The organism is Pseudovibrio sp. WM33, from assembly GCF_001623165.1.
Lineage (GTDB): Bacteria > Pseudomonadota > Alphaproteobacteria > Rhizobiales > Stappiaceae > Pseudovibrio.
On sequence record NZ_LMCK01000021.1, the window covers coordinates 1 to 57,671 of the forward strand.

Consider the following 57,671-nt stretch of genomic DNA (forward strand, 5'->3'; position numbering starts at 1 on the left):
TAGACCAAAGGCCAGTGATGCACTAACTTTCAATCTGGACTACTCACATGGGGCTGCTCATTGGCACAGCGCGAAGGTGCTGTCTTGATCAACGAAGCTTGAGGTTGCTTCAGTTAGAACTTCTTTTATGGCTAGCTAGTGGATAAACTCACAAGCTTGGTTGCACAGGGACTCGTGAAATTTCTGCGTGAGTTTGGTCGCGTTGGAACACTGGCTTGATTGAGTATTGGAAGTGCAAAGCCTGACGAAACAACTAAGACTACACGATCAAATTGCGAATGAAAGAGGTGTTTGTGATGGCGATGCAAGAGCAAACTCCTTCGGGTTGTCGTCTTGGAAAAGAGATCCCAGTAGGCCTGATGTTTACTGTGATACTGCGGTTTATTAGTTTTGTCTGGTGGGCGGCAAGCGTCAACGAACTAGTGACTGCATTGGAGCGCTACGCTTCGCAAAGTAGTGCTATGGTTGAACGTGTTACACGGGTTGAGACATTGGTTGTGAGCATTGAAAGCGGTTGGAGAATATCGAAAGGAAACTAGATCGCATTGCCGATAAGGAGTGAAAGTACATTTACTTACAACCTAACATTAGAAAGATGCGATATTCTTATCTATTTCAAAATACAGCGGAAAATGCATATTTATTAAAATTGAAATCATAAGTTTCGGCAAGTTTTACAACTTTAGAGTGTAATCGTTAATGCTCTTAGGGAAGTTGTTTTAATGTCTAACTCCGCACCATTTTCCTACCCAATTCAAATCTCAACTACTGAAAACGATGTGATTTCCATCAGAGTTTTCTTCCAGGATTTTGATCTGGTAGATACTCATACGCTTGCTTTGAATGTCGCGGAAATGATCGGAACTGGAACAGTCGTCAGTGATGACACATTCCACTATGACCCAGGCACCAAATTTGATCATCTAGCTGTTGGAGGAACAGCTACAGACACGTTTTCTTATACGATTACTGATGCTGCTGGTGAAAGCGCGACCTCTACTGTCACAATTACGGTGGCAGGGCAGAATGAAGGGCCGGTTGCGGTTGAGATTGCGAGACTGACAGACGAAAACACTGTGATTAATATTGCGCCCGAGTTCAATGATCTCGATACATCTGACACCCATAGCATTACCGTTAATACGAGCGACACTACCGGTTCTGTTACAGTAAATGCCGATGGTGCGTTCACCTACAATCCTGATGGTAAGTACGATGCATTGAACCGCGGAGAAACTGCAAACGACACTTTCACTTACACCGTAACGGATGCTTCAGGTGCAAGCTCCACTGAGACGGTTACGGTCACAATCCAGGGTGAGGGTAATGTCACAGTTAAATCCGGCAAACTTGTTGCATCTGATGGTGCCGAGTATGACAGTTTCGGCCATGGAGTGCAGATGAATGACCACGGAGTTGTGGTTGTTGGTGCTTCTGGTGACGATGATAAGGGCAGTGAATCCGGTTCGGTCTATGTCTATACGCCAGATGGCAGCAGTTATGCCGAGACCAAACTTGTGGCTTCTGATGGTGCTGACTTGAATTACTTCGGTGCCAATACTGCGATCAATAACTCTGGTGTTGTTGCGGTTAGTGCCTTCGGAGATGGTACTCTGGGTAGTGTCGGAAAAGCTATTTATGTGTTCACTCCGACAGGGGCGGGAGCTATTCGGAAGTCAAGCTGACTGTACCTGAGGGTTTTGCCGGTAGCTTCCCTAGTGAGCATGGCCTCTCAATGAATGCAAATGGAGTGATTGTTGCTTCTGTCTTTGATGGGCTTGAAAGCAAGATCTACATCTACACTCCAGATGGTATTGGCGGTTACACAGAAGACACACTCTTTGTTCCAGTACCTGGAAGCGCTGGTGGTAATGTTAGCATTAACGACAGTGGCGTTATCTTTGCCGACGGCCCAGGCGATCTTGCCTATGTGTTCTCACCGGATACTCTCGGTCATTATATAGAGCTGGAATTGTCCGCACCTGACTCCAATAATAGCTTTGGTCAAAGTGGTGTGGCTCAGGATGATGGCACCATTGTTGTTGGCGCTGACGGTGCCTTGTACATCCATGAGCCGGATGGCAATGGTAACTATACGGTTTCCAAGCTGATTACCGGAGATAGTAGTACAGGTCCGACACTTGCTGTGAATGAGGCTGGTGTCATCGTTACAGGTGCTACTTCCGGCATCGGAGCTGCTTATGTTTATGTGCCGAATGGTTCTGGTGGTTACTCTGAGATTGAACTGACAGCCTCTGACGCAGCAGGCATTGGTCTGTTTGGTAGCTCTGTTTCAATCAATGAAGATGGTACTAACACGGTTGGATCGCATTCTGACGATGACAACGGAGAGGGTTCCGGATCAGTCTATGTCTTTACCAAAGACCCTACTGGCTTCTATGTCGGGCAAGACGGAACGATCTACTTCCCTAACGATGAACCAGTGATTGAAACCTTTGGGGCCGCATCTCTCGAAGTTATGGGTAATGATGCTGCTGAAACTCTCGTAGGAGGTGTTGGAGCAGACATTATCAACGGAAATGGAGGTAATGATGTGATCACAGGTGGTGCTGGTGATGATCAGCTGAATGGCGGTGAAGGTAGCCACATATTTGTGTTTGCTGCTGGTGATGCCGGTCATGATGTTCTTGCTGGCTTCGATGCTGCAGAGGTTCGTGGTTCAGATACAGTGGTCACAATCGACGCAGATACTTCGATCACCCTGCAAGGTGTCACTCCTGTTGAGCTACAACCGGATGATTTCCTGTTCATCTAATCTATGCTGAGAAATCTAAGGCGCTCGCAGTTATCAATTGCGGGCGGTGATTTTTGCTATAACCAAACAGCACTCATTTCACAGCAAAATCTGGTCGTGAGCTACATAACAAATTACATAACAATTGCATATTTTATGCATTGTGAAATTGAAGTATTTCGAGTTACTGTACTGAAATATAAGAGTTAAAAAGGTCTCTCCAGAGAACTCGGTTTTTTAACGGACTCTCTCCGTGTCCGCCATCTTCCCTTTTTTGAAAATACGAATTTGTAGTGCAACAGGCCGAAAGGTTTGTTCCTCAGCTGTGTTACATTGCTCTTAAATCGGCTTTGCGATGGTCTTTGGTTTGCAGATTGTCGCTCGTTCTACATTTTTCGATCCTCCATGAAAATCTCACCTGGTTGACTTACTTGGTTTGAACGCCGGTTGCCTTTTCCTCCTGTCACAGAAACGTAATGTAATGCTCGTTTTGCCAGCTATGTGGGGGAGGTGGGGTGTGACGGTTTTTTGACGGGGTTGCTTTGTGAGTGAGCGTCATTTCGCTGTAACAATCGCGTGTGTCTAGTACGTTAAATTTTAACAGGCACCGGGGTTGAACTCTTGATCCAGTTTGAAAGCGTTAGAAAAGAATTTGGCGCGCATGTTGCTGTCAAAGGGGCGAGCTTCATTGTTGAGAAGCCTAAGATGATTGGCATTATTGGACGTTCCGGCGCGGGTAAGTCCACGCTGCTGCGGATGATCAACAGACTAACCCCGGCGACGGATGGGCGTGTCCTTGTTGATGGTGTTGATGTGCTTGCCTTGCAGGGGGCGCATAAGCGTCGCTGGCAGCGTGATTGCGCGATGATCTTTCAGCAGTTCAATCTGGTGCCGCGTCTTGATGTTTTAACTAATGTTATGTTGGGTCGCCTGAATGCACACGGAACTGTTTCCAGCATGCTTAAGTTGTTTACGCGGGAAGAACGCGTTCAAGCCCTGCTGAAACTTGAAAGACTTGGTATTGCTGAAACGGCTTTGAAACGGGCCGAAAATCTTTCTGGTGGTCAGCAGCAGCGTGTTGCGATTGCCCGTGCTCTTATGCAGGAACCGAAAATGCTTTTGGCCGATGAGCCGATTGCCTCATTGGATCCGATGAATGCGCAGGTGGTGATGGATGCTCTTAAGGCGATCAACACGGAAGATGGCCTGACTGTTATTTGTAATCTCCACACTCTTGATACTGCTCGAAACTACTGCGATCGCGTGATTGGTATGCGCGATGGTGAGATTGTTTTTGATGGGAAACCGGATGGGCTTTCGACCGCAGTGGCCCGTGAGATCTACGGTGCGGATGACAGTTTTGAGGAGGGGATGACCTCAACTTCTCTTGGTAGCGAAGGTGCAAAAATCGCTGCCCTGGAACTGGCGAAAGGTGATGCTTCACCCGTCGTCTCTGCTGCTGAATAGCAGCCGTTTAAGATTTTTATTCTGATATTGGAGTGCTCTGATGAAAATCATCGGTAAAGTTGCTGCAGCTCTTGCTGTTAGCACAACCCTTCTTGCTGCGCCTATGGCTCTGGCTGAAGAGAAAATCACTGAATTCCGCATTGGTATTCTTGGTGGTGAGAATGAGGCGGATCGTCTTCGTTCCAACCAGTGTCTGGTTGACCGTTTTGAAAAGCTGCTGGGTGTTCCGGTCAAGCTTTTCCCGGCAGCTGATTATGCTGGCACCATTGAAGGCCTGAAGGGTGGTAACCTGGATTATGCCGAGCTTGGCGCTTCCGGTTACTCTGCTGTTTACCTCTCCGCTCCAGACGCTGTTGAGCCTGTGCTGACTACCAAGCAAACAGATGGGGCGACTGGCTACTATTCTGTGATGGTTGCCCGTGCAGATTCTGGCATTGAGACGCTGGAAGACATGAAGGGTAAGCGCATGGGCTTTGCTGACCCTAACTCCACCTCCGGTTATCTGGTTCCTTCTGTTGCGTTTGACGATATGGGCCTGAACCTGAAAGAGTACTTTGCCTCTACGCAGTTCTCTGGTGGACACGAGCAGAACGTTCTTGCCGTTTTGAATGGCGATGTTGACGGCGGCGTCACCTGGGCATCTGGCGTTGGCGAATGGGAAGAGGGCTACACCTCTGGTAACCTGCGTAAGATGGTAGATAAAGGCATGGTTGATATGTCTGATCTGGTTCAGGTCTGGCAGTCTCCGCTGATCCCTAATGGCCCGCTTGTTGTACGTAAGTCGCTTCCATCTGACGTTAAGCAGAAGGTTGTTGCCTCGTTGAAGTCTATGGTGACTGATAACACCGAGTGCTTCTACTCCGCACAGGGTGGTGAGTACGCTGACTTTGTGGAAGTGAACCACGATTTTTACAAGACCATTGTTGAAGCGCGTCGCCGTAAGATCGAAGCAAAAAAAGCTAACTAATTCTCAAAGTAGTAAAGGGGCGCGGATCTGACCGCGCCCTTTCTTTATGGGGGCCGTGGTGGCTCTCATCATTTCCCTGTTTGGAGGATGTTGAAGTGGCCGCTCATCTGGCGCTTGCCGAAGCTTCCCGTCTGGCCGAGATTTCTCAGGCCTATGAGCGTGTTGCCCGGCGCCGAACGCTATATACTCTTTCTCTGCTCGGCCTTTGTGTCCTGAGCATCTTTGGTGGCTTGTTTGTTGCGGACCAAGCAAATTCTGGTGGCTTTTGGACCGGCTTGGGTAAATTCTTTGATTATCCGGCTGAGTTGTTCATTGGTGCTTATGAGGAAGGGCTGGTTGGGCTCTTCGCACTTGTTCTTCAATATCTTCCGTACCTAATCGAGACCGTCAACATCGCTTTGGTCTCAACTCTTCTGGCATTTTTTCTGGGCGGGGCGCTGAGTTTTGTTGCGAGCCGTAACTTGGTGAGCAATCGGCTGGCCGTTGCTGCAATGCGCCGGGTGATGGATATTTTCCGCGCGTTTCCAGAGATTGTGATTGCGCTGTTGCTGGTTCTGATTTTTGGGCCAAGTCCGGTTGCTGCTGTGATTGCGGTGACAACGCATACGATTGGTGCACTCGCCAAACAGTTTTCTGAGGTGAATGAGAATTGTGACCTGAAGGCTGCTGAAGGCATTCGCAGTGTAGGTGGCAACTGGTTGGAGCAAATTCGCTTCGGCATTCTGCCTCAGGTGCTTCCGAACTTTTTGTCTTACACGCTGCTTCGGCTGGAAGTGAATGTGCGGGCCTCTGCGATCCTTGGGTTTGTCGGAGCTGGTGGTCTTGGTGCTGAGTTGAAGATGGTTGTCGACTGGAACTATGGAGCTGACATTCTTGTCATCATTTTCATGCTGGTTCTTTCAATCACGTCCATCGATTACCTCAGTGGCTGGATGCGACAAAAACTTATTGGTCAGACGGGGCAAGTTTGATGGAGCGTTCTATGACAGATATTAGTGCCTTGCGTGGGACGTCGCATCATGAAGAGCAACGACTGGAGGAGCTGTATCCCGGTGTTCTCGGGCTGGATTTGAAAAAACGCTTGCTTGGTCCGGTGCTGTCGCTGTTGGGTGTTGTTTATTTGGCTCTTTGCTTTTTCGCATTTGATGTTCCGGGCGTGATGGAGAAGGCCCGTGGGGACATGGCTCAACTGTTTGCGCTGGATGCTTATGCCCACAAGGTGCATGCGAAGTACCAGTTCAAGAAGGCTGATCAGGGGTTCGTTGTTAGCCTGGAGGGCAACAGGCGCGCTATATATAAAGAGCAGCCAGATTGGATTGAGCAATCACGTGGGCAATCCTCCATTCTGCTCGGTAAAGATGGGGTGCTTCACTTTGCAGATGATGTGGTGACTTACACTCATCCAGAGTTTGATGAGCCTTTTACATTCAAAGTTGGAGATGGGGTTCCGCAGTTTATTGGTGGAGCTGAGGCTGACTGGCTCAAGGTCTCGAAAACCCAGGTTCATGCGCGGCCCTCTTTATATACACGTATCTGGCTGACAAAGAGCAAAGTTGAGGTGCATCGCTATTTCGTTGGGTGGGAGAACTTCTGGTTTGACTTTGACAGCAAGCTGAACGGGCTGAGTGCTGGTCAGCTGATGTCTCTGGCGTTTTCTTCGGCAAGACTGGATCCTGATGTTTCCAACCTGCGCTTTATGTTCAATGAGTTTTGGATGAACAGTGAGTGGCAGCATGGGGAGGTTTATTTCGCATTGCTGCAAACTCTCATCATGGCCGTGGTCGGTACCTTGATTGCGGGTATTTTAGCGTTGCCGCTTGCGTTTGCTGCTGCTGCGAATGTTAATCCGGTGAGGCTAGCGCGAACAGGCGTGCGCCGGTTCTTCGATTTCCTACGCGGGGTCGATATGCTTATCTGGTCGCTCATCTTTATACGGGCGTTCGGACTTGGGCCGCTCTCCGGGATTTTTGCGATCTTCTTTACCGATACGGGTACTTTCGGCAAGCTGTTCTCTGAGGCGATTGAGAATGCAGATAAGAAACAGGCGGAAGGCGTGCAAGCAACGGGAGCTTCTCCGGTTCAGAAATACCGGTTCGGGCTATTTCCGCAAATCCTACCTCTCTTTATATCTCAGATGCTTTACTATCTGGAGAGCAATACACGCAGTGCCACTGTGATTGGGGCATTGGGAGCAGGGGGAATAGGCCTAAAGCTTATAGAGACCATGCGAACCAGACAGGATTGGGAGAACACTCTCTACCTGATCTTTCTGATTATTGTGGTGGTGATGATGATGGATCAACTCTCAGGATGGTTACGTCGCAAACTCATTGAAGGCCAAGCCTAGGACAAAACACACAGTTTTATGGAGGAGGGCGGTCACTCAAGTGGCTGCCCTCTTTGTTTTTGGTAGGTAGTCAGTTGTCCTTTGCGTGAAAAATGCTCGCTGAGGTGGATTTGTCCACATCGTGTAGACTGCAAAAGTTAATGCGTTTTAGGCTGATAAATCGCAGTGATCCTATGTGAATTTAGTTAACTTATTGATTTATATGTATTTTTCTTGGTTGTGTGGAACTGGTGTATTTAACATCAAAAATATTGATGTATCATTATTTGTTGTTTGTGTTGATGTATTCTTGCAGTCAGTTGCAGCTGACTTGGAAGGAAAAAGCTTTGAGATAGTAGGTTTTTGACTGAAAAAGTGATGATTTTTGTTTGTTTTTCTTAAGTTATGCCGGTCCCGTCTCAACACCTCTCCAGTAACTCTGAACATAACAATAATTTATGGGTTTAATCTTCACTTTTGCTTTGAAATGGTTTGTTTCTAGTGCGTGTTGCTGTTCTTGGTTTGGCTTATCTCCCCTAAATTCCCTGTGTTATTTGTGCCACATCGTATTTCGATGACTTTCAAACTTCATTTGAATTATTGATTAAAAACTAAAGATCACAAATATTGATGTTGTGAACAGCGCGGGGCGCACTTACCGGTGCCCGCTGAATAAAGTGATGTTTCAAACATTGCTTTGATCAAGATGCGCAAGTGGGGAGCCAGAGTGGTCAGGGATCGACATGTGGTCGAGCTGCTCTGGTTTTAAAGAAAGTTAGAATTATGAATTTCAAGGCTATCGCAATCGCAGCAGCTGCTGCTGCCGCTGCAACTTCTGTTCAGGCTGCTGATCTTCCAGCTGACATCGCACCAGTAGATTACGTTCGCATCAACGATGCATACGGTGCAGGTTTCTTCGTACTGCCAGGCACTGAAACTGCAATCAAAATCGGCGGTCGTGTTCGTGTTGAAGCAAAAATCAACAACCTGACCGATGACGAAGATTTTGGTAACGACAAGAACAACCAGAACTTCCGCTCCCGTGCCAACCTGCGTGTTGACACCCGTACCCAGTCTGAGTTGGGTTTGATCCGTACTTACATGGACTTCCAGTTCACTTCAGACACAGATGGTCGTGGTGACGGTGAGGGTGTTGAGCTGGATAAAGGTTATGTTCAGGTTGGTGGTTTCACCTTCGGTCGCGCGAACTCTGCATTTGATCTCTGGACTGACAACCTGTCCACAAACTTGTTTGACCGTCATTTGTCTGATGATACCGTTTGGCAGGCGTCTTACACCTACGCTGTTGCTAATGGCCTGACAATTATGGGCTCTATTGAAGATAACTCTGATCGCCAGCATGATATCATTGATGGTGAAAAAGCAGGTAACACTGTACCTTCCTTCGTTGCTAAAGCTCTTATCAATCAAGGTTGGGGTTGGGCAGGCCTGTCTGGTGCTGTGACGAAAGTTGACTCTCCTGAAGCTCGTTCTTCTGAAGTTGGTTATGGTGTCGCCGCTGCTGTCGGCTTCAACCTGGATATGATCGCACCTGGTGATGTGTTCAACTTCCAGGCAGCATATGCAGATGGTGCTATGGCCTATGTTGGCGCTGATGATACAGCAGATGCCGTTGTTATGAATGGCACTCTGGAAACCAACAAGGCATGGTCTGTTGCAGCTGGTTATAAGCATAACTGGACCTCAGTATTCTCATCCGGCATCGAAGGCTCTTATCTTGATGTTGAAGCAGGTAAAGAGACTGTTGACTTCAATGACTTCAATGAAGTTGTTGTAGCTGGCACTCTTGAGTACCGTCCGGTTTCCGGTCTGCTGTTCTCTGCTGGTGCTGGTTGGAAGCAGGAAGATGTAGACGGTGCTGACAAAACAGACGCTGCTACTTTGAACTTCCGCGTAGAGCGTTCTTTCTAAGGCTGACTTAAGCCTTAGACCTTCATTGGACTTTCAATAATCCTGATTTTCCAATGACTCTCATTCCCGGTGGTGTCCAAAACCACCGGGTTCCTCTGTCAAAGGTTATGTATTGCAGAATGTCCTTGCCTATTTCTATTTTGAATTTGCATATTAAATTTTAGTTGGCATTTTAATCCCCAGCGCGTGATTTTTTGCATGCGTTCAGGGTGATTATGTTTTTTTAGCAGTTAAATATACTGATCTAGACGTATTAATGTTGCATTTAATATTTGTATTTCAACGGCTTAATGAAAATTAGAATGCCTATGATCTGTGGTATCTGAGTTGAGTGCTTCAAGCATCCATAAAAGCTGTTGTGTCAAAAAAAACACACTACTTTGACGTGGTGATGTTTCTCCCCTTTCAAACTACTAGGTTGATATTGCGATCTTCCATCTCGTCGGGCATCAATATGTCCATCGACGCGGTTGAGCCGATTGATTGCTTTGCCAAATAATGGCGAGCCTTTCTGGTTCTCGTGTCACAGGGAAAAGAGGAAATGTGAGCTGCTCCAAACAGGTCACGCCAGTTTCTTCTTTCTATTGAGAGACATTGGAAGGTCAGGATTATGAACGTTAAAACTCTTGCACTCGCTGCTGCCGCTGCTGCAGCTGCAACTTCTGCACAGGCTGCAGATCTGCCACTCGCTGCTGAGCCAGTAAACTACGTAAAAGCATGTGACGCATTCGGCGCTGGTTACTTCCAGCTGCCAGGCAAAGACACCTGCATCAAACTCGGCGGTCGTATCCGTGCGCAGTACGTTTCCCACAACCTGCAGGACGGTCTGGAAGACGTAACCGGTAAAGATAAAGACGGTAAAGACGAAACCAACGACTACAGTTCTTATGTGCGCGGTTACCTGTACTTCACTTCAATGACTGCTACCGACATTGGTACAATCAAAACTTACACTGAATTCCAGGGTGAGTGGAACCAGAGCTCAACTCAGTCCACAAAAGTGAATGATGCATGGGTTCAGATCGGTGCAGACTACGGTTCTTTCCTGTTTGGTCGTGAAAGCTCCCAGTTCGACGCATTCACTGGTTACACATGGATCGTTCCAGGCGGCATTTCTCTGTCAGACGTTTCCACTCTGCAGGCATCTTTCACAGCTGACCTTGGCAATGGCTTCACTGCAGTTACTTCTGTAGAAGATTCTTCTTACCGTGGTGGTGATGAAAACGCTGTTGATATCATTGGTGCATTGAAAGTTTCTCAGGGTTGGGGTTCTTTCCAGCTTTCTGGTGCTGCACACAACAAAGCTGATGGCGACGGTTACGGCTACGCAACTGGTGCGACTGCAACCTTCAATCTCGACATGGTTCGTGAAGGTACAGAAATCACCTTCCAGGCTCAGTATGCTGACGAAGCTGGTGCATATATCACCTCCGACACAGACGATGCTGCGAAAACTGGTTACTCTCTGTCCGGTGGTGCTGAAACTGCTCTGTCTGAAAAAGTTTCTGCTCAGCTCGACGTTTCCCACGTTGCGTTTGATGACGACAGCGCAGACTACACCAAGACATCTGTAAACGGTTCTATCGTTTACTCTCCAGTTGCAGGCCTTGGTCTTGCTCTGGCTGCTGGTTGGAATACCCAGGATGACGACACAGATAAAAAATACGAAGACGAAACCAAAGTTGGTGCTCGTGTTCAGTACACCTTCTAATTTGGTGTGAAAATTTAGCAGCTTAATTGTTGTTTGATTTTGAGCCTCGGTAACTTTGGTTGCCGAGGCTTTTTGTTGTCTATGAAGAGGAAGGCAAGCACAGCGATTCGCGTCGGACATTTTGGCTAAATTTGATCAGCCCTAAAGTGTGGAGCTAAACAGTATTGGGGTGTTGGGCGTGGGGTTAGGGTTTTATGTTGCGTGAATGTTTTGTGGTCAATGACGCTAATGTTCCAATATGAGCATTAGATTTGATTACTTTGCCTGATCCTTCTCATAGCGAGCGGCGTCAACTAGGCTGTTATCAAAGCTGCATGGGTCAGATAAATTGCTCATCCTTGATATTACATGTCTAAATTGCCTAATTCTACGATATCGTTATTCACACAGAGTGACTGTATGTTGCAACATACTTAGTTCAGTCGCGTTCATGATTCCTGCTGATCACGGTTGAGTTGCTGATTACGCACTCACTTCAGTATAAGTAACTGATATTAAAAATAAATATCATATTCAATTATAGGGCTCGGGCGCAATGTTTCCTGACATTTAAGAACTTGAGTGTCTTATGTGATTGAGAGCTGCGAGTTGACTTGCCTATTTATCGTGTTGTCGAAAAGACACATGTTAAAAATCACAAGTAGAAATAGGCAAGTTCATACATTAAATGGGCTTGCCTAAAAATTCTAACATTGTAATTTCTCCTCACGAACCTTCAGGGGGCTTTCTCTTCAAGTAGGCGCTTGAATTGAGGCGGAGGGTTCAAGGGGACAGTTCAGACACGTTTGATGACGGTGCTTGCATCTGAGTTGCGGTTTGATGATCTGTTTTAATTAATGTTTAAAATCCTAATTTATGGGAAGCTTGTGATGAACTTCAAGAAAATCGCACTCGCAGCAGCTGCTGCAGCAGCTGCAACTCCAGCAATGGCTGCTGACCTTCCAGTAGTTGCTGAGCCGGTAAACTACGTACAGGCTTGTGACGCATTCGGCGCTGGTTACTTCCAGCTGCCAGGTAAAGACACCTGCATCAAATTGGGTGGTCGTATCCGCACAAACTTTGTTTCTCATGATCTGAATGATGGCTTGGATGATGTAGTTGACGGTGAAGTAAATAGCTACTCTGCGTATGCTCGCGGTTACCTATACTTCAACTCGATGACAAACACCGAGTTTGCATCCATTAAAACCTACACTGAGTTTACTGCAACTCACAACCAGTCCGATGAGTCTACAGTTGGTATTGGTGATGTGTACCTTCAGCTTGGTTTTGATGCTGGCTCTCTTTTGATCGGTGATACAAGTTCACAGTTCGATAGCTTCACTGGTTACACATGGATCGCTCCAGTTTCCGAAAACTACTCCGATTCAGGTACTCTTCAGGTTTCCTTCACAGCTGATCTCGGCAACGGTTTCTCTGCAATTGCTTCTGTTGAAGATGCTAACGCACGTGGCGGTGTTTCCAACCGTGTTGACCTGGTAGGTGCTCTCGCTGTTTCTCAGGGCTGGGGTTCTGCAAAGCTCTCTGGTGCAACTCACGCGTATGATTCAGACAACTACGGCTACGCAGTTGGTGGTAGTGTAACTGTTACTGCTCTTGAAGGTATCGAGGCTTCTTTCCAGGCACAGTATGCTAGCAAAGCTGTTTCTTACGTAGGCGGTGCAGGCAAATCTACGTTCACTGATGCTGGCGGTGTTAAAGGCTTCAACATCGGTGCTGGTATCCAGGGTGATCTGTCCGATACTGTTTCTGCACAGTTCGACATTTCTTACCTGTCACTCGAGCAGGGTTCTGCAGACTACGACCGTACAGCGCTTGATGCTTCTATCGTTTACTCCCCAGTTGCTGGTCTTGCATTCGCAGTTGCAGCAGGTTGGGCTGACGATTCAGCAGAAAACAAAGAAACCAAAGTTGGTGCACGCGTACAGTACACCTTCTAAGATCTCTTAGATTGAGGGTCTCGGCGGCGGTGTCGCCGGGACCACTTTCATAAAGCCTTGATGTGATACTTGCCACAGACTTGCGTATGTAGCGGGTATAGATAGGTACTACTTCAAGATTTTATGAGTTTTGGTTTAGCTCAAAACCTTCTAATCTATATCTGGTTGAAGTTCATGTATCCTGATCTTTCAATCAGTCTCTCAGGCCCGGCGGTTCCAACCCGCCGGGCTTTCTCATTTGTGCGCAGTACTTAAGTTTTCAATGAGTATTACGCTTTGGTGACCTCCAAAGCTGTGAAATTTTGCTCAGTTGAACTGCCTGCTCGTTTCGATTGGGTGAGATAATCCTGCCCAATCTATAGTAATTGCGAAAATTGAACCTTGGCGTAATTGTCTAGTTGCACAGGGGTAGTCATTGCAGCTGATTTTGATCGTTGCATTTGTGGGCATTGGGCTACTCCGAGTGACGGATGGAGGTTCAATACTATGACTAAGAAGCTGATATTCCTGCCGGTCTTGCTGTCATTCGGAGTTACAGCACAGGCTACAGATTTGCCTAAACCTGTTTTTGAAGGTGAGCCTGAGCCGCTCAACTTGGTGGAGCCGCTGGACTATGTGCAGGTGTGTGACGCGTATGGTGAGGGGTTTTTCTATATTCCTGGCACGCAGACCTGCCTGCGCTTGAGTGGCCGGGTGCGCACCGATGCACAGTATCGTCGCTTTCCCAAAAAGCCAAATAACTGGGGTGGGGTGGTTGATGATGATCCTAAGGGTCGAGATTTGAACTCGATGCGCTTTCGTGCTCGCTCCTACATCCGTATGGATGCACGGTCTGAGACCGAATTTGGGTTTGTTCGTACTTTTTCCGAACTTAGAGCAACGGTGGATTCAGATACTGAGCGATATGGCGGCTCTCCGGAAATGGATCTGAACAAGGCCTATATTCAGTTCGGTGGCTTTACGATTGGGCGCACTGGTTCTCTGTTTGACTTCTTTACGGGAGCTACCTTTGGTGCTGTGCATAGGGATTGGTCTGATACCAACTCCTGGGCTGCAGCTTACACGGAAGTGTTTGATGGTGGTGTTTCCGTCACTGTTTCCATTGAAGACCCAGTTTATCGTGCGCATGGCGTGTTTACCGGCGTTGCAAGTGAAAATGGAAAGGCCGGGAATAAGGCCCCTGATGCCGTAGCGGCCTTCCGGATGGATGGTGATTGGGGCAGTGCGAAGCTTGCTGCGGCCGTAACGAGTATCAGACCAGAAGCCGCTTATGTGCCTGGTGAAGTTGGCTGGGCGTTGGGGGCAGGAATGATAATTAACCTCCCTCAGATGGGTAGTCAGGATGCCGTGGCTTTGCAGTTCCAGTATGGAAACGGTGCTGTTTCCTATGTGGGTATTGATGACGATGAAGTTTTTGACGCTTACTACATCAATGGTGATACCAGAAAGACCGAGGCACTATCGTTTTCAGGTGGACTTACACACTATGTGACGCCTGAAGTGCGGACAGACTTTGATGCTAGTTATGCGGTTGTTGACACGCCAACTGGTGCTGCGCTTCCAGACTTTGATCGGTTTGCTCTGGATTGGGATTTAGTCTGGTCACCGGTCAGTGGAATGGAAATGGGTGTCGATCTCGGTTACTCACGCACATCGCCGGAGGATGAGAAAGATTTTGATGAAGCCAGCGCGCTCTTCAGAGTTCAGAGAACCTTCTAAGGTATTAAGTTTCTTGAAGAACTTGGGAGTTGGATCTTGTGATCCAACTCCTCTTTTTTGTGTTTGCTAAACATGCTGTCTTATAAAATTGAGGATGCGCGTTTGGGTGGGCTGGTCCCAGAGTAGAGGTGCATGTCCTTGATTGGGGATGACCGAGAGTTCCATCTTCTCGTGTAACTGCTGCATTTTTTTGACAGTTTTTGTTGTGAGGAGACGTGAGTTTTGTCCATGGAGCAAGAGGTGGGGAAATGGTTCTAACGCGCTGAAAGACAGCCAGAGATCATCTTCAGGTGCAGCTTTGTTGTCTCCACGAAGAGTATCGCCCAAGTGCTTGTCATAGCGTAATGAGACACCGTCAGAATTTGGGGCATATAGTTGATTGGCGAATGTTATCCAATCCGCTTCTGACATGGCTGTGAACGCTGTTGCATGGATAGAAGCGAGGCGGTCAGCTGCGGTTTTCATGTTTGGTTGGGACATGACGGTGCCTACTGAGGCAATGATGTCATCGAGGGCTGGGGGTTCGATGACTGGGCCTATGTCGTTGATAATGACTGATAGCAGGCGCTCTGGGTGGCGTTGGGCCATGGAGAAAGAGTGGAGGCCGCCGCGGGATGTGCCGATGAGTGCAAATTTTTCAAGTCCTAGAGCTTTGATGCCTCTGTCAATATCGTCGGCTTCCTGATCAAGACTGTAGGTCTCAAAATCCTCAGAGTGATCTGACAGGCCACGGCCACGGTAATCCATTGCGATGACGCGATGACCATTTGCTCTTAAAAAATTTGCTAGGTGATAGAAATCTCTTGTGTTTCTCGTCAGGCCAGAAAGGCAGAGGACTGTTGGGTTGCGGGGAGTATCCGGGTCCCAGATGTGTGCAGATAGGGTTAGTCCGTCGCTGGCTTTCCAAGTGAAACGGGTTGCGCCCGCAACGTTTTGAAGGTCGACATCAATGTAATCTGGGGCTTGAAGCATAAGTTCCTCCCGAAATGCTTCGGTGTTTTCAGCGATTACAATGCGGTCCGGTTTAAATTCCGGCTTCTGAAGGGCGCTGTTAGACAGGTTTTCTCAGTGCGTGTGTTTGCTACTGTGAAAACTGCCTGATGAATCGCTGGATCAGTTATCCTCACCATAGGGCAGGTTTATGCACGTGTCTTGTCAAAGTTGGAGGGTGAGATGCAAGGGTACCGGAAGGTTTATGTTCTGTTGCTGACAACAAAAAGCCCAGCTAATTCGCCGGGCTTTGATTGTTTTGAGTTGTTTGCAGTGGGACTAGTAGCCGCGTGTGAGATCCTGTGTGATCGTGAGAGGCTTGTTTTCCAGCTTATACCGGTAGACCTGAAGGTTTTCCGTGATGCGCTGCACGTAGTTCCTCGTTTCTCCATAAGGGATTGATTCAACCCAATCTATTGGATCGATTTTTGGATCTCGTGGGTCACCAAAGCGCTCAATCCACTCCTTCACCTTGTTCTCACCAGCGTTGTACGCGGCGAAGGTGAGGATGTAGGAGCCACCGAACTCGTCCACCAGCTCTCCCAAAAAGGCTGCACCCAGTGTGGCGTTGTAGGCCGGGTCAGATGTCAGGCGGGACTTTTTGTAGGAGACCCCCAGATTGCGAGCGGTGTCGCGAGCTGTCCCCGGCATGAGTTGGAGTAATCCCAATGCACCTGCGCTGCTGCGCGCTTTTGGGTTAAATGAGCTCTCTTGTCGAGCAATTGCGTAAACGACTGGTTTTTCTACACCTTTTGTGATGCGTGTTTTGCGCGGAATTGCGTTGGTCGGGTAAGCGAGCGGTGCTGCTTCGACACGCTCTGCTTGTGCTAGACGACCAACCATTGTCGCCCATTGATAGACGCCGCGAGATTCTGCCAGCTCAGTCAGAAGTCTAATTTGACCGTTTGTTGGCAGTGTCCGCGCCAGGTGCGTATAAAACAACAGTGTATCATTGTGCAGTCCGGCTTCATCCATTCGTTTGATGGCTTGTACAAGCTCGTTCTTGTTGAAGGCGGTTTGGTCTGCTGTTGTCACATCCGGTAGGGATGCCAGAGGCATTTGGTTGATGCCGAGTTTGGCTAGTGCCAGTTGTCCGTAATATGCGGTTTGGAAAGCGCCAGCCTGTTTGTAATAATCAACGGCGCCATCTGTATCTTTCAGAGCTTCGCGGGTGCGGCCCAGCCAGTAATAGGCGCGGGATAGCGTTTGTGCTGTTTTGCCGAATTTTGCGATGCGTTTGAAATGAGGCTCAGCCAAGCGTGGGTCACCCACATAGCGCAGAGCAAACCAGCCTGCATGGAACTCGGCCTCGACAATCATGCCTGGAGATTCCGCAGCGTGATGGGCTGCTATATTATAAGCAAGACGTGGCTTGCCAGCCTCTATCATTTCTCGGGAAATGTCGCGGCGTTGCTTCCACCAATCGTCACCATTGAGTAAGGCTGCCGGATCAGTTGGTGCTGCTTCCATCAGCTTTGCAGCAGTGTCGTAATCCCCTTGCAAGCGATAGTGCTGGATGAGCGCAAACTGGTAGTTGCTGTCAGATTTCATAGAGCGTGGAACACTCTTTAACTTGCTGAGTGCATTACCATTTTTGCGGATGCTTGCAATGCGGGCCTTGATGTATGTCTGTTCGTCTTTTGACAGTTCGGAAAGCAGGCGTTCTGCTGCGCGTGCTCTGTCACGATACAGGAGCATTTCTGCTCTGAGACGATGATCTTTTTGCCGTAGGAGGCTGCCAAAAGCAGAGCGAATTGCTGCTTCTTCGGGAGCTTCGAAGACGGTTTTTTGCCAGAGTGGGCGAATGAGTTTGGCAGCTTCAGTCTTGTTGCCTTTGGCTAAGTGCGCTTTGGCAAGGACAAGTTTGCCGTCCTTTGTTTCCGGGACGGTAGAGCCGAATGCCGCGATGATCTGAGCGGGTGTCAGGTTGGATGCGGCTAGCGCGGCTTCTCCGCGAGCACGCACGACTTTTGCTGTTGGCCAGTGTGGTGCTCTGGCTGCAAACTGGGCGATATGGGTGACCGGTGTCTTTGGGCCGCCCCGTAGCATAATGAACCAATCCGCGACGCGACGATCGAGGTTATCTGGCAAAGCATTTCGAGCGAGCAGCGCATCGTTCAGCCGTCCTGATTTAACGTGTTGGAGAACGGTTTTAAGTGGTTCAACCGATCCTGTTGCTTGAGCTGTGCTCAATCCCTGTGGATAAGAACTTGTCAGCGCAGCAGTTGATTCGAGTGCATTTTGCGGGCTGGAAGGGCGGGTCGAAATTGGAGTTCGCCCATTACTGACAGGTGCTGAGGGGGCATAGCTGGACAGCTGAGAGTTCTGTGTTCCACCTGTGCTGCCCCTGCCAATCACTGGAGGTTTGGAGCGTGGTGTGGCGGCAAGCGATCTGCTTTGAACGGCAGCATGCTGCGTGCTCAAGGCGATGGTGCGCACAACCTTTGCAGGGTTTGGTGCTGGAATAACGCTGTGATTTAAAGAAGATACAGCGGAAAATGCCGATGCGGAAACAGTCGTGGCAATGGCAAATGCACTCACACGTGTCGATACTAGAAGAAACTCACGGATACGCATACTACTCGTCGGCCCGTCTCACCTGAGTGTTGTTTATCCGGCAAAAACGCACCGGACGGTTTAATTCCCAAAAAGTCCCTCATTCTGCTTGCCACAAACAGGGTAAATATCTGTTTAATGTTTCACCTAGGGGACCATAATACTTACAGTCGAAACTGGCCTAAATATGAGCACAAAAAAAATCCCGAATCTTATAAGAGAAGGTCTTGGTGATGTTGCCGAGATAGGCTAGATCACATTATTGTATGCCACCCCTTTGAGGGCACTGGCAAATTTTGCTCTGTATATATGTAATCCAACGAGGAACCTGAGATGTTTAGAGGATCAATTCCAGCACTTGTCACACCTTTTAAGGATGGCAAAGTGGATGAGAAGGCCTTCCAGGAATTCGTGGATTGGCAGATAAAACAGGGCTCCCACGGGCTTGTGCCTGTGGGAACAACCGGAGAAAGCCCAACTCTTTCCTTTGCTGAGCACAAGCGTGTCGTGCAAATGGCTGTTGAGGTTTCTGCTGGCCGCGTCCCTGTTATGGCAGGTGCTGGCTCTAACAATCCGGTTGAAGCAATCGAATTTGCGCAGCACGCTCAGGAAGTGGGGGCAGATGCGATTTTGTCCGTTACGCCGTATTACAACAAGCCTAATCAGGCTGGTCTGAAAGGCCACTTTAAGGCGATTGCTGCTTCTGTAGATCTTCCGATCTACATCTATAACATACCGGGCCGTTCCATCATTGATATGGAAAGTCAGACGATGGCTGATCTGTTTCATGAAGTGGACAACATTGTCGGCGTAAAAGATGCGACGGCAAACCTTGCACGTGCTTCTGAGCAACGCCATCTGTGTGGTCATGACTTCATCCAGCTTTCTGGTGAAGATATCACTGCACTTGGCTTTAATGCTCATGGTGGTCAGGGGTGTATTTCTGTGACAGCAAACATTGCGCCAGCGCTCTGTTCCCAGTTTCAGGAAGCGTGCCTTGCAGGCGACTTTGTAACTGCGCTTTCCATTCAGGATCGTCTTGCACCGCTGCACCAGGCCCTGTTCATCGAGCCAAATCCAGCTGGTCCAAAGTATGCTTTGTCTCTGCTTGGCAAAATGGAAAACGAGTTGCGCCTGCCTTTGGTCACAGTAAGTGAAGAAACTCAGGAAAGCATTCGCAAGGCTATGGTTCATGCAGGCCTGATCAACTAATGTGTTGCTCCGCGCACCTATTCTGTGTGCGCGGAGACATTTATTGAATGAAATAAGGAAAAGAAATGGCTGCCAAAAAAGGTGGCGTTCCCGGGCGCAAGGTTGTTGCGGATAACCGGAAGGCCCGTTTTAACTACGAAATTGAAGATGTGTTTGAGGCTGGTATTGAGCTGAGGGGCACTGAAGTAAAGTCTCTTCGCCAAGGCAAAAGCAATATTGCTGAAAGCTATGCTGCTGAATATCGGGGGGAGATGATGGTCTACAACGTCTACATCCCTGAATACACGCAGGGTAATCGCTTTAACCATGAACCTCGCCGTCCTCGAAAACTGCTGATGCATCGCCGCGAGTTGAACAAGCTGTTTGCTGCTGTTCAAAAAGAAGGCAAGACCATCGTGCCCCTGAAAATCTACTTTAATGAAGATGGGCGGGCAAAGATGGAAGTTGCTTTGGGCCGTGGTAAAAAAGCTCACGATAAGCGTCAGACCGAAAAAACACGCGACTGGAACCGTGAAAAGCAACGTCTGCTTAAGAACGGCTAGAGCATCTCAAATAGCTGGTGATGCTCCAGCTATTTGCTTTGAGTTTATCTTAATCTGAAAATCGATTGCGCCTTTAACAGGCTAGCCAGAGACACGTTGTTTGATCAGGAGTTTTGAATGAAAGTCGTTGTTGCCTCTCAAAATCCGGTCAAGGTGAATGCGACGCTTGAGGCGTTCAGGGCTCAATTTCCGGCTGATGACATTGAGCTGGTTTCTGCAAGTGTTCCTTCTGGTGTTTCTGATCAGCCAATGAGTGATGAGGAAACGCGTCAGGGTGCTGTGGTGCGCGCTGAGAATGCTTTGGAAGCGCAAGCTGATGCGGACTTTGGTGTGGGGCTGGAAGGCGGTATCTGTGAGTTACACGGCATTGCCTACACGTTTGCGTGGATGGTGGTGATTTCGCGCGAGGGGCAGGTTTCTGCCAGCCGTTCCATGCTGCTGCCACTGCCAGAGAAAGTCATGCAGTTGGTGCGCTCGGGAATGGAGCTTGGGCACGCTATTGATGAGATTTATGGCACTGATAACATCAAGCAAAAGGCTGGTGCTGTTGGATTGCTGACCGGTGGTCGTCTGACGCGAACTTCAACCTACGTAGATACGCTCTTTTGTGCGCTATTACCGTTCAGATCTCCTGCATTTAGAGATGCTTAGCAGATGTTGCTGAGAGACAGTTTCATCTGAAACGAAAAACAGAGCCTCATGGGCTCTGTTTTTGTAGGTACTAGGTAGATTGCGCAGAATTAGATTCTGAGTATCTCTTTAACCTGTTGAACTTCCATCGAATTTATTGGTTCTCGGGAAGCCGTTTGGTGGCAGGCGTCCGGCTTGACCGCGGTCACCGCGCCAGTCTTGCATCTCTTCCAGAGTGCGTTTGAAGGTGCGACCAGATGCATCTGTCCATGTCAGGCCTTCTTCTGAGCTGAAGGTTTTGATATCGGAGATGCCGCCATCTCTGTAGCGCTGCAGGCGCACACCTCGACCGCGCGTCATGACTGCGATTTGCGCAAGCGGGAAGGTGAGGAGTTTTCTGTTGTGGCCGATGACCGCGACATAGTCTCCCATAGCCGGTACGCACAGGACAGCCTTTGCTGGGGCGGTCACGTTGAGCACCTGTTTCCCTTTGCGGGTGTTGGCGATCACATCCTTTTCCTGAACCACAAAACCATATGCTCCATCGGTGCACATGAGGAGTTTGCGCTCAGGGTCATGTACGAAGGCGCTGATGATTTCTTGCGTCTCATCCATATCCAGCATCAGGCGGATTGGTTCACCGTGGCCGCGGCCGCCCGGTAGCTTATCTGCGCCGAGGGTATAGAATTTACCACCACTGGTGAAGATCAGGATCTTGCTGGTGGTTTCTGCATGGAAGGACAGATGCAGCTGATCGCCTTGCTTGAAGGTGAGAGTGCTGACGTCCTGTACATGGCCCTTAAGCGTTCTGATCCAGCCTTTTTCTGAGATAACAACCGTGATCGGTTCTTTCTCAATCATGGCTTGGTGGATCTCTTCCAGATCGTGGTCCGTTGCGGTGCTGAAGTCTGTTCTGCGCTTGCCGATTTCTGTCTCAGGGCCATAGGCCTTGCCGATCTCGCCGACTTGCTTGGAAACGCGGTTCCACTGTTTCTTGTCGGAGGCGAGGAGAGCTTCCAGACCTGATTTTTCTTTAGAGAGTTTGTCGTGTTCTTTCCTGATCTCGAACTCTTCGAGCTTGCGCAAGGAGCGCAGGCGCATGTTCAAGATGGCTTCTGCCTGAACGTCGGTCAGCTCAAACGCCTGAATGAGAGACGCCTTGGCGTCATCTTCTTCACGGATGATGCGGATGACTTCATCAATGTTCAGGTAGGCAATGAGGTAGCCTTCCAGAACTTCCAGACGATGGTTGATCTGGTCAAGTCTGTGATTGGAGCGTCGGACCAGGACCTCTTTCTGGTGCTCGAGCCACTCCTGCAGGACTTCCTTCAGGTTCATGACCTTTGGAACAACGCCTTTGGACAGAACGTTCATGTTCAGCGAGAATCTGTTTTCCAGATCCGTCAGCTTGAACAGGGAGGCCATGAGGAGTTCAGGGTCAACGTTTTTGTTGCGTGGCACCAGAACCACGCGCACGTCTTCAGCGGACTCATCGCGAACATCATCCAGCAACGGCAGTTTGCGTGCCATGAGGAGTTCTGCGATTTTTTCGATCAGACGGGACTTCTGAACGACGTATGGAATCTCTGTAACAACGATGTTGTAGGTGCCGCGCTGGCCTTCCTCTTTGTGCCATTTCGCACGTGTCCGGAAGCTGCCGCGGCCTGTCTTGTAGGCTTCTACAATGGAGCCCTGATCGTTGACAATTGTGCCGCCGGTTGGGAAATCCGGACCCTTGATATGCTCAAGGAGATCTTCGATTTCCGCATCCGGTTTGGAAATCAGAAGCTGGCAGGCGTTGCAGAGCTCATAGGCATTGTGTGGGGGGATGGATGTTGCCATGCCCACTGCGATGCCTGTGGAGCCGTTTGCCAGAAGGTTCGGGAAGCTGCCGGGAAGAACGACTGGTTCGGAATCCAGACCGTCGTAGGTTTCACGGAAGTCGACAGCGTTCTCGTTGAGGCCATCCAGAATGCGGGTAGCCACGTCGGTCATGCGGGCTTCTGTGTAACGCATCGCAGCGGCGCTATCGCCGTCGATGTTACCGAAGTTGCCTTGACCATCCACCATCGGGTAGCGAACGGAGAAATCCTGTGCGAGACGGACAAGGGCGTCGTAGATGGCGGCGTCACCGTGCGGGTGATATTTACCCATAACGTCACCGACAACACGCGCACACTTCTTAAAGCCCTGATTTGGATCGAGCTTTAAAAGGCGCATGCCATACAGAATCCGTCGGTGCACCGGCTTCAGGCCATCGCGTACATCTGGCAGTGCGCGATGCATGATGGTTGTCAGAGCGTAGCTGAGGTAACGCTCTTCCAGTGCATCTTTAAGATTGATTGTTTCCGGGCCATCATGGCCGATCACTTCCTGTCCCATGACACTTGGTTATCGTTCTTGGCTTGTTCTGTCCATGCTAACGCACCGTTCTACCTATGAAATCCTCAGAAAACAGCGCTTTTTCAAGGTTTAAGCCTGTGTAGCGGGCATGCGTTTTGCGACTCACTGCGGTGATTACTTAGAGCACGTCACGTTCATTGGCATTCACGCATCATGCTCTATCATTTTGGGTGGAGCGAATTCTCGCCAATCGACCGCAACTAGCAGAGGCAACAGGTGGTTTCGATTATTACTCAGATTTGCAGCGGTGGTTTAAGCCGACCTGATTTTTGCTCGGCTATCCTAGAGCGTGCACATGGCAGGATGTTGTCGCTGTTTAGGAGATAACATGTTGAATGATTGGAGGTTATGGTGAGGAAGCAAAGCTTGGCGTTGAAAGGTCTTATGACGGTGTTTGGGGTCGTGGCAATCACGGCTTGTAGCCATGCTGCGGATCATGGGAGTACAGCTCAAGGTGCATCTGATCAGCAAGCGCCTTCTTCGGAAGGTGCAGGGCAGGGCACGGTCGTTGAGGCGCCGGGTGTGCTTCGCAGCTGGTATCAGCCTCCACCAGAGGATCAGCACCCTTATGTGCCGCCGCCCAAGAAACGTTATATCCCGCTGGGAGGAGACAGTACTGGTCCGGTGATTGTTTTGCCGGGTGGGAATGGGCCGCAATCTGATTGATAGGCTTAGTGTGGCTTCGTTTCAGTCGGGCAGGTCTGCGAAGTCTTTTTTGAGCGCGGTTACATAATTGTCTCGCGCAGGAGGCCATGCAATGCTGCGCGGCTCATAGATGTATTTGAACAGGAAGTAGCCGGTGAGTGAGAACCCTGCTTCCATATCCCCCTTCGAGATTTGAATGTTTTGAGAGAGCCGCGACTCGGGCGCTTTCAGGAACTCTGGCAGTGTGAGGAGCTTGGCGGCGTAAGGTTGTCCGGCTGTTTTGCAAACCGCTCGGCCTGATTTAGGTGAAACCCAGATCAACTCGTCAGTGACGCCAGTGGCAGCGCATTCTGAGAGGTCAAGGCCGAAGCCGAGCTCATTGAGCAGTTCCAGCTCAAAGCGGAGCACGAGTGCTGCACCAATTCGAGGGTCTTCCAGATGATCGAGAATGACGTCCAGCGCGTGAAACAGATTGGGATGTGGATCGCGCTCGGGAAGAAGGCGGACTTGCGCACACAGGCTTTGCAGGCCGTGAATAGCTCTTGCAGTTTGCATGAGGTGGGCGGCGCGTAATTGCAGGGGCTCAACTGTGAAGAAGCCCAGATGTTCATCCAGCCTCGCGCGCCAGGTGAGGTTGAGATGATTACCCAGTTGCAGGGCAGGTTGCTGGCGGCGTGATCTGCCGCCGCGCACCAAGCCCAGGCAGCGGCCTTTGTCCGGTGTCAGAACTTCAAGCAGGATGTTGTTCTCACCCTGCTTGCGTGTTCCAATGACGATGCCTTCTGCCTGCCACTGCATAGTTGTGCTCATTAAGCGCAGCGTATCCTTGTCCGAAAACTGGATCCGCTTTTCGGGGATACGCTAGTGCGGGAAGTCCAATCCCATGTTGCGATAGCGTTCTGGATCATCGGACCAGTTTTCACGCACTTTCACAAACACAAAGAGATGGATTGTGGTCTCAAAGGCTTCTGTGAGCTCTTCACGTGCAGCTTTTGAGATCGCTTTGATGGTCTGACCGTTCTTGCCCAGCACAATTGACTTTTGACTGTCGCGTTCAACGAAGATTGTCTGCTCGATACGGATGGAGCCGTCTTTCTTATCTTCCCACTTATCGGTCTCGACAGTGGAGATGTAAGGCAGCTCTTCATGAAGGCGCAGGTAAAGTTTCTCGCGGGTGATCTCAGCGGCCAACATACGCAGTGGGATGTCAGAGGCCTGGTCTTCCGGATAAAGCCATGGGCCTTTTGGCATCTGATCAGAGAAGTACTTCAGGATGTCCTTTGTACCGGAACCGTTGATAGCAGAGACCATGAAGGTCTGATCAAACTTTGTGTACTCGTTGGCTTTTGCCGCAAGTGCCAGAAGCTGGTCGCGCTTGGTGATGTCGATCTTGTTGAGGATCAGAACTTTCGGGAGTTTGATGTGCTCCAGTTCGTTCAAAATACGCTCTACAGATTCATTGATGCCTTTCTTGGCGTCAATGAGAACGGCAACGACGTCAGCGTCCTTGGCTCCGCCCCATGCTGTGTCGACCATTGCGCGGTCAAGACGGCGTTTCGGGCGGAAGATGCCTGGTGTGTCAACGAAGATAACCTGGCTGTCGTCTTCAATCGCAACACCGCGAACGATTGCGCGTGTTGTCTGCACCTTGTGGGTGACGATTGAAACCTTCGTGCCAACCAACTGGTTCAGCAGCGTCGACTTGCCCGCATTGGGCGCGCCAATCAACGCGACAAAGCCAGCGCGTGTGTTTTCGTTGAGTTTGCCGAGGTTGAAGTTCATACCCTCTGGCAGGTCATTGTTGTTGTTTTCGTCGTTCATTTAAGACCTATTCGCTCCACACGCCTTCGCGGCGCAGGATGTTCTCGGCAGCGGACTGTTCTGCAATGCGCTTTGAGCTTCCGACGGCTTCGCCGGGACCAACGCCTTCCACATTCACGCGGATCTTGAAGATCGGGGCATGGTCTGGGCCGCTGCGAGAGACTGTTTCGTATAACGGAGTAGGGCGTCCTTTGGACTGTGCCCACTCCTGAAGAGTTGTTTTGGCATCTCGCAATGGACCTGTGTAAGACACCATTCTTACAGCAAAATAGCGTTTGATGAAGCTCTCGGCTTCGTCAAATCCGCTATCAAGGTAAATTGCTGCAATCAGGCTCTCGCACATGTCTGCAAGAATTGCTGTTTTAGATCGTCCACCAGTATGTGCTTCAGCTTCGCCGACGCGCATATGCTGGCCAATGTCGATGACCTTGGAAACTTCAGCGCATGTCTCGCGCTTTACAAGTTGGTTCAGGCGCCGAGCAAGTTCCCCTTCATCTGCTTTAGGGAAATTTTCTTCCAGCATCGTCGCAATTGCAAGGCCGAGCACTCGATCACCCAAAAACTCAAGGCGCTGGTAGCTCTGCAGGGAAGCCTTTGCAACCGGAAGGGCACTGGCATGCGTCAAAGCACGAACAAGGAGCTCCTTGTTTGTAAACTTGTAGCCGATGCGCTCTTCCAGAGCTGCGTCTGATACCGGTCTTTTTCTTCTGCTCATAATTCCGGCTAATTCCTTCAAAGACTGCTTTGCAGACTTTCTGAAGCAGTTTGTGTCACTAACTGTATCACTCAAACTGCTTCAAGTGTGGTTGGGCGTAGTTTTTTCCGAAAACCGGAGGCCATTTGCAGGCGCTACGCTTTAGAGTACGTCGCCAAGGCGATCCCAGCGAACGGTCCAAGGCCATTTCCAGAACATCCATGCAGGCTGGTCATCTTCAATAGAGAAGAAGATGATTTCAGCGCGTCCGATAAAGTTCTCGAACGGGACGTAGCCCACTTCGGAAAGAACGCGGCTGTCCTGCGAATTATCCCGGTTATCGCCCATCATGAAATAGCGGTCTGCTGGTACGTGATAGACGGGTGTGTTGTCCAGAGAGCCATTGGTCGTGATATCAAGGGTCTGGTAGCTTATGCCATTTGGCAGTGTTTCGATATAACGTGGGATCTTGTGAATGTTCCCATAAGCGTCTTTTTCGATGTAATCGTCAATGCGCTTGCGCTCAACAGCATTGCCATTGATGTGCAAAATGCCATTGATCATCTGAACTTCATCGCCAGGCAAGCCAATCACACGCTTAATATAATCGGTGGAGTTGTCTTTTGGCAGTTTGAAAACGGCAATGTCACCGCGTTCTGGAGGTGAACTCCAGACACGTCCGTCAAATGGTGCCAGTCCAAATGGGAAGGAGTACTTTGAGTAGCCATAGCTGTACTTAGAGACAAACAGGTAGTCGCCAATCAGCAAAGTATCTTTCATGGAGCCCGAAGGAATAAAAAATGGCTGAAAAAGAAATGTTCTAACAACCAGAGCGAGTAGCAGAGCTTGAGCGATGACCTTAATGGTCTCATATACGCCGCCTTCCTGCTCCTTTTCTTTGGATTGGCTCATGTTCATCCTTCGTGGTAAGAGAATACTCGCTTGGCCCGATGCCCATCACTTAAATAGTGCGAGTCAGTCTCCTGACAATAATATTCACATAGGTGGATCTCTTAGCGGTTCAAGGCCACTTCTGCAATCCAGTTCATTTACGTTTTCACGGCTCTAGACCCGGCCAGTCCTCTGGCCATGCCGAAATAACGACAAATGCCTGTGCCAGCGGGTAATCATCCGTAATTGTAAGGTCAATTCGTGGCACAAAGCCTTTTGGCACAAGTTTATCCAGTCTTTCTTTTGCGCCGCCAGACAGTTGCAGGGTCGGTTTGCCGCTCGGCAGGTTTACGACGCCCATCTCTTTCCAAGCAACGCCCATGGAAAGACCTGTGCCCAAGGCCTTGGAGCAGGCTTCTTTGGCGGCAAAACGCTTCGCATAGGTTGCAGCCTTGTTGGCGCGACTTTCTGCTTTTGCCCGCTCAACATCTGTGAAGACGCGTTTTGTGAAGCGATCCGGAAAACGGGAGAGTGTTTTCTCTATTCTTCGAATGTCGCTCAGATCACTGCCAATGCCAATAATCATCTCTGCCTCGTTGTGTGACGGATATATTGGCGCGTGAGCGCGAAACTCACAAGCCTTCTGAATAAGTTGTTGTGGTGCAAATCTTTTCAAGGAAACAACTTGTGTCTCCTGCTGGTCTGCTCAATGTTGGAGTGCCGATCCGGTGATCCCGTTCATTTTTCCTGAGCGACATTTTTGCTTTTTTTTGCCAGCTTTCTTTTTAAGCGAAAACGATGTGCTCTGGCTTTCTGGTAAGTGGAAACCGAGCCCAGAACAATAAAATAGAAAAAGACACCAGCGGCCAGACCGAGCGGGATTGAGCCAATCAACATAGGTTTTAAGATTGGCCAGATTGAATCCAGCGATTGAGACAGCATGGAATGATCCAGCTTGCCACCTAAATCCGGAAGGGGCTTGTCTTCCAGATCCATAATATAGAGACCGACCTTGTAGGTGCTGGCCCAGATAAACGGGAAGGTGAGTGGATTGCCTACGGCTGTGCCTAATGCCGCGGCAAGCATGTTGCCGCGCAGAATATAGGCCAAGACAAAGCTGAGAATAAAATGAAAACCGAGGAATGGCGTGAAAGAAGCAGCGGCGCCTGCGGCAAAGCCTGCTGCAATCTTTCTTGGGCTGGCTGAAAGGCGGAGAACCCGTTTTGTTAAGTACCTGAAAGAGCGAGACCAACTGTGACGCGGCCAAACAGCCACGCGGATACGTTCTATTCTTGTTGGTTTATCCCGCCGTTTAAAAATCATTTCGGTTCAAGTACTTTGCTCATTTCAATCGCGCCAGTTGAACGGCTCGATTGGGGTTGTTTCTATAGCCGGTATCTCAGCGAGTTCTTTTGGTACATTCTCGGCTGCATACACCGGTCGTTTTAAAGGAGCAAGAGATATTAGCGGTACTCCTAAGTCTGTATCGTCAAGACTCCTGTCGATAAAACAACCAATACCTACGGTGTTAACGCTCAGTGACTGCAGCGCATCAATTGTGGAAAGGCATAGGTGGCCTGTTCCTACAACATCTTGAACTATAAATACATTTGACTTTGGAGGGATGGTTGCCGGTCCAGTGGTGAGGTAGCCGCCTTCGCGGCGAAGCCAGAGGGCACTCTTCTGCATGATTCTTGCAGTTTGCAGTGCGACGATCAGGCCACCTAAGCTGGGGGCAACGAAATGGGAGAAGTTGAGGAGCTGGTTGGCAGCAATTTTTTTCACCAGTTCGGAGGCGAGGGTTTCGACCTTATCCGGGTATTCCAGCAGCTTTTGTCGTTGCAGGTAAGCTGAGCCGTGCCAGCCTGAAGGAAGGATGAAGTGACCTTCCTTCAGGGCTTTTGTTTCTCTGAAAACGTCCAGGACTGCATTGGGGCCCATGGGTTTTCCTCTTTTCTTCAGCGGCTAGCCGTTCACCCTTTGCGCTTCGGAAACGTTGGGTTTGGCACGCAGCTGGTTCAGGATCAGATTCAGGTGCTTCAAATCCCATACCTCAAGATCAATTAGCATCTCGTGAAAATCGGAGGCTTTGCGGATCATTTTGATATTATCAATGTTACCGCGGTGATCGCCGATGACCTTGGTGATCGCTGCCAGCGAGCCGGGTTCGTTGACCGCGAACACGTTGATCTGTGCTGGGAAACGCTCCGGTGCATTGGGGTCGATGTCCCAGCGCACGTCGAGCCAACGCTCAGGTTGATCGTCGAATTCCTTCAGGTCCGGTGACTGGATCGGGTAAATGGTGATGCCAACGCCCGGCGTCAGAATGCCGACGATGCGATCTCCTGGTACTGCGCCGCCGCTTGGGGCAAAGCGTACAGGGAGCGAGCCGGAGACGCTGGTGCGGATCGGCAGAGAGCCGTTCTTGGAACTCTCCTGAGATCCTTCCGGAATCTTGAACTTGACTGAGCTGCCTTTATCCAGATCGAACCAGCCTTCTGAGGCTGAACCTGCTGCGGGTGGTGCACTTGGGTTGCGGTCGGCAGTATGTGCTGGTGCGTAGTCTGGATATGCAACTTCCAGAATTGCGCTCGCCTGTACATCTCCGCGACCCACAGCGACGAGCAAGTCGAGCGTGGTTTCCATATTGAACTTCTTGATGTGTGTTTCGAGAGCAGCTTCATCGAAGTCCTTGCCTGCATGGGAGAAGGCGCGTTCGAGGATGTGTTTGCCTAGTCCGCCATATTGCTGGCGTGCGGAAGCTTTGGTTGCCTTGCGAATTGCAGAGCGTGCCTTGCCTGTAACAGCAATATTTTCCCAGGCCGGAGGAGGGGTCTGCGCCTGTGAGCGGACGACGTCGACTTCATCGCCGTTGGTCAGCTCAGTGACCAGCGAGGAGATGCGTCCGTTGATTTTACAGCCCACGCAGGTGTTGCCGATATCTGTGTGAACGGCGTAGGCGAAATCGATTGGGGTTGCGCCGCGTGGCAGTGCGATCAGGCGGCCTTTTGGTGTGAAGCAGAAGACCTGGTCGTGGAAGAGTTCAAGCTTGGTGTGCTCGAGGAATTCTTCCGGGGACTCCCCTTGCGCTAGCAGGTCAATGGTGCCACGCAGCCAGCCATAGGCGCGGGATTCAGCCGTCATGGACTGAATGTTGCGGCCACCAGTGACGCCGTCTTTATAGAGCGCGTGTGCTGCGATGCCGTTCTCAGCGATGCGGTGCATGGCTTGGGTGCGGATCTGCAGCTCTACACGCTGACGTTTCGGCCCAACCACGGTTGTGTGTATGGAGCGATAGTCGTTCTGCTTTGGCGTCGAGATGTAATCTTTGAAGCGGCCCGGTACGCATGGCCATGCCGTATGGATCACGCCCAGTACACGGTAGCAGTCTTCTGGTGTTGGTACGATTGCGCGAAAGCCGTAGATATCGGAGAGCTGTTCGAAGCCGAGAGACTTTTCTTCCATCTTACGGAAGATGGAGTAAGCGCGCTTTTCGCGTCCGCTGATCTTGGCTGTGATGCCTTGTTCGGCGAGGCGCTGCGTCAGGTCCTCTTCAATGTCCGTGATCAGGCTTTCGTTCTTGCCATGCAGAGTTGCCAGGCGTTCACGAATGGTATCGCGGGCATCGGGATAGAGTGTTTCGAAAGAGATGTCTTCCAGCTCATCGCGAATGTCCTGCATACCCATGCGGCCAGCAAGGGGCGCATAGATTTCCATGGTCTCTTCAGCGATGCGGAGGCGTTTGTCTTCGCGCATGTGGTGAAGTGTGCGCATGTTGTGCAGGCGATCAGCCAGCTTCACAAGGAGGACGCGGACATCATCAGCAATCGCAAGCAGGAGCTTGCGGAAGTTCTCGGCCTGTTTTGCTTTTCTGGAAACCAGATCCAGGCGTTGGATCTTAGTAAGCCCCTCTACGAGCTTGCCGATCTCTTCGCCAAACATGCGGTCAATCTCAGCACGCGTGGCATCGGTGTCCTCAATGGTGTCGTGAAGAAGAGCGACAGCAATGGTTGCGTCGTCAAGCTTCAGATCCGTGAGGATTGCAGCAACTTCAAGAGGGTGGGAAATATAAGGATCCCCAGAGGCGCGGGTCTGGGTACCATGCTTTTGCATGGCGTAAACATATGCCTTGTTGAGCAGTGCTTCATCCGCATTGGGATTGTAGCTGGTTACTTTCTCAACAAGTTCGTATTGACGCATCATTTTCGGGCGGCCGCTTCACTTTAAAAATAAGCTTGGGCCGGACCTGAAAATGCGAGGCGCCGGCCCGGCCGACGCCGACATCTTGCAGAGGGCGATTAGTAGTCGTCGGAACGTTCCGGCGGTACCAAGCCTTCAAGCCCCTTGAGCAGGTCTTCTTCAGTAATACTGTCAAATTCTACTTCTGAATCATCAACGGCATTAATCTGAAGCTGCTGTGGGTCACTTGGAACCATTGGAGCTGTTTCAGCTTCTGGTTCATCAACTTCAACGAACTTCTGTAGTGAGTGAATGAGATCTTCTTTAAGATCTTCAGGGCTCACAGTTTCTTCAGCAATCTCGCGAAGTGCGCAGACCGGATTTTTATCATTGTCGCGGTCGATTGTCAGTGGAGAACCACTTGAAATCATCCGGGCGCGATGGCTGGCAAGTAGAACCAGCTCGAACCGGTTTTCAACCTTGTCGACGCAATCTTCGACGGTCACACGTGCCATTCGATCACTCCATAATATCTGGGAATTCAGAGGCCACTCATAGAATGCTTCTTGTTGCAAGGCAAGAGCCGTTTCTGCATTTTTTGTGCAACTCCTTTACATCTTATTATGTGGGGAGCGTTTTTCCATCTTTCTGCTGCTTAAGATTAGGCCATAGAAAAATTGGGGCTTTAGGTCTATCGCGCATGATTTTAGTTTAAATACTATTGTGAAGAGATGTTTTAGTGTGCAGTGCTGCGTCGGATTAGTTTTTTATTACAGCTTCTTCTGGGGGGAATGAATTTTCAAATCTGTAACTCCTGAATGCTATTCAAGATGTGAATTGTACACTGGAATTGGAATAGATGAAAAAAAATAACATAAGAGATTAACCCATTTGGGGCCCTAGATTTTCTTGGGATGCACTAGATCCGAAAAAACAAGGAAACCTTGTTTCTATTGGAACCTTTAGTATCTATATCCGGTGGTTTGTTTCTAAGCTAACTTGGATCTATAATATAAACTGGGAATATTTAGTGGGTTCCTGTTAATTTATGCAAGATGACATCTGTAAATTTCATTCATCTTGTTCTAGTTTCTGGCCGGTGAATCGAACCGCATTGGTCCAATATTAACTAGGCCAATGCAATATATATGCTGAGGGGCAAGGTTTTATGTTTGTCCGTAACGAATGCGTATTCGATTTAACGTAGAGTGCAACCGGGTCAATTAGAATGGCATACATTCTAGGCATGTCACGACAGCAAACAGGCATGCCCAGAAAGTGATTGCTTATAACAAGTTACTGACTTACGCGTCTGTGCAGCGGAAAGGCTAAAAATAATATGTTTGATCCCCGCGAAAAGATTGCTTTATTCATTGATGGAGCGAACCTTTATTCGACAGCGAAAGCTATTGGCTTCGATATCGATTACAAGCGTCTCTTGAAAGAATTCCAATCAAAGGGCTACCTGCTACGCGCTTACTATTACACAGCGTTGGTGGAAGAGCAGGAGTATTCCTCCATTCGACCTCTGATCGATTGGCTGGACTACAATGGCTATAAAGTTGTTACCAAACCTGTAAAGGAATTCGTGGATTCTGCAGGACGTCGCAAAATTAAGGGCAATATGGACATCGAGCTGGCTGTAGACGCCATGCAGCTTATTGACCATGTTGACCATATTGTACTGTTCTCTGGTGATGGTGACTTCCGTTCTCTGGTTGAGGCGCTGCAGCGTCGTGGCCGTAAAGTTTCTGTTGTTTCTACACTTCAGACACAACCTCCAATGATTGCTGATGACCTGCGCCGTCAGGCTGATCACTTCATTGAATTGTCTACGCTGATGCAGCGTGTTGGACGTGACCCAAGTGAACGTCCACCTCGTGTTGAAGAAGAGGATGATGAGATCGGAGATGACGACTACTAAGGTTCGTCACGGTATCGAAAGTTTGCAGAAGCCGGGGAGAGGGTGTGCACTCTGTTCCCGGCTTGTTGCGTATAGGGAGGAATTGCGCGCGCTTCATCCTGACTGGCACAATGCGCCGGTGCTGGATTTTGGTCCAGTTGATGCCTCTCTTATTGTTGTTGGGTTGGCGCCTGGGCACAAAGGGGGGAACCGTACGGGTATTCCATTCTTTGGCGATTTTTCGGGTGAGATGTTGAATGGTGCGCTGACGGCGAGTGGTTTTGCTGCTTACAGGAATGAGGCAGAGCCTGAGCTCGGGATTGAGCCGATTGATGTTCGCATTACCAATGTGGTGAAGTGTATGCCGCCGAAGAATGCGCCGAAACCTGCCGAAATCCGGAGGTGTCGCGAATTCTTTCTGGATTCTCTGTTGGTTAGTGATGCTACGAGGGCTGTTGTGGCTGTTGGGCGGACAGCGCATGAGGAGTTGCTCAAAGCTTTTGAGCTTAAGCTTCGTGACTATCCTTTTGCGCATGCTTGTGAAATTCAGCTTACGCCTTCTCTCAGAATGTTTTCCAGCTTCCATTGTTCGCAGTACAACGTAAACACGCGGCGCATTACTGCTGAAGAGTTTACGTCGGTGTTCCTGCGCGTTCAGGGCTATCTGAAATCCCTCTAGATTTGAGAGGGGGATATCATTTCTGCTTTTCCCAGCCTTGTGCACCAAGGTGCTCTTGTGGCTTGAAGCGTTCTTTGTAAGTCATCTTTGGAGACCCCTGAACCCAGTATCCCAAGTATACGTAGGGCAGACCAAGGTGCTGTGCACGGGCAATGTGTTCCAGAATCATATAGGTGCCGAGGCTTCTGGTGGTCTCGTTATGGTCGAAGAACGAGTAGACCATGGACAGGCCGTCGCAAAGGCGATCTGTTAATGCAACGCCAATCAGCGGTCCTTCGCCTTCGCCGGATATGAAGGAGTTGGGGCCTCTGCGCCGGTATTCAATGAGGGCTGTCTCTACGTGTGTATCTTCCACCATCATGGAATAGTCGGTTGGGGACATCTCTGTCATGCCGCCGTTGGTGTGGCGGGCACTTAAGTATTCATGGAACAGATCGTATTGCTCTGTTGATGGGCCGGGTGGAAGTTCTGTTCCTATCAGATCCTGATTGTCTTTCCAGACACGCTTCAAAGACTTCGTCCATTGAAACTCTTGTGCGCAGACGCGGATTGAAACGCAGGCGCGGCAGTCTTCGCAGGCTGGACGATAGGCGATGTTTTGCGAGCGGCGGAAGCCGCCTTGTGTGAGGACATCATTGAGCGCAGGGGCGTTGGGCCCGACAAGATGCGTGAAGACTTTACGTTCTTTACGATCTGGCAGGTAGGGGCAATCCGTAGGGGCAGTCAGATAAAACTGCGGGTTATCATAGGCTTGCCGTGTCACCTAGAGCGTCCCTTTCTCTTATTTATCCTCTTTTCGCCTTACAGATTATAATAGTAAGGAGCGACAATTGAGAAGGTCAACCATATGATTATGGCGAGAGGTGTGCCGGCGAAGAGAAAATCTGAGAAACGGTAGTGACCTGGACCCATTACGATGAGGTTTGTCTGATAGCCGATTGGTGTTGCAAATGAACAGTTTGCTGCAAAAATCAGGCAGACGATGAAGGGTTCTACGGGCACGCCTGTCCTGTGTGCCATCTCGATTGCGATGGGCGTGAAGAGCACCGCTGTAGCGTTGTTGCTTAGTAAATTGGTTAAAACCGCAACAACGGCAAAGAGAAGCGAGAGGACAAAGGCTGGAGATCTGCCGTCAGCAATGTTGAGCAATGTCTGTGCAATGGCATTATCACCCCCCGTCGCTTCCAGAGCGAGGGAGGCGGCAATGGAGGCGCCGATCAGCATGAATATTCGGCTGTCGATCGTGCGGAGTGTCTGGCGGATGTTGAGGCAACCGCACATGATCATGGCGAGGGTTGCTGCGATTGATGCCACCACAATTGGCACGACACCAGACACTGCTAAGGTGATCATGGCGACGAAGATTGCCAATGCGCGACGGGCATATTGTCGTTGTGGCAGTTCGGTTGCTGACCAGTCCATGAGCAGAACATCGCGGTTTCCGCGCAGGCGGTTGATCTCTTCCCGGTTACCGGCAATCAGCAAAACATCCCCGGATTCCATACGGATATCGGTCATTGGCATGCGTGGCATGCGGCTGCGACGCTGCAATCCGGTGACAACACAGCCGGTGTCGGCGTGGAAACTTGTCATGGAGAGCGTGCGGCCAATCAGGCGGGAGCCGGGCGCAATAACTGCTTCTGCAAGAGTGAGCGTACCAGACGGAGAAGCGTGTTCTGCTTCGCTGGTCGGGCTCTCGTTTGCATCTGCCGGAAGGAGTGGGTGGCGTTGGCTAATAGCGCGGGTGAGGGTGTCACGAGTTGCGGCAACAATTACTGTATCGCCGGGCTGCAGCTGAACGTCTTCAAAGGGCGGCAGGAGCGGGCGTTCGCCGCGCTGGATCAGGCGAACCGTCATTTCCTTAAGCGCTGGGAACATGCCTGCGACAGCCTTTTCTCCCACCAGAGGATGGCCGTAAACTATTGGAATCTGTGCGATAAACTGGCGACCATCCTTGCCGGTGAACTCCTCTGCCATGGTTTGGCGAGGTTTGAGCAGACGCGGCAAAATCACCAGAACATAAACTGCGCCGACGGCTGCGAGAATGGAGCCGAATGCGGTGAAGGTGAAGAAGTTGATACGGACTTCACCAGTTGCGTTGGCGACATTGGCTACGAGCAGGTTGGTGGAGGAGCCGATCATCGTTGTCATGCCGCCCAGGATCGTAATGAACGAAAGGGGCATGAGAAAACGAGAGGAGGAGGTGTTATGCGCGGCGGCGACGGTGGTCAGAATTGGCAGTGTGATGACAACAACGGGTGTGTTGTTCAAAAATGCGCTGACAATGCCAACAGTAATCAGCAAAGGGCCGGTTGCCAGCCAGCGGCGCTGTTTTGAGATGCGCAGGATTGCCTGAGCGGGTTTGTCGAGGGCATCCGTCTGGAAGAGGCCTTGGCCGACAATCAGCAAGCAGATCACCGTGATCAGCGCTTGATTGGAAAAGCCGGAGAGAAAATCCTCCGGCCTGATTGGCGTTCCATTTGATGTCTGAGGGAAGGCCATGAACAACAGCATGAGAGCAACAATAGAGCCCAGTGCTACGATTTCGATGGCGATGCGTTCCAGCGCATAAAGGATAATCGTGAATCCGATGATCGCAAAGGTCAGGATCATCGGTATGTTCAGGTTCTCCATGCGCGTCCCCGCTCGTGCTACACTTTCACACGTTATTAGAGGGTCCTGGCAGGTTCGTCACTGCACGTTGCATCATTGGTTTGTTATCGATGCAAACTATCCACCGGGGAATTCATAATAACGGCACCAAGCACGATATCATGGAGCAGGCGCTTTTGGTCACTAAACAATGAGACTATGAGGACAAAAGGGCTGAGTATTGTTACTGAGAAATAAAAGAGCAGGACGTGGATTGCTGCATAGAGCGGATATGGACGTCCGCCGTTGCTGAGGCGCATTTCCAAGCCAAACGCACGCATGCCCGGTGTTGCCGAGTTAAACCCACCCAGTGAAAACGCAGTGTAGGCTAGGGCAACAAGTGGCCAGATTGCAGGGAATAACAGCCATGCAAGACCGAGTGTCAGGATGCCGAGGAAGCCGACGACAAAGTAAGCGATGCCGGAAAGAACGGTGATCGCGATAATATCGATGATGCACGCAAAGATCCGTTTTTTCCGCACGCCGTCAAACAGCTGAGGATTAAGATAGGGATCATAATAGATGTTCGGGTGCGCGCTCACTTCTTGGCTCATTTTTGCCTCTGTCAGGTTCAACTGTGCCGGGGGCATTCCCCAGCGTCTCTCAGTAGAATTGGGTGTGCTATTTTCAAGTTTCAAGCGGGGGTAGCAAACTATTTTTGTAGAATCTGGCAATGAGAGGATAGTTTTGCGCCGCTCATAATGCGAGCATCTGCGCGAACGCGGTGTTCGGCGCAGATGCTGATCTCAATTGCAGTTTGCGAGTGGGGATAACCCTAGAATCGCATCTCGCCAGAAGACAGGTGGGAGACGTGGATATCTCCTTCTTCCAGCGCAGCAACGATTTCTTTTGCGTGCTGATTGTCACGGGTCTCAATAGCCACGTCCAGTGTTGCGCCTTTTACGGAGACGTCAAGGAAGAGGCGATGGTGAGAGACTTCTAAAATGTTGCCGCCCAGCTGACCGATCGTTGTCGAGATTTCGCCAAGGATGCCCGGACGGTCCGGGATGTTGCAGCGGATGTGTATGATGTTGCCGAGGCGTACCAGCTGGCGCAATGCGATAGATGCCAGCAGGCGGGGATTGATGTTGCCTCCGCAGAGGACAAGTCCAACCTTTTTGCCTTTAAATCGCTCCGGGTGGGCGCAAATGGCTGCAAGGCCAGCAGCGCCAGCTCCTTCAGCCACCGTTTTCAGGCGGGTAAGGAAGATGTTGATGGCTTCCTCGATCTGGCTTTCGCTGACGAGCAGAATATCGTCGACATATTGCTTGACCAGCTGCTGGGTATAAGTGCCGGGCACTTTGACCGCGATACCCTCTGCCAGAGAGTTGCCACCGCATTCCATTGGCTGGTTGCGCAGGGCAGCATACATGGACGGGTAGAGCTCGCTTTCAACACCGATGATCTCGATATCCGGCTTGATCGCTTTGGCTGCGACTGCGATGCCGGAGATCATACCGCCACCGCCGATTGGTACGATCAGCGTGTCCAGATCTGGCTGGGCCTTCAGCATTTCAAGGGCGATTGTGCCTTGTCCTGCGATGACTTCCAGATCATCAAACGGATGAACCCAGATGTAGCCGTGTTTTTCTGAAAGGCGGTCAGCTTCATTCTTGGCATCGTCTACGGTTTCACCGGCAAGAACGACTTTGGCGCCAAAGGCTTTGGTTGCTTCCACCTTTACGTAAGGCGTGCCGTTGGGCATGACGATGAGTGCCGGGATGCCAAGACGTTGTGCGTGAAGAGCCACAGCTTGCGCGTGATTGCCGGCGGACATGGCGATCACGCCGCGGCTTTTCTCTTCATCTGTCAGGTGAAGCAGCTTGTTCAGGGCGCCGCGCTCTTTGAAGGCATTGGTGGCCTGCATGTTCTCGTATTTGACGAAAACAGTGGCGCCAGTGATGGCATCCAGTTGTGCTGCTGGCAGGAGCGGTGTTGATATCACCGCGCCCTTGATGTTGTTTGCAGCCTCTTCAATCTTTGAAAGGGTGAGAAGAGGTGAGGCCACCTTTGGCATGTTTTGTTCTCGCAGGTGTCTTGTTTTACGGGCTTTATTTGCCGTTTAGCTTTTTCGCAAGTTCAGGTGCAAAGTAGGTTAAGACACCATCTGCGCCAGCGCGTTTAAACGCCATCAGGCTTTCCAGCATGGCTTTGTCTTTGTCCATCCAGCCGTTTTGCGCTGCTGCACAGATCATGGCGTATTCGCCAGAGACCTGATAGGCGTAGGTTGGTGCAAGGAAGGCGTCTTTGATGCGGCGGAGAATATCAAGGTAAGGCATTCCCGGCTTCACCATGATCATGTCTGCACCTTCATCCAGATCCAGCTCAGCTTCTTTCAGCGCTTCGTCCGTGTTGGCCGGATCCATCTGATAGGTGCGTTTGTCGCCCTTCAGGTTAGAGTTGGAGCCAACAGCGTCGCGGAACGGGCCATAGAAGGCAGAGGCATACTTTGCGGAGTAGGCCATGATCTGCAGGTTTTCGAAGTTATTATTGTCCAGCGCATAGCGGATTGCACCGATACGGCCATCCATCATGTCAGAAGGTGCAATGATATCAGAGCCTGCTTCGGCCTGAATAAGAGCCTGACGGCACAGCTGATCTACGGTCTCATCATTGATGATCTTGTCGCCTGCCATCAGGCCATCGTGGCCGTGAGAGGTGTAAGGGTCCAGCGCAACGTCTGTCATCAGGCCAACAGGGAAACCTTCTGCTTTGATCGCCTGAAGAGCGCGGCAGGTCAGGTTGCTGTCGTTCAGCGCTTCGGTGCCCATTTCATCGCGCAAATCAGGGTCAGTGTTTGGAAACAGTGCCATAACCGGAATGCCAAGTTCTGCAGCCTGCTCAGCGGCGCGCACTGCCATATCGACAGAATAGCGCTCAACGCCTGGCATGGAGGTGACTGGTTCGGTTTTCTTCTCGCCATCAATCAGGAAGATTGGCCAGATCAGGTCGTCCGTGGTGATTGTGTTTTCGCGGATCAAACGACGGGACCAATCGCTGTGACGATTGCGACGCATTCGGCGGCCGTTCAAAATCTGGTTCATGTCTACGGAAGAATGCGATTCATTGGCAAACGGCATGGTAACTCACCTGAATGACTTGTTGTGTGGCGTCTTTAGCTCTGAGAGCGTCGGTTTACTCAAAACTACTAGGGCATTTGATGTCAGATAGCACGGGGAGTTTGCTTGATGAAACTCAAATTCTTTTTGTGTTCCAGAGGTTCTTTAGAATCGCGGGAAGGTTTTCGCTTTCAGAGCAATTAAACGGTGGACGACAGACTTATCCTCTCAGCTGATTGGAGGCATGAGGGGAGCAAGCGGGGAATCACTCGTAGATTATAGCTTTGCGCGATTTGTTGCGTTGGTTTGAAAGCTTTGCGTTTTTGGAACGTTGCTGTGTACGGGCCGCTGTTTTGACTGAGCAATTGGTCTTATCTTGGTCTTTCCGAGAATTGACGCAGTTTTGGTGTGGGTCTACCGATTGACGCAATTACATTAATATTGTGGCTGGTGGTTGTGGGAGGCTGCTTGCCGGGAGGACGGATTCCATGGAATTTGAACTGAACGAAGATCAACGCGCCTTTGTGGATATGGCAGCCGGATTTGCGCAGGAGGAGATGGCGCCTTTTGCAGCAGAGTGGGATGCGAAATCTCATTTCCCGCTGGATGTGCTTCGCAAGGCAGCGGCGCTGGGTCTGGGCGGGCTGTATGTGCGTGAAGATGTGGGCGGCTCACAGCTGGGACGTCTTGATGGGGCGTTGATCTTTGAAGAGCTCTCCAAGGGATGTGTTTCTACCTCGGCGTTTTTGTCTATCCATAATATGGCCGCTGGTATGGTGGACCGGTTTGGGTCTGATGAGGTCCGGCAGAGATTTCTCCCCGGTCTTTGCAGTATGGAGAAGGTGGCGAGTTATTGTCTGACCGAGCCGGGGGCTGGATCGGATGCGGCGTCGCTGCGCACGAAGGCGGTGCGGGATGGTGATCATTATGTGATCAACGGCTCAAAATCCTTCATCTCTGGCGGCGGTGTCTCTGATGTTTACGTGTGTATGGTTCGCACGGGTGAGGATGGGCCGAAGGGGATATCCTGTATCGTGGTTGAGAAGGATGCGCCGGGTCTGTCCTTTGGGGCCAACGAGCATAAGCTTGGATGGTGCAGCCAGCCAACAGCGCAGGTGATCTTTGAAGACTGCCGTGTTCCAGTTGAGAATTTGGTTGGCGCAGAGGGGCAGGGCTTTTCTATTGCCATGGCCGGGCTTGATGGTGGGCGCCTGAACATTGGCGCCTGTTCGCTTGGTGGGGCGCAGTTCTGTCTGGAGCGGGCGTTGCAATACATGGATGAGCGCAAGCAGTTCGGGCGGTCGCTGGCTCAGTTTCAGGCGCTGCAGTTCAAGATTGCGGATATGGCGACGGAGCTGGAAGCAGCGCGTTTGTTGCTGCACAAGGCGGCGTCTCTGTTGGACCGGAAAGATCCTCAGGCGACCAAAATGGCGGCGATGGCCAAACGCCTTGCGACGGATACGGGCTTCAAGGTGGTCAATGAAGCGCTGCAGATCCATGGTGGTTACGGGTATCTGAAGGATTATCCGCTGGAGCGTCATTTGCGCGACTTGCGGGTGCACCAGATTCTGGAAGGGACCAACGAGATCATGCGCGTCATCGTAGCGCGTGAACTGATGAAAGCTTGAGTTGCCGAAGCGGTTCTTCTTAGGATGGACTGAGTGAGCTGCTTTAGCTTTTGTGTTGCGTATCTTTAACCGGAAACCAGTGTCCTGTTTTCGGAAATACGCCAGATAATTTTAGCAAAATGAATAGGTACGCTGTGCAACAGGAATATGCGGGGGAAGTCTTGTCCGAAACTACTGATGTTCTTTTTGAAGAGAAGGGCCATGCCGGTCTTATCATTCTCAATCGCCCCAAGGCGCTGAACGCGCTGACACATGAGATGTGCGTTGCGATGCACCGGCAGCTGGAACGCTGGCTGATTGATGATGCGGTTCACCATGTTCTCATCAAGAGCAACAGTGAAAAGGCCTTCTGCGCGGGTGGGGATATTCGTCAGGTTGCTGAAAACGGCCCTGAGAAAATTGATGTGAGCCTGCCGTTCTTTGCGGATGAGTACCGCCTCAACACGTATATGGAAAGCTACGCTAAGCCTTTGATTGCACTGCTTGATGGTATTGTGATGGGAGGCGGTGTCGGCATCTCGGTTCATGGCGCATACCGTGTGGGCAGTGAGAAGACGATGTTTGCCATGCCTGAGACTGCGATTGGCTTTTTTCCGGATGTGGGGGGCAGCCACTTCCTGCCGAAAATGCCTCAGAACACGGGTATGTACTGTGCGATGACCGGTGAGCGTTTGAGGCAAGCAGATTGCTACTGGACTGGTATCCTGACCCATGCGGTGAAGTCTGAGGATATGGCCGCTCTGGAAGAGGCGCTGTGCGAGGCGCTGGACGTGGAGCCTGTGCTGGCGCGCTTTGCCTATGATCCGGGTCCTGCGCCGCTGCATACCAAAGCGGATGTGGTGGATGAATGTTTTGGTGTTGAGAGCACGCTGGAAGTTGTGGACCGTTTGCGCAAGCTACAAGGCTCTGAGCACAATGATTTTGCGGTTGCTGCTCTGGATACAATTGCCAAGCGATCTCCGCTCAGCATGGAAGTTGCTTTTCAGCAAGTGCGACGCGGTGCCGGGCTTTCCATGGCTGATTGTATGGTCATGGAGCATCGGATCGTTTCGCAGATTTTGCTGGGTAAGGATTTCTATGAGGGTGTACGAGCTGTGATTATCGATAAGGATCATGAACCTAAATGGCAGCATTCAAGCCTTGATGAAATAAAAACAGTTGATGTTGAGGCCCATTTTATGTCACCGAAGGGGGGTGACCTCGTATTTTAACGGGGCAAGGGGCTTGCTGCCTGTGATTGGGGCAGATGTGTAAGGTGGAGCTTTAGGTATGCCTGGCGTTTTTGTAGAACTGATGAAGAGGGTTCCCTCCTTTCAGTTTTTGCTGCATGCGTATGTCAGGCTGCTTGCCGTTTTCATGCTTTTTGCAGGCCTGAGCTATTGGGGTGCTATACTCGGTGTGCGCCTGATTGATGGCGCTCCGTTTGAGGACGTCGGTGTTCAGGTGCAGTCTACCATCATCTTTTTTGCGATTCTGGACCTGGTCACAGCCATCGGTCTGTGGCTGCTTGCCAGCTGGGGCACCGTGATGTGGTTGTTCCGTTCTCTGGCTCAGGTGGTGATGTATTCCGTGTTTCCCATGGTCTTTGGTCGTAGTCCGACTGAGGTCGTATTCTACATCAGTGCAATCGCCCTTTACCTCGTTCTGCTTTACCTTGCAGAGCGAGAGGAACGGGCCTGATCGACCAAAGTTCAGTTTGGTCTGTAACTCATTGAAATTTACTGTTTTGCAAACTGCCGTTCACGTCAAATTGATCTGAGCGAACCCTAGGTGATCAGCTTGGGGCAAGTTCTAAATGTTCAAAATCCTGACGGACGGCGATTTTCGGGAGGATGCAATGGGAGAAACTGTTCTTCGCGTTGCTTTTATTGGTCTTGGCAATATGGGCGGCCCTATGGCTGCAAATCTTGTCAAAGCCGGACATGAAGTCGTCGGTGTAGATCTTTCTGAAGAGGCGCGTACTGCGTTTCAGGCTGCGGGCGGGCAAGTTGCTTCGTCAGCAGTTGAAGCGGTTCGCGACGTTCAGGCTGTTGTTACCATGCTGCCAGCAGGGAAGCATGTTCGTGCCGTGTATACGGGCGAAGATGGAATTCTTGTGCATGCACCAAAGGGCACGCTGTTTATCGATAGCTCGACTATTGATGTGGACAGCAGCCGTGATGTTGCAAAAGCAGCAAGCGAAGCTGACATGAGCATGGTCGATGCTCCGGTTTCCGGTGGTATTGTGGGTGCTGCGAACGGCACATTGACCTTTATGGTTGGTGGGCCTGATTCTGCATTTGAACGGGCTAAGCCGCTCCTGGATATTATGGGAGCCTCGATTGTTCATGCCGGTGATGCTGGCGCTGGGCAGGCAGCAAAGATCTGTAACAACATGTTGCTTGGTATTTCGATGATTGGTACCTGCGAGGCGTTTGTTTTGGCTGAAAAGTTGGGTCTGGATCCACAGAAGCTTTACGACATCTCCTCCAAGTCCTCCGGTCAGTGTTGGTCTTTGACCTCCTACTGCCCGATTCCCGGACCGGTTCCGACGTCGCCAGCCAACAATGAATATAAGCCCGGCTTTGCAGCGCCAATGATGCTGAAAGACTTGCTACTGGCGGAAGAGGCAGCAGATTCGAGCGGAGCTAACACACCAATGGGTGAAAAGGCGGCTCGGCTCTATGAGGAATACTGTAACAATGGCGGGGAAAACGTCGACTTCTCCGGCATCATCCACTTGCTTCGGAAGTCAGGGTAAACAGAGGGTTAACGGAAAGGTCTACACGCTTGCTAGTGATTAAGAAATAATTCATCGTGTCTCTTAAGCGGTTCTTAGAAGCGGTCGCGTAAATTTGCTTCAAGTGCTGATAAAAATACGAACGCACGAAAAATATGGACATGAGGCGCAACCAGATGATCAATACAAACAGGGCCGTTGAGGTCTTGGCGCAAGAAGAAGAAACGGTAGGGCTGAAGCCTGCATACCTCGAGGCACTGACGCTCATCGAGCGTCTGCATCGTCGTCTTCTTGACGTCATTAAAGATGAGTTTGACCGGATGGGTCGTTCCGATGTGAACAGCGTTCAGGCGCTGCTTCTTTTCAACATTGGCGACGCCGAGCTGACTGCAGGCGAGCTTCGTACTCGCGGTTATTATCTTGGTTCCAACGTTTCTTATAATCTGAAGAAACTCGTTGAAACCGGATACATCAATCACGAACGTTCCCAGATGGATCGCCGCTCTGTGCGGGTGAGCCTGACGGAAAAAGGGCGCGAGATTGCTCAGATTGTTGATGACCTTTACAGTCGTCATATTCTTTCTGTTGAGCAGGTTGGTGAGCTCTCAACCGAGAACTTTGAAGAGCTGAACCGGTCCCTGCGTCGTCTGGAACGCTTCTGGACAGATCAAATCCTCTATCGGCTTTAATTTTCGGCGATATCAGGGCTTTCAAAAAACACCGCTTCCATGCACCGGGGGCGGTGTTTTTGCGTGTTATGAGGGCCGGTTTGCGGCAAAGCTTGTATGGGATTGCTGCGGGTGGCGGGCCAGCTCCAGATAAGGCGTCTGTGAGTAAGTTGGGCTGATTGTTGCTTTCTTGCACTAGGTGCAAACCAACGCTCGCTGCATAACCACCTTTTTCCCACTTGGAGTAATTAGCCATTAAACGGTCACATTGAGTGGGGAATACACGCTCTCACTTTTCGGGCTGAAAAAGTGCTGTTGGCATTGTAAATTTAGAAGCTGTCAACTCTGATTTGTTCAGGGGATCGATCACTTTCTTTAATTCACCAACAGATGTTCCTCCCCGATTTTTGGCTGAAGTCTTGCGAGTTTGCTAAGATAATGCCATGTAGATTTGCCATGTTAAGTCTCTGTTTACCAAGTTACATGGAATCTTACAAAATGACTGATTGCTAGGAGAAACTATTCGTGTTGGCACCTCTTTTAAACCGCAGCAAGTTTGCTCTGGCTCTCGTTGTGAGTACGGGCCTTTCTGCAGGTATGATGTCTGCACAGGCGCAGGTGAAGGTTCCAGACCTGCTTTCCTATAATGGCAGCATTCAGCAAGCTGTCAGTCAGCCGGCGCCGGTTGCTCCTACACAGCCTATCGTTGGTCAGGGCACGGAATGGGAAGACACCTTTGATGAGGGCGTTTCTTCTCTGGAGCAGATTGATTTTGTGGCTCCGATTATCTCCAAGCAGACCAGCCAGTACATGATTGATGCGATTCTCGATTATGAGCGTATCGCTCTCAATGGAGGTTGGCCTGAGGTCTCCACCAAGAAAGTTTTGCGCATTGGTATGCGCGCACCAGCAATTGCAGCTTTGCGACAGCGCCTGATTGTTTCAGGCGACATGGCGCAGCATGCGGGTGTCTCTGAGGTTTTTGATAGTTACGTTGATTCAGCTGTTCGCCGCTTTCAGTTGCGCCATGGCCTGACACCGGATGGTGTTGTAGGGCGGGCAACCGTGATTGCGATGAATGTCCCTGTTGAGGTGCGTTTGCAGCAGTTGCGGACCAATCTGGAGCGCGTTTCTGCTTTGGCTGAAAATGTGACAGATACCTATGTGAACGTGAATATTCCGGCAGCTCGTATTGAAGTTGTTGAGAATGGCCGTGTTCGCTCCCGCCACACCGCTGTTGTTGGCAAACAAGATCGCCAGTCTCCGATCCTCAGCTCTGCGATTTATGAAGTGAACTTCAATCCGTACTGGACTGTTCCTGTCAGCATTATCCGGAAAGACCTGATTCCGAAGATGCAGAAGGATCCGCAGTATCTGGCGAAGAACAACATCCATATCTATGACTGGTATGGCAAAGAAAAGCAGTGGCAGGAGATTGACTGGAATACGGATGAAGCGACCCAGTATCGCTTTACGCAGGACCCGGGTGAGGGTAACTCCATGGGCAGCATCCGGATCAACTTCAACAACACCCATCAAGTGTATCTGCACGATACGCCAGAGCAGTCTTTGTTCGGTGAGGGCTATCGCTTCCATTCCTCCGGCTGTGTGCGTGTGCAGAACGTGCGTGAGCTGGTGACATGGTTGCTTGGGTCGACAACACCAGACTGGACCCGCAGCCGCGTGGATGCAGCCATCAATTCAGGTGAGCGTACGGATGTGAAGATGAAGAGCCGTATTCCACTCCACATGTCCTACGTGACTGCGTGGGCGCTGAGCGATGGTATGGTTCACTTCCGGGATGACATCTACGACAAGGATGGGCTTTACGCTGCGAGTGCTGATCCGATGGCGCAGGCCTCTGCTCAGTAAGGTTTTGCAAGAGTTTCAAGTTTGAAGGGCCGTCTCTGCCAGATGCAGAGCGGCCCTTTTCTTTTGGGGATGTGATTGCTGGCAAGCCTGTGCTGCGCTGTTTTACCTGCTAAAACGGCAGGCAACTTACGAATCTGAGAGAAACAAGGCGAGGGGCCACATGTCTAAGTTGGGGCAGGTCTATTTTGAGACACGTGTGGTTGGAAATGCAGTTCGCATGACAGCGATTTGTGCTCAGAGCGGTGTTGAGGTGTTTGTTGTGGGGCCTCGTAATGCGAGCGAGTCGCATCTGAAGCAGCTGGCACTTCGTAAGCTGGAACGCAAATTACAACCTCAAGATGCGTAATTCATAAATTTTGGGTGATGGCAGCAATAGTATTGCGCAATTCCTATGAACAACGCTTGGTTCGTTACCCCCTATATGTTAATGGGCTAGGACCCGAAGCTACAACTTGTCGGGATGGGAATGCGAAACGATATTGGGACGTTTCGTCAGTTTGTTGCTCCAACCTTGTCATGAGGTCCACCTATGTCCGTATCGGATAATCCAATTACGACGCCGCTCTACCCAGAGTTTTTTACAGGTAGCCTGGCTTCTGGTGACCCAGAGCTTCTCGAGGCAATCAATAAAGAACTTACTCGTCAGCAGAACGAGATTGAGCTTATCGCTTCGGAAAATATTGTATCTCGCGCTGTGCTTGAGGCGCAGGGTTCCGTCCTGACCAACAAATACGCCGAGGGTTATCCTGGTCGCCGTTACTACGGTGGTTGTGAATACGTCGATATCGTTGAGCGTCTTGCAATCGACCGCGTAAAAGAGCTGTTCGGCTGTGATTTTGCAAACGTACAGGCGAATTCCGGCTCTCAGGCCAACCAGTCTGTTTTGCTTGCATTGGCGAAACCAGGCGACACTCTGCTCGGCATGAGCCTTGATGCAGGTGGTCACCTGACACACGGCGCTCGCCCGAACTTGTCCGGCAAGTGGTTCAACGCTGTTCAGTACGGTCTGAACACTGAAACTGGCCACATCAACATGGATGAGGTGCGTGAGCTTGCTAAAGAACACCAGCCAAAGATCATCATTGCTGGCGGCTCTGCTTACTCCCGTGAGATCGATTTTGCTGCGTTCCGCGCAATCGCTGACGAAGTAGGCGCTTACCTTTGGGTCGACATGGCGCACTTTGCAGGTCTTGTTGCTGGTGGTCAGCATCCAAGCCCGTTCCCGCATGCGCATGTTGCAACATCCACCACCCATAAGACCCTGCGCGGTCCTCGTGGTGGTCTGGTTGTGACCAACGACGCTGACATTGCGAAAAAGATCAACTCCGCGATCTTCCCAGGTCTGCAGGGTGGTCCTTTGATGCATGTGATCGCTGGTAAGGCTGTTGCCTTCGGTGAAGCGCTGCGTCCTGAGTTCAAGACCTACGCGAAAGACGTTGTCGAAAACGCACAGGTTCTGGCTGCGACACTGGTTGAAGGTGGTCTGGATATCGTTTCTGGCGGTACCGACACACACCTTATGCTGGTTGACCTGCGTCCAATGGAACTGACCGGCAAAAACGCAGAGATTTCTCTAGGCCGTGCGAACATCACCTGTAACAAGAACGGTGTCCCGCTTGATCCTCAGAAACCGACCATCACCTCCGGTATTCGCCTTGGTACACCTGCTGGGACTTCCCGCGGGTTTGGTAAGGAAGAATTCCGTGAAATCGGTAAGCTGATTACCGAGGTTCTGGAAGGTCTGCGCAAAGCAAATTCCGTTGACGACAACGAAGCTGTGGAAGCACGGGTCAAAGAGAAGGTACTGGCCCTTACTGCCCGGTTCCCAATCTACAAAAACTAATTTAAACGAGAAGAACCGCCGGACACCCTTCGGCGGTTCTTTAGTGTTTAAGTAAGGAGGCAGGCGAGATGCGTTGTCCATATTGCGGGGGTGATGACACCCAGGTGAAGGATTCGCGCCCGACCGAGGATAATACAGCTATCCGTCGGCGCAGGGTCTGCCAGACTTGTGGTGGTCGTTTTACCACCTTTGAGCGTGTTCAGCTGCGCGAGCTGACCGTTATCAAGCGTAACGGGCGCCGAGTACCTTTTGATCGCGAAAAGCTGATGCGCTCTGTTCTGATCGCAACCCGCAAGCGTCCTGTTGAGCCGGAGCGTATAGAGCGTATGGTGAGCGGGCTTGTCCGGCAGTTGGAAAGCTCCGGTGAAAGTGACGTTGTGGCGGAAGATATTGGTCATTTGGTCATGGAAGGGCTGAAAACCCTTGACGATGTGGCTTATGTGCGGTTCGCTTCTGTTTATAAGAATTTCCGCGAGGCCAAAGACTTCGAGGCTCTGCTGGATGAGCTGTCCGATGCGGATGTTGATCCGCTGATGATGCCGCCACGGACGTAATCTCTGGCTTTTTGCAGTGTTGTGTTGCGTAATTTCTCCGAGGATCGGGCTTTTCTTTTAGGGAATACGTTGTAGTGCTGGCAGGGGGATGGCTTTGTCTGGTCACAAAGCATTAGATGCAAATGAACGAGTTGAGCACGAACGCTTTATGGCGGCCGCGCTCAGCTATGGCATTCGTGCAAAGGGCCGGACCTGGCCCAACCCTCCGGTTGGAGCAATCCTGACAAAAGATTTTGGTGATGGTCCTGTGATTGTGGGGCAGGGTGCAACTCTGCCTCCCGGTGGCTCTCACGCCGAAGTGCTGGCCATCAAAGATGCCGGTGAGCACGCACAGGGGGCAACAGCCTATGTGACGCTTGAACCATGTGCTCATTATGGCCGCACCGGTCCGTGTGCGCGGGCGCTTGTGGCTGCTGGCGTAAAGCGTGTTGTTTATGGCACTGCTGATCCCAACCCTGCCGTTGCCGGGCGCGGCAAAAAGATCCTTGAAGAGGGCGGTGTTGACGTTCTAATCGGTATTTTAGAGAAGGACTGCCGACAGGCCGTTCGCGGTCATATCTCCCGTATCCTTAATGAGCGTCCTTTTGTTCAGCTCAAGATGGCTGTGTCGAAAGATGGTTATATCGGCAAGCGCGGAGCCGGACAGGTGGCGATCTCCAGTCCGTTGTCGCGGCAGCTGGTGCATGCGATGCGGGCGCAGATGGATGCCATTGTTGTGGGCATCGGCACGGTTTTAGAAGACGATCCTGAGCTCTCTGTGCGCCTGCCGGGTATGGCGCATCGCTCACCGCAGCCGGTGGTGTTTGATAGTCAGGCCCGGATTCCGCTTTCCTCCAAACTGGTGCAAAACGCAGAGATCAATTCCCTGTGGGTGGTGATTGGTGAACATGCGCCGGATCATCGCGTCAGTGCGCTTGAGCGGGAAGGCGTGACAGTTATCGTCAATGACTGCCTCAGAAATGGCAAGGTATGTCTTGATAAGGCACTGGATGCGCTTTACATGCATGGTCTCTCCCAGATTATGGTTGAGGGCGGTGCGGAACTTGCGCACGGTCTGCTTCAGCAAGATCTGGTGGATGAGCTTTTGATTTTCCAGGGAGCCAACCTGATTGGGTCTGATGGTATTCAGCCTTTCGGCTTTGAAGGGCTGGAGAGTTTGCGAGACGGTTATAACAAGCAGATGCTGCGTCCTGTGGGCGAAGATCTGTTGTGGCGGTATACGCCAAAAGAGAGGTTCTAGGTGTTTACGGGCATCGTTAGTGACGTTGGAACAATCCTTGAGCTGGAGCAGATTGCTGCAGGTCAGCGGACGAAAATTGGTACTGTTTACGATCCTGACGGGATCGATATTGGTGCATCTATTGCCTGTTCCGGCGTTTGCCACACTGTTGTTGCGAAAGGTCGTGATGCCGAGCAGAACTGGTTTACGGTTGAATCGGCTGCCGAAACGCTGGCGCTGACAACTGTTGCTGAGTGGAGCGTGGGCAAGCGGGTCAATCTGGAGCGTTCCCTTTCCATGGGCGCTGAGCTGGGTGGTCACCTGGTTCTGGGGCATGTGGATGGCAAGGCGACCATTGTTGAGCGGACCGAACACCCTGAGAGCGTTTATCTGAAATTTGAGTGTGCGCCAGAGTTCGCGCGGTTCATCCCGAAGAAGGGATCCGTGGGGCTGGATGGCACCTCTTTGACGGTGAACGAGGCTGAAGGAAATACGTTTTCTGTCTTCCTTATTCCACACACTCTGGAGGTGACCACATGGTCGGACAGAGCGCAGGGGGATGAGGTAAACTTGGAAGTTGACATGATGGCACGGTACGTTGCGCGTCTTGCTGAGTTTCCAAGCCTTGCAGAAATTACAAAATAGCCTTATAGCCAAAATCTTCCGCAGGAAATAACTGGACATTTCGCTTGGGGCGTGGTTCCTGAGCGCACATACGTGGGTACTGTCCGTACCCGTGGCCTTAACCCATCTTTGCTGATTTCTCAGCGAAAAGATGAGGTTGGCATTAGGAGAAATTAAATGAGCGCCGTTCCGCACATTCTTGTTATTGAAGCACGGTTTTACGAAGATCTGGCTGATGCCCTTTATGAAGGTGCTTCAGATGTACTGGACCGTGAAGGAGCGAAAATCTCTCGACTGGCTGTGCCAGGTGTGCTCGAAATTCCTGCTGCGCTTTCCATGGCGTTAACCGCAATGGAAAATGGCGACGCAGATTATGACGGTTTTGTATTGCTCGGTGTTGTAATTCGCGGTGAAACAACCCATTACGACATCGTTTCTAACGAGTCGGCTCGTGCGATCATGGATCTTTCTGTGGATGCAAACGTTGCAGTTGGCAACGGCATCCAGACAGTTGAGAATGATGATCAGGCATGGGCGCGCGCAAGCGTTTCTAAAAAGAACAAGGGCGGCGGTGCTGCTGAAGCTTGTCTTGCTATGATTGACGTGCGCGACCGGTTCGGTGTGTAAGGTTTAGGATGACAACGGAAAACAACAAGAAAAACGCCGAAGTGAAACCCGCGAATAAGCGCGGGGTTGCTCGACTAGCTGCTGTTCAGGCTGTGTATCAGATGGAAATCACTGGTGCGCGTTTGAATGATGTGCTGAATGAGTATGAAGCTTACCGGCTTGGTCAGGAAGTGGATGGCGACCAGTACCGTGATGCGGATCCGGCATGGTTCCGTGATCTAGTGCAGGCGGTGTTTGAGGATCAGCTGCGTATTGATCCTCGCATTCACACAGCGCTTTCTGAAGATTGGCCACTGAAGCGTATCGACACCACTTTGCGTGCGATCCTTCGTGTTGGCTGTGCTGAGTTTTTGCGTAAAAAAGACGTTCCGGCCCGCGTTATCATCAATGAATACATTGATGTGACGAAGTCCTTCTATGATGGAGATGAGGCACGTCTGGTCAACGGTATTATGAACCGTCTGGCTCGCGAGCTGCGTCAGTCTGAATTCGAAGACTAAAAAATGAGCGAGAGAGCTGCCAGTTCCAGACCGGGAGAGTTCTCGCTTATTGAGCGCTATTTTGCGCCGCTCGCCACCAGCACGGGTGCTGTGCATCTGCAAGATGATGCTGCTGTATTTGCCCCTGACACCGGATGTGAATTGGTAGTAACCAAGGACATGCTGATGGCAGGGGTTCATTTTTTTGAAAATGACCCTCCCTTTGAAATCGCGCAAAAAGCGCTTGGTGTGAACCTTTCGGATCTGGCTGCCAAAGGCGCAGAACCTAAGGGCTATCTGCTGGGCCTTGGGCTATCTAAAGACATCAGTGAAGAGTGGGTTGCTGAGTTTTGCCGCGGTTTGAAGCTGGTTCAGGATCAGTTCCAGATTGATCTTCTTGGCGGTGATACGATTTCCTGCCCGCAAGGCCCGCTGCTTTCCATCACCGCGTTTGGTCAGGTTCCAACGGGGCAGGTGGTTCGGCGCAATGAGGCTGTTGCTGGTGCACTGCTCTATGTGACTGGCACCATTGGTGATGCCGCACTTGGCCTGAAGTTGCGGTTGGATGAAGCACTCGCAGATAAGCTTGAGCTTTCTGCTGAGCAGCGTGATTTCCTTCTAAACCGTTATTTGCTGCCGCAGCCTCGTGTTGGTGCTGCTCAAGCGCTTCGTGATTATGCTGTTGCGGCGATGGATGTGTCTGACGGGTTGGTTGCTGATCTGGGACATATGTGCCGGACATCGCAGGTGCATGCTTCTGTGCAGCTGGAAAGTGTTCCGCTGTCTGACGCTGCTTCTGCAATGATTGCGAAGGATGCTGCGTTCCGTGAGACAGCGATTGCGGGCGGGGACGACTATGAGATCCTTGCTGCTGTGATGCCTGAGAACGCCGGGGCTTTTGAGAAAGCTCTTCAAACGGCTGGTTTGTCTTGTTCCCGGATCGGAGAACTGCACGAGCCAGAGGCTACAGGGCCTGCGATTTCCCTCAGTTTGAATGGTGAAGCTTATTGCCTTCTGGGTGCTGACGGGTTCAAGCATTTCTGACACCATCGCAGACCGATAATCGACAATAACGGTCTTGCATGACGTATTCTCATCGAGTTGTGCGTATATCTCTCAAAGTTGCAGGTGATCAGGTGAGCTCTGTGGTTGCTCATTACGTGGAATTGATTAGGCTGTCGGTTCCTTCCTGATTTCTTTGAAAGTTTACATTATGGCAAATACTCTGGCGGCTCCGTTGATTGATGACGGATTGGCAAAGCGCAATGCGCTGCTTTTGGCGCTTGCCCAGTCGTTTGCTGGTGGTGTTCCCCCTATCATTTTTGCAACTACATCTATCCTTGCCTCAGTTTTGTTGGTTGACGACAAGTCTCTGGCAACACTGCCTGTTACTGCTTTTGTGCTTGGAACCGCCATCGGTACGTTGCCTGCTGGCATGATCATGCGCAGTTTTGGACGCCGTGCCGGGCTTGTTGGTGCGCTGCTGTTTGGTGTGCTGTTTGCCTTGGTTGCTGCCTACGCTGCCTATCTTGGTAGTTTTACGCTGCTTTGTGTTTCTACACTCGGCAGTGGTTTTGTGATGGCCTTTACCCAGCAGGCGCGTTTTGCTGCTGCTGATACGGCCAGCCCTGCCTTCAAGCCCAAAGCAATTTCATGGGTTTTGACCGGTGGTATTCTTGCCGGTGTGGTTGGTCCGCAGACCGTAATTCTGACACAGGGCATGTTTGAGCCCTTCCTTTTTGTCGGAACCTACCTTGCACAAGCGGTCTTGATGCTTATCGGTTTGTTTTTTGTGGCGTTTTTGGAAATACCTTTGCCGCCGAAGATGGAAAAGCATGAACGTGGACGTCCGCTTTTAGAGATTCTGAAGCAACAAAAGTTCTTTGTGGCTGTTGGTTGTGGAATGATCAGTTACGCGATCATGAACCTGATCATGACGTCTGCTCCGCTCGCCATGGTTGCTTGCGGGTTGACGAACTCAGATGCGGCTCTTGGCATCCAGTGGCACGTGATTGCCATGTTCGCACCTAGTTTTATTACGGGAAGTTTGATTGGCCGATTCGGCCATGGGGCTGTAATTGGCACCGGATTTTTGCTTTATGCGGTGTGTGCGCTGGTTGGCCTTACGGGACTAGAGCGTTGGATTTTCTGGAGTTCCCTGATTTTACTTGGTCTTGGCTGGAACTTTTCTTTCGTCGGAGCGTCTGCGTTACTGACCCAAACTTACCGACCAGAAGAACAAAACAGAGTCCAGTCCATAAACGACTTCTTTGTCTTTGGTTTAGTCGCAACTGCCTCGTTTTCCTCAGGGAAATTGTTAAACGTGTTTGGTTGGGAAACTGTCAACCTAATGGTGTTCCCGTTCGTTATCTTATGTCTATTTCTTGTTGTCTCACTGATGTTTACTGAAAAACGGGAAGTTAAAGTTTGAATAATTCCAAGTAGTTTCTCTCCTTTCAACATACGTGTTTCCTTCCACTACCACGCAAAAGCAACTTGACGGATAGTGACAGGTATATACCGTCACTGTGTTCGTTAAATTACACAATTGCAGTGCGGATTTTGCTACGAACACACACATAAGTAGCAGGGTACCCTTAGGGGAGGAAATATGACTGAACTTATCGTTACCATTGCGTGCGGTTTGCTCTCTGTCGTTTACGGCATCTGGGCAATTCGCAGCGTGATGGCTGCTGACACCGGGTCTGCGAAAATGCAGGAAATCGCTGGTGCCATTCAAGAGGGTGCGCAAGCATACCTCACTCGTCAGTACACCAGTGTTGCAATTGTTGGCGTGGTTATCTTCGCCATCGTCGCTTACTTGCTGTCTATCACCGTAGCTATTGGATTTGTTATCGGTGCCGTTCTTTCCGGTGCCGCAGGATTTATTGGAATGCTCGTCTCCGTACGGGCAAACGTTCGCACTGCACAAGCTGCAAGCCAGAGCCTTGGGGCAGGGCTTTCTATTGCATTCCGTTCCGGTGCCATCACCGGGATGTTCGTTGCCGGTCTCGCTCTTTTGGGCGTTGCCGTTTACTATCTGATCCTCACCGGACCTATGGGCATTGATCCAACATCACGTACTGTGATTGATGCGCTTGTGGCTCTTGGGTTTGGCGCTTCTCTGATTTCCATCTTCGCCCGTCTTGGCGGCGGCATCTTTACAAAAGGTGCTGATGTTGGCGGTGACCTTGTTGGTAAGGTTGAGGCTGGCATTCCTGAGGATGATCCACGTAACCCGGCAACAATCGCAGATAACGTTGGCGACAACGTTGGTGATTGTGCAGGTATGGCCGCTGATTTGTTTGAGACCTACGCCGTGACGCTTGTTGCGACGATGGTTCTTGCAGCGATCTACTTTGCAGGTACGGCTGATTTGCAGTCTGCAATGCTGTATCCAATGTTGATCTGTGGTGTTTGCTCTGTGGCATCCATCATCGGTACGTTCTTCGTGCGCCTTGGTGCGTCCAACTCCATTATGGGCGCGCTCTATAAAGGCTTCATCGCCACTGCAATTGTTTCGCTGATCATCCTTTATCCGCTGACCTACTGGGTCTTCGGCGGTATGGATACAGTGTTGACGCAGAGCAATGGCGTTAGCTTTACTCCGCTGGATCTGTTCTTCTGCGGTGTCTCCGGTCTTGTGGTGACAGGTCTGATCATCTGGATCACTGAATATTACACCGGTACCAACTTCCGTCCTGTGCAGGCGATTGCCCGGGCCTCTGAAACAGGTCACGGTACCAACGTTATTCAGGGTCTTGCGGTCTCCATGGAATCCACTGCGCTTCCTGCTCTGGTGATCATTGCCGGTATTATCGTGACTTTCCAGCTAGCTGGTCTGTTCGGTATTGCGATTGCAGTGACAACGATGCTGGCGCTGGCTGGTATGGTTGTAGCGCTGGATGCGTTTGGTCCAGTCACGGACAACGCTGGTGGTATTGCTGAAATGGCAGACCTGCCTGCGGAAGTGCGCGACACGACTGATGCGCTGGATGCTGTTGGTAACACCACAAAGGCAGTGACCAAAGGCTACGCGATTGGATCTGCTGGTCTTGGTGCTCTGGTGCTGTTTACGGCTTACACGGAAGATCTGAAGTTCTTCGTGGCAAACTCTGAGCAGTTCCCTTACTTCAAGGGGATGACTGAGGCGTCTATCGATTTCTCACTGTCTAACCCATATGTGGTTGTCGGCCTGTTCTTTGGTGGTCTGCTCCCATTCCTGTTTGGCGGTATGGCCATGACAGCGGTTGGCCGTGCAGCGGGTGCTGTGGTTGAAGAAGTTCGGCGTCAGTTTAAAGAACAGCCAGGCATCATGAAGGGTGAAGTTCGCCCTGATTATGGCCGTGCTGTTGATATGCTGACCAAGGCTGCAATCAAGGAAATGATCATTCCGAGCATGCTACCTGTGCTGTCTCCAATCGTCATTTACTTCCTGATTGAAGCGATTGCTGGCAAAGCAAATGCCTTCGCATCCCTGGGCGCTATGCTGCTTGGTGTTATTGTGACAGGGCTGTTTGTTGCGCTTTCCATGACCGCTGGTGGCGGTGCGTGGGATAACGCCAAGAAGTACATTGAAGACGGTCATTACGGCGGTAAGGGCTCAGAAGCTCATAAAGCGGCTGTGACAGGTGATACTGTTGGTGATCCTTACAAGGATACTGCTGGTCCAGCTGTGAACCCAATGATCAAGATCACAAACATTGTAGCTCTTCTGCTTCTGGCAGTGCTGGCGCACTAGTTTGCTCTGATCTGAATTGAAACTAAAAAGCCCGGTCTGGGAGATGACCGGGCTTTTTGCTGTTCTAGTGTTGGGGGCTTTAGCGGAAGTTAGAATTTCACTGAGAATTCGGTGCCAAAGACCCAGGCGTCCGGGATGTCGTCGTTTCCGGCGGGATTGACCACGTATTGAAAGTCCAAAGTGAGATAGGACCAATCTGCGAACTGGTAGCGGTGGGTGGCCTCGAAGACGAGTTCATAAGACTGGCCTTGTAGGTGATCGCTGTAAAAGCCAAGGATGAAGGCTCCTGCTGTGACGTCATTGTCTCTGTTGGGGAGCAGGCCTTGATAGAATAAACCGCCGCTAACACCGAAGGGCTGGGTGTTGATGGCTTGTTGTGGTGCGATTGTAACAAGGCCCCAGAGGCTCAGGCCTTGCAGGTCCTTTTCCTGATAGATCATCTGCCGTGCGATGGCATAGGCGCCCCAGTTGCCCTCACGGGTTTCAGTGGTGCTGCCTAGTACGTCAACTCTACTGGTGTTGTAGAAGGCGCCGATTTGATAATGGCCGGGGAGATACTTACTTGTGTCATCTTTCCCTGGATTTACACCAAGCTGACCAACCATCAACACGCTGCCTTTGGGCGCAAAGCGGAAATTGAAGCCGTTTTCGGCGTTGTTCAGGTCATCCACGGACGCGTCATAGACGCCGAGGCTGACGTATTGATTGCCGGGGAAGGTATAGTTGCCTGCCAGACCCCATATGTTGAAGGGGTAGGTGGTGAAAGTGGGCTGGTTGATGAGCAGTTGACCAGGGGTGCTGTTGAGGGCTCCGTTGAGGTAGTACGCGAAGGTATCGTCTCTTGCGAAGATGTCGCCTACAGCGAGGCGACCGGCGGAGAGGTACAGCTGATCATTGAGCAGGTTTTGCTCCAGACTGAAGTTGGCGATGGCGAGGATGTCGCTTGAGAAAATCTGGGTGACGCCAAAGTCGTTGCCAATGACCTCCTGTGACAGGCCCTGTCCCAGACCTTGATACATGATGT

51 protein-coding genes (1 of these 51 running past the window's edge) are annotated in these 57,671 nt (G+C 50.8%); 33 read left to right on the forward strand and 18 right to left on the reverse strand.

What is annotated here, in order from left to right; translation table 11 throughout:
* The first annotated feature begins 278 nt into the window (after positions 1 to 278).
* The 11 genes from PsWM33_RS05480 (at position 279) to PsWM33_RS05530 (ending at position 14,817) form a co-directional block, all read left to right on the forward strand.
* Positions 279 to 539 (forward strand): hypothetical protein, encoded by a 261-nt coding sequence (locus PsWM33_RS05480; protein WP_063299497.1) that lies wholly within the window; start codon positions 279 to 281, stop codon positions 537 to 539.
* Positions 540 to 722: 183 nt separating this feature from the next.
* A complete protein-coding gene (locus tag PsWM33_RS05485) occupies positions 723 to 1,685 on the forward strand; it encodes an Ig-like domain-containing protein (protein WP_063299498.1) in 963 nt (320 codons plus the stop codon).
* Between the two features lie 50 nt (positions 1,686 to 1,735).
* Positions 1,736 to 2,776 (forward strand): calcium-binding protein, encoded by a 1,041-nt coding sequence (locus PsWM33_RS05490; protein ID WP_063299499.1) that lies wholly within the window; start codon positions 1,736 to 1,738, stop codon positions 2,774 to 2,776.
* 600 nt (positions 2,777 to 3,376) lie between these two features.
* The gene (gene phnC / locus PsWM33_RS05495) at positions 3,377 to 4,222 is read left to right on the forward strand and encodes a phosphonate ABC transporter ATP-binding protein (RefSeq protein ID WP_063299500.1); all 846 of its coding nucleotides are present in this window, start codon (positions 3,377 to 3,379) and stop codon (positions 4,220 to 4,222) included.
* Positions 4,223 to 4,262: 40 nt separating this feature from the next.
* Positions 4,263 to 5,189: a phosphonate ABC transporter substrate-binding protein gene (phnD, locus tag PsWM33_RS05500; RefSeq protein ID WP_063299501.1), complete on the forward strand. Its 927-nt coding sequence runs from the start codon at positions 4,263 to 4,265 to the stop codon at positions 5,187 to 5,189.
* A gap of 95 nt (positions 5,190 to 5,284) precedes the next feature.
* The gene (phnE, locus tag PsWM33_RS05505; protein WP_063297570.1) at positions 5,285 to 6,160 is read left to right on the forward strand and encodes a phosphonate ABC transporter, permease protein PhnE; all 876 of its coding nucleotides are present in this window, start codon (positions 5,285 to 5,287) and stop codon (positions 6,158 to 6,160) included.
* 11 nt (positions 6,161 to 6,171) lie between these two features.
* Positions 6,172 to 7,536 carry a phosphonate ABC transporter, permease protein PhnE gene (gene phnE / locus PsWM33_RS05510; RefSeq protein ID WP_063299526.1) on the forward strand — a complete coding sequence of 455 codons (1,365 nt, stop codon included), beginning with the start codon at positions 6,172 to 6,174 and terminating at the stop codon, positions 7,534 to 7,536.
* A gap of 762 nt (positions 7,537 to 8,298) precedes the next feature.
* Entirely contained in the window at positions 8,299 to 9,447 is a 1,149-nt protein-coding gene (locus PsWM33_RS05515) for a porin (RefSeq protein WP_063297569.1), read from the forward strand.
* A 610-nt stretch (positions 9,448 to 10,057) separates the two neighbouring features.
* Positions 10,058 to 11,158, forward strand: coding sequence for a porin (locus PsWM33_RS05520; RefSeq protein WP_063297567.1), 1,101 nt, complete (start codon positions 10,058 to 10,060; stop codon positions 11,156 to 11,158).
* 869 nt (positions 11,159 to 12,027) lie between these two features.
* Positions 12,028 to 13,098, forward strand: a complete 1,071-nt coding sequence (locus tag PsWM33_RS05525) for a porin (RefSeq protein WP_063299502.1) — start codon at positions 12,028 to 12,030, stop codon at positions 13,096 to 13,098.
* Positions 13,099 to 13,584: 486 nt separating this feature from the next.
* A complete protein-coding gene (locus PsWM33_RS05530; protein WP_063299503.1) occupies positions 13,585 to 14,817 on the forward strand; it encodes a porin in 1,233 nt (410 codons plus the stop codon).
* Positions 14,818 to 14,883: 66 nt separating this feature from the next.
* Here the strand turns inward: PsWM33_RS05530 and PsWM33_RS05535 are convergent, their stop codons facing one another.
* Both PsWM33_RS05535 and PsWM33_RS05540 read right to left on the reverse strand, forming a co-directional pair.
* A complete protein-coding gene (locus PsWM33_RS05535) occupies positions 14,884 to 15,789 on the reverse strand; it encodes an alpha/beta fold hydrolase (RefSeq protein ID WP_063299504.1) in 906 nt (301 codons plus the stop codon).
* Between the two features lie 297 nt (positions 15,790 to 16,086).
* Positions 16,087 to 18,384 carry a lytic transglycosylase domain-containing protein gene (locus tag PsWM33_RS05540; RefSeq protein WP_063299505.1) on the reverse strand — a complete coding sequence of 766 codons (2,298 nt, stop codon included), beginning with the start codon at positions 18,382 to 18,384 and terminating at the stop codon, positions 16,087 to 16,089.
* A gap of 312 nt (positions 18,385 to 18,696) precedes the next feature.
* On the opposite strand from PsWM33_RS05540, the gene dapA reads away from it, so the two are divergent.
* The 3 genes from dapA to yjjX all read left to right on the forward strand — a co-directional run bounded on the left by dapA (position 18,697) and on the right by yjjX (position 20,768).
* Entirely contained in the window at positions 18,697 to 19,575 is an 879-nt protein-coding gene (gene dapA / locus PsWM33_RS05545; RefSeq protein WP_057464270.1) for a 4-hydroxy-tetrahydrodipicolinate synthase, read from the forward strand.
* A gap of 65 nt (positions 19,576 to 19,640) precedes the next feature.
* Positions 19,641 to 20,117, forward strand: coding sequence for an SsrA-binding protein SmpB (smpB, locus tag PsWM33_RS05550; protein WP_057464271.1), 477 nt, complete (start codon positions 19,641 to 19,643; stop codon positions 20,115 to 20,117).
* A 117-nt stretch (positions 20,118 to 20,234) separates the two neighbouring features.
* Entirely contained in the window at positions 20,235 to 20,768 is a 534-nt protein-coding gene (gene yjjX, locus PsWM33_RS05555) for an inosine/xanthosine triphosphatase (protein WP_063299506.1), read from the forward strand.
* Positions 20,769 to 20,876: 108 nt separating this feature from the next.
* Here yjjX and parC read toward each other — a convergent pair whose 3' ends face one another.
* Positions 20,877 to 23,129 (reverse strand): DNA topoisomerase IV subunit A, encoded by a 2,253-nt coding sequence (gene parC / locus PsWM33_RS05560; RefSeq protein WP_063299507.1) that lies wholly within the window; start codon positions 23,127 to 23,129, stop codon positions 20,877 to 20,879.
* Between the two features lie 372 nt (positions 23,130 to 23,501).
* Between parC and PsWM33_RS05565 the strand changes: the two genes are divergently transcribed.
* Positions 23,502 to 23,816 carry a hypothetical protein gene (locus PsWM33_RS05565; RefSeq protein WP_208994410.1) on the forward strand — a complete coding sequence of 105 codons (315 nt, stop codon included), beginning with the start codon at positions 23,502 to 23,504 and terminating at the stop codon, positions 23,814 to 23,816.
* Between the two features lie 21 nt (positions 23,817 to 23,837).
* On the opposite strand, the gene recO is transcribed toward PsWM33_RS05565, so the two are convergent.
* The 9 genes from recO to rpoZ form a co-directional block, all read right to left on the reverse strand.
* Complete coding sequence (recO, locus tag PsWM33_RS05570) at positions 23,838 to 24,593, reverse strand: DNA repair protein RecO (protein ID WP_063299509.1); 756 nt, start codon at positions 24,591 to 24,593, stop codon at positions 23,838 to 23,840.
* Between the two features lie 63 nt (positions 24,594 to 24,656).
* Positions 24,657 to 25,577, reverse strand: a complete 921-nt coding sequence (era, locus tag PsWM33_RS05575) for a GTPase Era (RefSeq protein ID WP_063289384.1) — start codon at positions 25,575 to 25,577, stop codon at positions 24,657 to 24,659.
* Positions 25,578 to 25,623: 46 nt separating this feature from the next.
* Positions 25,624 to 26,331 carry a ribonuclease III gene (gene rnc, locus PsWM33_RS05580; protein ID WP_057464278.1) on the reverse strand — a complete coding sequence of 236 codons (708 nt, stop codon included), beginning with the start codon at positions 26,329 to 26,331 and terminating at the stop codon, positions 25,624 to 25,626.
* A 141-nt stretch (positions 26,332 to 26,472) separates the two neighbouring features.
* Positions 26,473 to 27,222 (reverse strand): signal peptidase I, encoded by a 750-nt coding sequence (gene lepB, locus PsWM33_RS05585; RefSeq protein WP_206598980.1) that lies wholly within the window; start codon positions 27,220 to 27,222, stop codon positions 26,473 to 26,475.
* Positions 27,223 to 27,367: 145 nt separating this feature from the next.
* A complete protein-coding gene (gene acpS / locus PsWM33_RS05590) occupies positions 27,368 to 27,787 on the reverse strand; it encodes a holo-ACP synthase (protein ID WP_057464280.1) in 420 nt (139 codons plus the stop codon).
* 152 nt (positions 27,788 to 27,939) lie between these two features.
* Positions 27,940 to 28,524 (reverse strand): DUF2062 domain-containing protein, encoded by a 585-nt coding sequence (locus PsWM33_RS05595; RefSeq protein ID WP_057464281.1) that lies wholly within the window; start codon positions 28,522 to 28,524, stop codon positions 27,940 to 27,942.
* A 24-nt stretch (positions 28,525 to 28,548) separates the two neighbouring features.
* Positions 28,549 to 29,142 carry a hypothetical protein gene (locus tag PsWM33_RS05600; RefSeq protein ID WP_063297557.1) on the reverse strand — a complete coding sequence of 198 codons (594 nt, stop codon included), beginning with the start codon at positions 29,140 to 29,142 and terminating at the stop codon, positions 28,549 to 28,551.
* A 24-nt stretch (positions 29,143 to 29,166) separates the two neighbouring features.
* Positions 29,167 to 31,404 (reverse strand): RelA/SpoT family protein, encoded by a 2,238-nt coding sequence (locus PsWM33_RS05605; RefSeq protein ID WP_063299511.1) that lies wholly within the window; start codon positions 31,402 to 31,404, stop codon positions 29,167 to 29,169.
* Positions 31,405 to 31,499: 95 nt separating this feature from the next.
* Positions 31,500 to 31,895 (reverse strand): DNA-directed RNA polymerase subunit omega, encoded by a 396-nt coding sequence (gene rpoZ, locus PsWM33_RS05610; protein WP_057464283.1) that lies wholly within the window; start codon positions 31,893 to 31,895, stop codon positions 31,500 to 31,502.
* An 824-nt stretch (positions 31,896 to 32,719) separates the two neighbouring features.
* Here rpoZ and PsWM33_RS05615 point away from each other — a divergent pair.
* Together PsWM33_RS05615 and PsWM33_RS05620 are read left to right on the forward strand one after the other, a co-directional pair.
* On the forward strand, positions 32,720 to 33,304 hold the full coding sequence (locus tag PsWM33_RS05615) for a LabA-like NYN domain-containing protein (RefSeq protein WP_057464284.1): 585 nt from the start codon (positions 32,720 to 32,722) through the stop codon (positions 33,302 to 33,304).
* On the forward strand, positions 33,291 to 33,962 hold the full coding sequence (locus PsWM33_RS05620; RefSeq protein WP_208994411.1) for a uracil-DNA glycosylase: 672 nt from the start codon (positions 33,291 to 33,293) through the stop codon (positions 33,960 to 33,962). Before PsWM33_RS05615 ends, PsWM33_RS05620 begins: the two co-directional genes overlap by 14 nt.
* A gap of 16 nt (positions 33,963 to 33,978) precedes the next feature.
* On the opposite strand, the gene PsWM33_RS05625 is transcribed toward PsWM33_RS05620, so the two are convergent.
* The 5 genes from PsWM33_RS05625 to hemB form a co-directional block, all read right to left on the reverse strand.
* On the reverse strand, positions 33,979 to 34,725 hold the full coding sequence (locus PsWM33_RS05625) for an arginyltransferase (protein WP_063289211.1): 747 nt from the start codon (positions 34,723 to 34,725) through the stop codon (positions 33,979 to 33,981).
* Positions 34,726 to 34,763: 38 nt separating this feature from the next.
* Complete coding sequence (locus PsWM33_RS05630) at positions 34,764 to 36,596, reverse strand: SLC13 family permease (RefSeq protein WP_063299513.1); 1,833 nt, start codon at positions 36,594 to 36,596, stop codon at positions 34,764 to 34,766.
* A gap of 83 nt (positions 36,597 to 36,679) precedes the next feature.
* Positions 36,680 to 37,189, reverse strand: a complete 510-nt coding sequence (locus PsWM33_RS05635) for an RDD family protein (protein WP_057464442.1) — start codon at positions 37,187 to 37,189, stop codon at positions 36,680 to 36,682.
* Between the two features lie 200 nt (positions 37,190 to 37,389).
* Positions 37,390 to 38,631: a threonine ammonia-lyase gene (locus PsWM33_RS05640; RefSeq protein ID WP_063297553.1), complete on the reverse strand. Its 1,242-nt coding sequence runs from the start codon at positions 38,629 to 38,631 to the stop codon at positions 37,390 to 37,392.
* Between the two features lie 34 nt (positions 38,632 to 38,665).
* Positions 38,666 to 39,694, reverse strand: coding sequence for a porphobilinogen synthase (gene hemB, locus PsWM33_RS05645; RefSeq protein WP_057464288.1), 1,029 nt, complete (start codon positions 39,692 to 39,694; stop codon positions 38,666 to 38,668).
* A 467-nt stretch (positions 39,695 to 40,161) separates the two neighbouring features.
* Here hemB and PsWM33_RS05650 point away from each other — a divergent pair, with 467 nt between their 5' ends.
* The 16 genes from PsWM33_RS05650 (at position 40,162) to PsWM33_RS05725 (ending at position 56,647) form a co-directional block, all read left to right on the forward strand.
* Positions 40,162 to 41,301 carry an isobutyryl-CoA dehydrogenase gene (locus PsWM33_RS05650; RefSeq protein ID WP_063299514.1) on the forward strand — a complete coding sequence of 380 codons (1,140 nt, stop codon included), beginning with the start codon at positions 40,162 to 40,164 and terminating at the stop codon, positions 41,299 to 41,301.
* Between the two features lie 161 nt (positions 41,302 to 41,462).
* Positions 41,463 to 42,512: an enoyl-CoA hydratase/isomerase family protein gene (locus PsWM33_RS05655; protein ID WP_244276653.1), complete on the forward strand. Its 1,050-nt coding sequence runs from the start codon at positions 41,463 to 41,465 to the stop codon at positions 42,510 to 42,512.
* A 58-nt stretch (positions 42,513 to 42,570) separates the two neighbouring features.
* Positions 42,571 to 42,981 carry a DUF6163 family protein gene (locus tag PsWM33_RS05660; RefSeq protein ID WP_063299516.1) on the forward strand — a complete coding sequence of 137 codons (411 nt, stop codon included), beginning with the start codon at positions 42,571 to 42,573 and terminating at the stop codon, positions 42,979 to 42,981.
* 157 nt (positions 42,982 to 43,138) lie between these two features.
* Entirely contained in the window at positions 43,139 to 44,041 is a 903-nt protein-coding gene (gene mmsB, locus PsWM33_RS05665) for a 3-hydroxyisobutyrate dehydrogenase (RefSeq protein WP_063299527.1), read from the forward strand.
* 155 nt (positions 44,042 to 44,196) lie between these two features.
* Complete coding sequence (gene ldtR, locus PsWM33_RS05670) at positions 44,197 to 44,709, forward strand: transcriptional regulator LdtR (protein ID WP_057464291.1); 513 nt, start codon at positions 44,197 to 44,199, stop codon at positions 44,707 to 44,709.
* A gap of 504 nt (positions 44,710 to 45,213) precedes the next feature.
* Entirely contained in the window at positions 45,214 to 46,560 is a 1,347-nt protein-coding gene (locus PsWM33_RS05675; protein ID WP_057464292.1) for a L,D-transpeptidase family protein, read from the forward strand.
* Positions 46,561 to 46,720: 160 nt separating this feature from the next.
* Positions 46,721 to 46,906, forward strand: a complete 186-nt coding sequence (locus tag PsWM33_RS05680) for a DUF6898 family protein (RefSeq protein WP_057464293.1) — start codon at positions 46,721 to 46,723, stop codon at positions 46,904 to 46,906.
* Positions 46,907 to 47,089: 183 nt separating this feature from the next.
* Positions 47,090 to 48,403 carry a serine hydroxymethyltransferase gene (glyA, locus tag PsWM33_RS05685; RefSeq protein WP_057464294.1) on the forward strand — a complete coding sequence of 438 codons (1,314 nt, stop codon included), beginning with the start codon at positions 47,090 to 47,092 and terminating at the stop codon, positions 48,401 to 48,403.
* A 68-nt stretch (positions 48,404 to 48,471) separates the two neighbouring features.
* Positions 48,472 to 48,957: a transcriptional regulator NrdR gene (gene nrdR / locus PsWM33_RS05690; RefSeq protein WP_057464295.1), complete on the forward strand. Its 486-nt coding sequence runs from the start codon at positions 48,472 to 48,474 to the stop codon at positions 48,955 to 48,957.
* 88 nt (positions 48,958 to 49,045) lie between these two features.
* The gene (gene ribD / locus PsWM33_RS05695; protein ID WP_244276654.1) at positions 49,046 to 50,197 is read left to right on the forward strand and encodes a bifunctional diaminohydroxyphosphoribosylaminopyrimidine deaminase/5-amino-6-(5-phosphoribosylamino)uracil reductase RibD; all 1,152 of its coding nucleotides are present in this window, start codon (positions 49,046 to 49,048) and stop codon (positions 50,195 to 50,197) included.
* Entirely contained in the window at positions 50,198 to 50,821 is a 624-nt protein-coding gene (locus tag PsWM33_RS05700) for a riboflavin synthase (RefSeq protein WP_063299517.1), read from the forward strand. It begins immediately after the preceding gene.
* 156 nt (positions 50,822 to 50,977) lie between these two features.
* Positions 50,978 to 51,427 carry a 6,7-dimethyl-8-ribityllumazine synthase gene (ribH, locus tag PsWM33_RS05705; protein WP_057464297.1) on the forward strand — a complete coding sequence of 150 codons (450 nt, stop codon included), beginning with the start codon at positions 50,978 to 50,980 and terminating at the stop codon, positions 51,425 to 51,427.
* 8 nt (positions 51,428 to 51,435) lie between these two features.
* Positions 51,436 to 51,927, forward strand: coding sequence for a transcription antitermination factor NusB (nusB, locus tag PsWM33_RS05710; RefSeq protein ID WP_057464298.1), 492 nt, complete (start codon positions 51,436 to 51,438; stop codon positions 51,925 to 51,927).
* A gap of 3 nt (positions 51,928 to 51,930) precedes the next feature.
* Positions 51,931 to 52,950 (forward strand): thiamine-phosphate kinase, encoded by a 1,020-nt coding sequence (gene thiL, locus PsWM33_RS05715; protein WP_063299518.1) that lies wholly within the window; start codon positions 51,931 to 51,933, stop codon positions 52,948 to 52,950.
* Positions 52,951 to 53,119: 169 nt separating this feature from the next.
* The gene (locus PsWM33_RS05720) at positions 53,120 to 54,337 is read left to right on the forward strand and encodes an MFS transporter (protein WP_063297546.1); all 1,218 of its coding nucleotides are present in this window, start codon (positions 53,120 to 53,122) and stop codon (positions 54,335 to 54,337) included.
* 180 nt (positions 54,338 to 54,517) lie between these two features.
* Positions 54,518 to 56,647: a sodium-translocating pyrophosphatase gene (locus PsWM33_RS05725; RefSeq protein WP_057464301.1), complete on the forward strand. Its 2,130-nt coding sequence runs from the start codon at positions 54,518 to 54,520 to the stop codon at positions 56,645 to 56,647.
* Positions 56,648 to 56,736: 89 nt separating this feature from the next.
* Here PsWM33_RS05725 and PsWM33_RS05730 read toward each other — a convergent pair whose 3' ends face one another.
* Positions 56,737 to 57,671 carry the 3' portion of a carbohydrate porin gene (locus PsWM33_RS05730; protein WP_208994413.1) on the reverse strand. 343 nt of this gene lie beyond the right edge of the window, so only the last 935 of its 1,278 coding nucleotides appear in the window; its start codon lies beyond the right edge, outside the window; the stop codon is at positions 56,737 to 56,739.

Bases quoted from the DNA above. Each gene is read 5' to 3' on its own strand.
- PsWM33_RS05480 (WP_063299497.1), top strand. From the start codon at position 279: ATGAAAGAGGTGTTTGTGATGGCGATGCAAGAGCAAACTCCTTCGGGT.
- PsWM33_RS05485 (WP_063299498.1), top strand. From the start codon at position 723: ATGTCTAACTCCGCACCATTTTCCTACCCAATTCAAATCTCAACTACT.
- PsWM33_RS05490 (WP_063299499.1), top strand. From the start codon at position 1,736: ATGAATGCAAATGGAGTGATTGTTGCTTCTGTCTTTGATGGGCTTGAA.
- phnD (WP_063299501.1), top strand. From the start codon at position 4,263: ATGAAAATCATCGGTAAAGTTGCTGCAGCTCTTGCTGTTAGCACAACC.
- phnE (WP_063299526.1), top strand. From the start codon at position 6,172: ATGACAGATATTAGTGCCTTGCGTGGGACGTCGCATCATGAAGAGCAA.
- PsWM33_RS05515 (WP_063297569.1), top strand. From the start codon at position 8,299: ATGAATTTCAAGGCTATCGCAATCGCAGCAGCTGCTGCTGCCGCTGCA.
- PsWM33_RS05520 (WP_063297567.1), top strand. From the start codon at position 10,058: ATGAACGTTAAAACTCTTGCACTCGCTGCTGCCGCTGCTGCAGCTGCA.
- PsWM33_RS05525 (WP_063299502.1), top strand. From the start codon at position 12,028: ATGAACTTCAAGAAAATCGCACTCGCAGCAGCTGCTGCAGCAGCTGCA.
- PsWM33_RS05530 (WP_063299503.1), top strand. From the start codon at position 13,585: ATGACTAAGAAGCTGATATTCCTGCCGGTCTTGCTGTCATTCGGAGTT.
- PsWM33_RS05535 (WP_063299504.1), bottom strand. From the start codon at position 15,789: ATGCTTCAAGCCCCAGATTACATTGATGTCGACCTTCAAAACGTTGCG.
- PsWM33_RS05540 (WP_063299505.1), bottom strand. From the start codon at position 18,384: ATGCGTATCCGTGAGTTTCTTCTAGTATCGACACGTGTGAGTGCATTT.
- dapA (WP_057464270.1), top strand. From the start codon at position 18,697: ATGTTTAGAGGATCAATTCCAGCACTTGTCACACCTTTTAAGGATGGC.
- smpB (WP_057464271.1), top strand. From the start codon at position 19,641: ATGGCTGCCAAAAAAGGTGGCGTTCCCGGGCGCAAGGTTGTTGCGGAT.
- yjjX (WP_063299506.1), top strand. From the start codon at position 20,235: ATGAAAGTCGTTGTTGCCTCTCAAAATCCGGTCAAGGTGAATGCGACG.
- parC (WP_063299507.1), bottom strand. From the start codon at position 23,129: ATGGGACAGGAAGTGATCGGCCATGATGGCCCGGAAACAATCAATCTT.
- recO (WP_063299509.1), bottom strand. From the start codon at position 24,593: ATGCAGTGGCAGGCAGAAGGCATCGTCATTGGAACACGCAAGCAGGGT.
- era (WP_063289384.1), bottom strand. From the start codon at position 25,577: ATGAACTTCAACCTCGGCAAACTCAACGAAAACACACGCGCTGGCTTT.
- rnc (WP_057464278.1), bottom strand. From the start codon at position 26,331: ATGAGCAGAAGAAAAAGACCGGTATCAGACGCAGCTCTGGAAGAGCGC.
- lepB (WP_206598980.1), bottom strand. From the start codon at position 27,222: ATGAGCCAATCCAAAGAAAAGGAGCAGGAAGGCGGCGTATATGAGACC.
- acpS (WP_057464280.1), bottom strand. From the start codon at position 27,787: ATGATTATTGGCATTGGCAGTGATCTGAGCGACATTCGAAGAATAGAG.
- PsWM33_RS05595 (WP_057464281.1), bottom strand. From the start codon at position 28,524: ATGATTTTTAAACGGCGGGATAAACCAACAAGAATAGAACGTATCCGC.
- PsWM33_RS05600 (WP_063297557.1), bottom strand. From the start codon at position 29,142: ATGGGCCCCAATGCAGTCCTGGACGTTTTCAGAGAAACAAAAGCCCTG.
- PsWM33_RS05605 (WP_063299511.1), bottom strand. From the start codon at position 31,404: ATGATGCGTCAATACGAACTTGTTGAGAAAGTAACCAGCTACAATCCC.
- rpoZ (WP_057464283.1), bottom strand. From the start codon at position 31,895: ATGGCACGTGTGACCGTCGAAGATTGCGTCGACAAGGTTGAAAACCGG.
- PsWM33_RS05615 (WP_057464284.1), top strand. From the start codon at position 32,720: ATGTTTGATCCCCGCGAAAAGATTGCTTTATTCATTGATGGAGCGAAC.
- PsWM33_RS05620 (WP_208994411.1), top strand. From the start codon at position 33,291: ATGACGACTACTAAGGTTCGTCACGGTATCGAAAGTTTGCAGAAGCCG.
- PsWM33_RS05630 (WP_063299513.1), bottom strand. From the start codon at position 36,596: ATGGAGAACCTGAACATACCGATGATCCTGACCTTTGCGATCATCGGA.
- PsWM33_RS05640 (WP_063297553.1), bottom strand. From the start codon at position 38,631: ATGCCAAAGGTGGCCTCACCTCTTCTCACCCTTTCAAAGATTGAAGAG.
- hemB (WP_057464288.1), bottom strand. From the start codon at position 39,694: ATGCCGTTTGCCAATGAATCGCATTCTTCCGTAGACATGAACCAGATT.
- PsWM33_RS05650 (WP_063299514.1), top strand. From the start codon at position 40,162: ATGGAATTTGAACTGAACGAAGATCAACGCGCCTTTGTGGATATGGCA.
- PsWM33_RS05660 (WP_063299516.1), top strand. From the start codon at position 42,571: ATGCCTGGCGTTTTTGTAGAACTGATGAAGAGGGTTCCCTCCTTTCAG.
- mmsB (WP_063299527.1), top strand. From the start codon at position 43,139: ATGGGAGAAACTGTTCTTCGCGTTGCTTTTATTGGTCTTGGCAATATG.
- ldtR (WP_057464291.1), top strand. From the start codon at position 44,197: ATGATCAATACAAACAGGGCCGTTGAGGTCTTGGCGCAAGAAGAAGAA.
- PsWM33_RS05680 (WP_057464293.1), top strand. From the start codon at position 46,721: ATGTCTAAGTTGGGGCAGGTCTATTTTGAGACACGTGTGGTTGGAAAT.
- glyA (WP_057464294.1), top strand. From the start codon at position 47,090: ATGTCCGTATCGGATAATCCAATTACGACGCCGCTCTACCCAGAGTTT.
- nrdR (WP_057464295.1), top strand. From the start codon at position 48,472: ATGCGTTGTCCATATTGCGGGGGTGATGACACCCAGGTGAAGGATTCG.
- ribD (WP_244276654.1), top strand. From the start codon at position 49,046: ATGGCTTTGTCTGGTCACAAAGCATTAGATGCAAATGAACGAGTTGAG.
- ribH (WP_057464297.1), top strand. From the start codon at position 50,978: ATGAGCGCCGTTCCGCACATTCTTGTTATTGAAGCACGGTTTTACGAA.
- nusB (WP_057464298.1), top strand. From the start codon at position 51,436: ATGACAACGGAAAACAACAAGAAAAACGCCGAAGTGAAACCCGCGAAT.
- thiL (WP_063299518.1), top strand. From the start codon at position 51,931: ATGAGCGAGAGAGCTGCCAGTTCCAGACCGGGAGAGTTCTCGCTTATT.
- PsWM33_RS05720 (WP_063297546.1), top strand. From the start codon at position 53,120: ATGGCAAATACTCTGGCGGCTCCGTTGATTGATGACGGATTGGCAAAG.
- PsWM33_RS05725 (WP_057464301.1), top strand. From the start codon at position 54,518: ATGACTGAACTTATCGTTACCATTGCGTGCGGTTTGCTCTCTGTCGTT.